Origin of the sequence: Mycolicibacterium houstonense (assembly GCF_900078665.2) — a bacterium.
Taxonomy (GTDB): Bacteria; Actinomycetota; Actinomycetes; order Mycobacteriales; family Mycobacteriaceae; genus Mycobacterium; species Mycobacterium houstonense.
Map to the genome: position 1 here is coordinate 3,541,419 of NZ_LT546207.1, position 57,671 is coordinate 3,599,089.

A 57,671-nucleotide genomic window follows, 5' to 3' on the forward strand; every position below is an offset into this window, starting at 1 on the left:
GCCGCGACGGCGTGCAGCTGGGCCGCGGTCACGTTCGGCAGGCCCGCGTCACGCAGGCTGCCGTCCGGGTCGGCGATGAACGAGGCCGCCGAGGCGGGGCTGCGGAACAGGTCGAGGATGAAGTCGATCAGAGAGATTGCCATTGCTCCAACCCTTTCGGTTGTTGTCGGGAAGTTCTTCCGAAGTCCCCCGCCGGGCTCTCCGGCGATCTGAAGACAAATTTATGGGCGCGGCACGACGCCGGAAACGGGGTCGATTCCCCTCCCCGCATTGCCCCCACTCGGGGTGGATGGGGGTCCCCCAATAGGGGGTTAGGGGAAACCTAGGGGCGTCCGCTTCCTTTGACGTTTCCGCAGGTAAAACGCAATAAGCGCACCACCCATTGGGTGGTGCGCTTATTGGACCGCTGGTCAGATCAGTCGAAGATGTCGAATCCGCCGGCACCGTCGGTGTGGCGCTGCTCGTCGACCACCGGGTTGCCCCATTCGGACGCCGGCTCGGCGTCGACGGTCGGCAGGTCCTCGATGACAGCGTTGTTGACCTGCAACGACAGCTCGTCCAACGGCTGATTCAGCGGGCCGATGTCGTCGATGGCCGGTCCCGACGACACCAGCTGGTCCGCCGAAACCGACGAGTCGATGACCCGGCCGGCCGTCGCATCCCAGGCGTCGTTGGGGGCATCGAGCGGCACGTGATCGCCGAACGCGTCGAATGCCGCGGTGGCCGCACCGCTGGCCCACACGTTGCCGCCCGGGTCCGCGGCACCGAAATCCCCGAAGCCGGTGTTCGCACCGCTCGCGGACAGCGACTCGGAGACCACCGGGATCAGGTTGTTGACGTCGGTGCTGGTCACATCGGTCAGCTGAGCATCCGCGATGGCCTGGGCCGGGTCGGCGGCATAGCGGGCAGCGGCATCGGGGTCGCGCACCAGCGACATCACAAAGTCCAGCAACGAGTTCGCCATGCTCCACCTCCTCAACAGTTCGATTCGAATGCTAGCCAGCCGTGGGGCCGCTGGGATCGGTGCCGACCCCACCCCTACCAACCGACGATTAGGGGGCCCGACATTAGGGGATTGACGCCACTAGGGGAACAATCACGGGCTGCGGGGGACGCAGCGGTTAAGGTGAGGGTCGGCCCAGACAACAGGAGTGACGCCTGATGACCGACTCACTGGGGTTGTCGATCGGGATGACCAACCTGGTAGCAGCCCGCGAAGGCCGCGCACCGGTGATCCGCCGATCGATTCTCACCCTGCACAACGACCGCGCACCCGAGGTGGGCGAATACCCGGGCAGCGGATTGCCGCTGGCCGGCTTCGTCGAGCGGGTCGGCGATCCGGTGCCACTGGTCGCCGCCGACGGATCCCAGCACCGGGGTGAACGGGTTCTGGCCGAGGCGCTGGACGTGATGGCCCGTGCCGCCGGTGGCGGCGCGCCCGTCACCATCGCCGTTCCCGCGCATTGGGGCCCGAGCACCGTGGCCGCCTTGCAAGGCGCCCTGCGCCACAAGCCCGCGCTGGCACCCAATGGCACCCCGCCCGCTCTGGTGCCCGATTCCCTGACCGCACTGGCGGCCCTGCGTTCGGACCCGGGACTGCCCACCGAGGGCGTCGTGGTGTTGTGCGATTTCGGTGGCAGCGGCACGAGCGTGACGCTGGCCGACGCCGGCGCCGGTTTCGCCCCCATCGGCCCCACGATGCGCTACCCCGAATTCTCCGGCGACCAGATCGACCAGGCGTTGCTCAACCACGTGCTCAGCGGGGTCGCCAGCGCCAACGACGCCGACCCGGCGGGCACGGCGGCGGTCGGTTCCCTGACGCGGTTGCGCGCCGAATGCCGTCAGGCCAAGGAACGGTTGTCTGCCGACACCGCGGCGGCGATACCCACCGAATTGCCCGGTTACGCAGGTGATGTCAGGGTCACCCGGCCCGAACTCGACCAGTTGATGTCCGAACCACTGTCCGGACTCCTGGATGCCGTCGAAGACACATTGCAGCGCAACAACATTGCATTGTCGAGTGTCAACGCGGTCGCCACGGTGGGTGGCGGCGCAGCGATTCCACTTGTGACGCAACGGCTGTCGGAGCGGCTGCGGGCGCCGGTGGTGACCACGCCGCGGCCCCAGATTGCGGTGGCCACCGGAGCGGCGCTGCTCGCCTACACCGTGGCCGAGGCCGGCGCACCGACCGGCATGGCGCCCATGGTGGCGGCTGCCGATGCGCCGACCGGTTTGGCCCCCGAGGTATCCGGCGCCGATGCTCCGACGGGCATGGCCCCGACCAGCCTTGGGCCCGCGGCCGCGGACTCGGGCAACTTCGGCGCCCTGGCCTGGTCACAAGACGACGCGCCCGGCAACGAACCGGTGCCGTACGCGGGCGCCGACTACGAAACCGCGCCGGGCACGGCCTCGGCCCGGCCACCGCTGGAGTTCAGCCACGAAGAAGAGCGGTACGACGACGAGCCGGCCCCGCTCGCCTGGTACAAGCGCCCCGCGATCCTGTTCGGCGCGGCGGCGGCTGCCGTGCTGCTGGCCGGCGGCGGGCTCGCGGTGACCCTGACCGGGTCCGAAGGCGATTCCACACCGGTCACCGAGACCAGCACCACGTATTCGATGGGTCCGTCCCCGGAGGGGCCGCCGCCCGAGCCGGTCACCACCGTCACCGAGGGGCCCGACGGGGTCAAGACCACCACTGTCGTGGTGCCGCCCCCGCCGCCGCCGGAGACCACGACGTCGGCGCCGGAAACCACGACGACGACCAATCCGACCACGACGACAACCACCACGACCACCACGCCGACGACAACGACGACCACCCGCACCACGACCACCACCACTCAGCCGCCGACAACGACGACCCAGCCGCCGACGACAACACGACCGCCGACCACCACGCAGCCTCCGGTCACCACCACCGCGGCCGAGGTTCCCGACGACGGCGCCTAGGCGACACAGATGACCGCCCCGGCGCCGGAACCCGTTCCGGAGCTTCCGTTGGCTGCCCGCNCGCATTGGGGCCCGAGCACCGTGGCCGCCTTGCAAGGCGCCCTGCGCCACAAGCCCGCGCTGGCACCCAATGGCACCCCGCCCGCTCTGGTGCCCGATTCCCTGACCGCACTGGCGGCCCTGCGTTCGGACCCGGGACTGCCCACCGAGGGCGTCGTGGTGTTGTGCGATTTCGGTGGCAGCGGCACGAGCGTGACGCTGGCCGACGCCGGCGCCGGTTTCGCCCCCATCGGCCCCACGATGCGCTACCCCGAATTCTCCGGCGACCAGATCGACCAGGCGTTGCTCAACCACGTGCTCAGCGGGGTCGCCAGCGCCAACGACGCCGACCCGGCGGGCACGGCGGCGGTCGGTTCCCTGACGCGGTTGCGCGCCGAATGCCGTCAGGCCAAGGAACGGTTGTCTGCCGACACCGCGGCGGCGATACCCACCGAATTGCCCGGTTACGCAGGTGATGTCAGGGTCACCCGGCCCGAACTCGACCAGTTGATGTCCGAACCACTGTCCGGACTCCTGGATGCCGTCGAAGACACATTGCAGCGCAACAACATTGCATTGTCGAGTGTCAACGCGGTCGCCACGGTGGGTGGCGGCGCAGCGATTCCACTTGTGACGCAACGGCTGTCGGAGCGGCTGCGGGCGCCGGTGGTGACCACGCCGCGGCCCCAGATTGCGGTGGCCACCGGAGCGGCGCTGCTCGCCTACACCGTGGCCGAGGCCGGCGCACCGACCGGCATGGCGCCCATGGTGGCGGCTGCCGATGCGCCGACCGGTTTGGCCCCCGAGGTATCCGGCGCCGATGCTCCGACGGGCATGGCCCCGACCAGCCTTGGGCCCGCGGCCGCGGACTCGGGCAACTTCGGCGCCCTGGCCTGGTCACAAGACGACGCGCCCGGCAACGAACCGGTGCCGTACGCGGGCGCCGACTACGAAACCGCGCCGGGCACGGCCTCGGCCCGGCCACCGCTGGAGTTCAGCCACGAAGAAGAGCGGTACGACGACGAGCCGGCCCCGCTCGCCTGGTACAAGCGCCCCGCGATCCTGTTCGGCGCGGCGGCGGCTGCCGTGCTGCTGGCCGGCGGCGGGCTCGCGGTGACCCTGACCGGGTCCGAAGGCGATTCCACACCGGTCACCGAGACCAGCACCACGTATTCGATGGGTCCGTCCCCGGAGGGGCCGCCGCCCGAGCCGGTCACCACCGTCACCGAGGGGCCCGACGGGGTCAAGACCACCACTGTCGTGGTGCCGCCCCCGCCGCCGCCGGAGACCACGACGTCGGCGCCGGAAACCACGACGACGACCAATCCGACCACGACGACAACCACCACGACCACCACGCCGACGACAACGACGACCACCCGCACCACGACCACCACCACTCAGCCGCCGACAACGACGACCCAGCCGCCGACGACAACACGACCGCCGACCACCACGCAGCCTCCGGTCACCACCACCGCGGCCGAGGTTCCCGACGACGGCGCCTAGGCGACACAGATGACCGCCCCGGCGCCGGAACCCGTTCCGGAGCTTCCGTTGGCTGCCCGCGNGGCAGAGCGCGTTCGCCCGGGCGCTGGCCAACGCCGGTCGCACCTGGCTGCGGGTGCTGGCCAATCATGTCGACACCGATGAGGTGACCGCCGCCGCCCGAGCCCTCTCCCAGTTCGGCCTGACCTGGGACGGCACCCGGCTGGCCAGCCAGGCGGCGCTGCAGACCCCGGATGCCCGGGTGTCCCAGGCGATGCTGCAACTGGCCCGCGATCTGAAACAGACGAGTGCGGTCGAGGAGACCGAGGTCGCCCCGAACCCGGCGTTGTCTGCGGCCGGTACCGCGGCACGGTCCGCCCCGGCCCCGTCGTCCACCAAGCTGTCCGACCGCGAGCGCGAAGTGGCCGAGCTGTTGCTGCTCGGTATGCCCTATCGCGATATCGGCAGTCAATTGTTCATCTCGGCCAAGACCGTCGAGCATCACGTGGCGCGAATTCGGCGGCGCCTGGGAGCCGATTCGCGTACCGAAATGCTCTCGATGCTGCGGGCAATGCTGGCGCCACAAGGCTGAGACCTATACCACAGTCGCCGCGAAGTTAGGTAAGCCTCGGTAGCGGTAAGAAACTCGTAAATGTCACTATGAGCTGAAAGAAGCTAAGTTACCGACGAGTAACTATGCTGAAGTTACCGCCCGGTAACTCGCGAAATGGAGGCGTTTCTGTGGAGAGTCTCGAACACACCCTCGCGGTGTCGCGGCTGATTCTCGGTCTGCTCGCCACGCTCGTCGTTTTGGCGTTCGCCGCCAAGCGCGTGCTGTGGCTGACCAAGCTGATCAGCTCGGGCCAGAAGGTCGGAGACGAGCGTGGCCGTAAGGACCACCTGGTTCAGCGCTTCCTGAATCAGAACAAGGAAGTCTTCGCCCAGTCGAAGCTGCTGAAATGGTCGATCCCCGGCATCGCGCACTTCTTCACCATGTGGGGCTTCTTCGTCCTCGCCACCGTGTACCTCGAGGCCTACGGTGTGCTGTTCGACCCCGAGTTCCACATTCCGCTGGTCGGCCGATGGGCCGTGCTGGGCTTCCTGCAGGACTTCTTCGCCGTCGCCGTGCTCGCCGGCATCATCGTCTTCGCGATCATCCGCATCCGGAAGAACCCCGAGCAGCTGGGCCGCGAATCCCGCTTCTACGGCTCGCACAACGGCGGCGCCTGGACCATCCTGATCATGATCTTCCTGGTCATCGCGACCTACGCGGTGTTCCGCGGTGCCGCCGTCAACGTGCTGGAAGAGGACTTCCCCTACCAGTCCGGCGCCTTCTTCTCCGATGCCATGGCCGCGGTGCTGGCTCCGCTGGGCCACACCGCCAACGTCTGGCTGGAGACCATCGCGCTGCTGGCCCACCTGGGCGTCATGCTGGCCTTCCTGCTGATCGTGCTGCACTCCAAGCACCTGCACATCGGTCTGGCCCCGATCAACGTCACCTTCAAGCGCCTGCCCGACGGCCTCGGCCCGCTGCTGCCCATGGAGTACAAGGGCGACAAGATCGACTTCGAGGATCCCGCCGAAGACGCGGTGTTCGGCAAGGGCCGCATCGAGGACTTCACCTGGAAGGGCAACCTCGACATGGCGACCTGCACCGAGTGCGGTCGCTGCCAATCGCAGTGCCCGGCCTGGAACACCGGCAAGCCGCTGTCGCCCAAGCTCGTGATCATGAACCTACGCGACCACCTGTTCGCCAAGGCTCCCTACATCATCGAGGGCAAGCCGATGCCCGAAGAGGGGTCGGTCGACTTCGCCAAGCTGGGCGACAGCCTGCACGGCCACGGTGTGCCCGAGGACGGCTTCGCCCGCATCGAAGGTTCCGGCCCCGAGCAGGCGCTGCGCCCGCTGGTAGGCACCGCCGAGCAGGGTGGCGTCATCGACCCCGACGTGCTGTGGTCCTGCACCAACTGTGGCGCCTGCGTCGAGCAGTGCCCGGTGGACATCGAGCACATCGACCACATCGTCGACATGCGCCGCTACCAGGTCATGGTCGAGTCGGAGTTCCCCGGTGAGCTCGGTGTGCTGTTCAAGAACCTGGAGACCAAGGGCAACCCCTGGGGCCAGAACGCCAAGGACCGCACCACCTGGATCGACGAGGTCGACTTCGACGTCCCGGTCTACGGCGAGGACGTGGAGAGCTTCGACGGCTTCGAGTACCTGTTCTGGGTCGGCTGCGCCGGCGCCTACGAGGATCGCGCCAAGAAAACCACCAAGGCCGTCGCCGAACTGCTGGCCGCCTCGGGCGTGAAGTTCCTGGTGCTGGGTACCGGTGAGACCTGTACGGGCGACTCGGCCCGCCGCTCCGGCAACGAGTTCCTGTTCCAGCAGCTGGCGGCGCAGAACGTCGAGACCATCAACGAGCTGTTCGAGGGTGTCGAGACGGTCGATCGCAAGATCATCGTGACCTGCCCGCACTGCTTCAACACGATCGGCCGCGAGTACCCGCAACTGGGCGCCAACTACACCGTCGTACACCACACGCAGCTGCTCAACCGGCTGGTCCGGGACAAGAAGCTGGTGCCGGTCAAGTCCACCGGCGGCCCCGAGGTCACCTACCATGATCCGTGCTTCCTGGGCCGCCACAACAAGGTCTACGAGGCTCCGCGTGAGCTGGTCGAGGCCTCCGGTGTGACGCTGAAGGAAATGCCCCGCCACGCCGACCGCGGCCTGTGCTGCGGTGCCGGTGGTGCGCGGATGTGGATGGAAGAGCACATCGGCAAGCGCGTGAACGTCGAGCGCACCGAAGAGGCGATGGATACCGCCTCGACCATCGCGACCGGCTGCCCGTTCTGCCGCGTGATGATCACCGACGGTGTCGACGACGTGGCCGCTGCCCGCAACGTCGAGAAGGCCGAAGTGCTCGACGTGGCCCAGCTGCTGCTGAACTCGCTGGACAAGAGCTCCGTCACGCTGCCCGAGAAGGGCACGGCGGCAAAGGAATCCGAGAAGCGGGCCGAGGCACGTGCCGCGGCGGAGGCCAAGGCCGAAGCCTCCGCACCGGCACCCGTGGTCGNAGCCGACAAGCCCGCCGAGGCGCCGGCCGAGCCCGCCAAGCCGGAGCCTCCGGTCGTGGGTCTCGGCATCAAGCCGGGCGCCAAGCGCCCCGGCAAGCGCTGATACCAAACCGCGCCCAGTGGCCAGTTACGACACGGGTCCAGCCGGATCGTGTGCCATAACTGGCCACTGGCGTTTGGATGGCAGATGGGCAAATTCCAAAATCAGTGGACTGTGATGAGACCATGGTGAGCGTGACTACCCATCAGTTGCCGTGGCAGACCGGTCAGCACCCGAAGCCGCGTACGTTCGCCCAGTCCACGAAGCTGCAGGACGTCCTGTACGAGATCCGTGGACCGGTACACGAGCACGCCTCACGGCTGGAAGCTGAAGGGCACCGCATCCTCAAGCTGAACATCGGCAATCCCGCGCCGTTCGGCTTCGAGGCACCCGACGTGATCATGCGCGACATGATCCAGGCGCTGCCGTACGCGCAGGGCTACTCCGACTCCAAAGGCATCGCCAGCGCGCGCCGCGCGGTGTTCACCCGCTACGAGCTGGTCGAGGGGTTCCCGAAGTTCGACATCGACGACGTCTACCTGGGCAACGGCGTCTCCGAGCTCATCACGATGACCCTGCAGGCGCTGCTGGACAACGGCGACCAGGTGCTCATCCCGGCCCCGGATTACCCGCTGTGGACGGCCTCGACCGCCCTGGCCGGTGGCACCCCGGTGCATTACCTGTGCGACGAGACGCAGGGCTGGAATCCCGACGTCGCCGACATCGAGTCCAAGATCACCGAGCGCACCAAGGCCCTCGTCGTGATCAACCCGAACAACCCCACCGGCGCGGTGTACAGCCGCGAGACCCTCGAACAGATGGTGGACCTGGCCCGCAGGCATCAGCTGCTGCTGCTGGCCGACGAGATCTACGACAAGATCCTCTACGACGACGCCAAGCACATCTCGCTGGCCACGTTGGCACCTGACCTGCTGTGCCTGACCTTCAACGGGCTGTCCAAGGCCTACCGGGTGGCCGGGTACCGCTCCGGCTGGCTGGTCATCACCGGCCCCAAGGAACACGCGACCAGCTTCATCGAGGGCATCAGCCTGCTGTCGAACATGCGGCTGTGCCCGAACGTGCCCGCCCAGCACGCGATCCAGGTGGCGCTCGGCGGCCATCAGAGCATCGACGACCTGGTGTTGCCGGGCGGCCGGCTGCTCGAGCAGCGGGACACCGCGTGGACGAAGCTCAACGAGATCCCCGGTGTGTCCTGTGTGAGGCCTGCCGGTGCGCTGTACGCGTTCCCGCGCCTGGATCCCGAGGTCCACGACATCCACGACGACGAGCAACTGGTGCTCGACCTGTTGCTGCAGGAGAAAATTCTGCTGACGCAGGGCACGGGGTTCAACTGGCCCACACCGGATCACCTGCGCATCGTCACCCTGCCGTGGTCGCGGGACCTGGCCCAGGCCATCGAGCGCCTCGGTAACTTCCTGGCCGGCTACCGCCAGTAGGTGTCCCACCCAGACGACGGTTTCTGGCGCCAATCTGCCCAGAATCAGGCAGAAACCGTAGTGTCGGCGCATCGGTGACCCCACAGCCGGCCCCTCTACGCTGTCCGGGTGGCGCACACCCATTCCCACTCCCATTCCCTGGCCGGACCGTCGCCGTTGGGCCCGCTGGCCGCCCGCGTCGTCGTCGGCCTGCTGGTCGCGATCGGTGTCGCGGTGCTGGCCGGCGCCGCGCTGCTGTGGCCGAGCCAGCAGCGGGTGGACATCCCGCTGCCCTTCCAGAACGCCGCGGGAGGCGCCGTCACCACCGAGTCCGGGCACGTGCTGTCCAGCAGCCTGGCCGATTGCGGCAGCCCGTCGGCCGGCGGTGTGCTGACCGCCTCTCCACTGCCCGCCGTGCCGGGCGGCGGCACGTGTGTGCAGAACATGGTGGCCATCGATTCGGGGCCGAACAAGGGCGCCAAGACGCTGCTCGAGTTCAGCACCGGGCCAGGGCAGCCGAATCTTGTTGCCGGAGACAGCATCCGGGTGAGCCGGCAGGTCGACGAGGCCGGTGCAACGAGCTACGCCTTCTTCGACTACGAACGCACCTGGCCGCTGATCGCGCTGACCACGGTGTTCGCGGTGGTGATCGTCGCGGTGGCGCGCTGGCGCGGTCTGCGGGCGATCATCGGCATCGTGGTGGCCTTCGCGGTGCTGATGATCTTCCTGTTACCCGCGCTGCGCGACGGAGCCCCAGCGGTTCCGGTGGCGCTGGTGGCGTCGGCAGCCATCCTCTACGCAGTGATCTATCTGGCCCACGGCGTCAGCCTGCGCACCAGCGCGGCCCTGCTGGGCACTCTGACCTCATTGCTGCTGGCCGCCATATTGTCTTGGGCAGCAATCGAATTGGCTCACCTCACCGGCCTGTCTGAGGACCAGAACAACGAGGTGGCGGCATATCTGGGCAACGTGTCGATCACCGGGCTGCTACTGGCCGGGTTCATCATCGGCTCCCTGGGTGTGCTCAACGACGTGACCATCACCCAGGCGTCGGCTGTGTTCGAGCTCGCCGAGCACGGTGGCACCCGCCGGTCTATTTTCACCGGCGCCATGCGGGTGGGCAGTGATCACATCGCCAGCACGGTCTACACGCTGGTGCTCGCCTACGCCGGCAGCGCGTTGCCGCTGCTGTTGTTGTTCAGCGTGGCCAACCGGTCGCTGCCCGACGTACTGACCGGCGAGAGCGTGGCGATCGAGATCGCCCGCTCCGCGGTCGGTGGCATCGCCCTGGCCCTGTCGGTCCCGTTGACCACAGGCATCGCCGCGGTGCTCGCCACCCCGCAGACCAGCAGGCACTGAGCCGGCACGTTTGGCCACCCTCGGCCGTGGGGTATCCGGCGACGGTGAGCCAGCCCGATCGCCATCACAGCGAGGTGACCCTCGAGGTCGACGGAACCCGACGTCGTCTGACTGTCGACAACCGCATGACGCTGCTGGACGCGCTGCGCGAACGGCTGGGTGTCACCGCACCCAAGAAGGGCTGCGATCACGGCCAGTGCGGCTCGTGCACCGTATTGCTGGACGGGCGTCGCGTGACCACATGCCTGACGTTCGCCGTCGCCGCCGACGGGGCGCAGATCACCACAGCCGCCGGGCTTGAGCAGAACGGCGAACTGCACCCGGTGGCGCAGTCATTCTGCGACGAGGACGGCTTCCAATGCGGCTATTGCACACCCGGCCAGATCTGTTCCGCGGTAGGGATGTTGGACGAGGCCAAGGCGGGTGCTCCCAGTTTTGTCACCGACGATCTCGAGCTGACCCCGGTGCTCACCGATGACGAGATCCGCGAGCGGATGAGCGGCAATCTGTGCCGATGCGCGGCTTATCCGAACATCGTCGCCGCAATCGGCCGGGCGGCGGCGCAATGAAGCCGTTCGACTACCACCGGGCCGCCAGTCCCGCCGATGCGATGGCGATGTTGACCACGCACCCGCATGCCGCATACATCGCCGGCGGAACGAATCTCGTCGACCATATGAAACTCGGTGTCACAGAGCCGGATCTGCTGGTCGATGTCAGTCATCTCTGTCTGTCGGAGACCGCGGTCACCGGCGACGGTGGCGTTCGCATCGGCGCGAACGTTCGCAACAGTGACCTGGCCGCCGACCCGGTGATCCGCTCGCACTATCCGATGTTGGCCCGGGCGTTGCTGTCCGGGGCGTCGGGGCAATTGCGCAACGCTGCCACGACCGCCGGAAATCTCCTGCAGCGGACCAGATGTGTGTACTTCCAAGACGTCACGACACCGTGCAACAAACGCGATCCCGGCAGCGGGTGCGCGGCGCTGGGCGGCTATGTCCGGTACCACGCCATCCTCGGCGCATCCCCGCACTGCGTGGCCGTGCACCCGTCGGACATGGCGGTGGCGATGTGCGCGCTGGACGCACAGGTGGTGGTGCAGACTCGCGACGGCGAACGTCGCATCCCGGTCGAGGATTTCCATCGACTCCCCGGCGACCGGCCCGACCGGGACACGGTGCTGGAGCATGGCGAATTGATCACCGCGGTCGAACTGCCCGCGCCGCCCGCGGGGGCGGTGTCGGACTACCGCAAGGTGCGCGACCGGGCGTCCTACGCGTTCGCCCTGGTGTCCGTGGCCGCCGAGATGACCTTTACATCGACGTTCCAGATCGGCTCGGCACGTATCGCGCTGGGCGGTGTGGCGCACAAGCCATGGCGAGCCCGCAGAGCCGAGCAGCTGTTGATCGGCGACCAGCCCTCGGACGAGACGTTCGCCGCCGCGGCCGATGCCGAGCTCAGACAGGCTGAGCCATTGCCGGGCAACGAGTTCAAGGTCGAGCTGGCCCGCCGCACCCTGATCGCGCAGCTGCGCATGCTCACCGAACGGAGACGGCCATGACCCTCGTCGAACCGCATGCCATCGGGCAGCCGATGACCCGCACCGACGGCCGCGCGAAGGTCACCGGCACTGCCCGGTACGCGTACGAGCAACAAGTCGAGAATCCCGCATATCTTCATCCGATCCAGGCCACCATCGCTCGGGGCCGGGTCGTTGCCATGGACACCACCGCGGCGGTCGCTCTCGACGGCGTTCTCGATGTGCTGACGGTGTTCGACGCGCCCACGCTGGCCGATACCCCCGACGGCGAACTGACGATCCTCCAGGACGATCGGGTGCGCTTCCGCGGACAGATCATCGGTGGCGTTGTCGCCGAGTCGGCCGAGATCGCCCGGGAGGCAAGCGCTCTGGTGCGGGTCGACTATCGCGAGGAACCGCACGACGTGGAGCTGACCGCAGATCATCCCGCCCTGTACACCCCCGAGTCGGTCAATCCGTCGTTCCCGTCCGACACCGATGAGGGCGACGTGGAGACCGCCCTGGCGGGCGCCGAGGTCACCGTCGACGCGACCTACCGCACGCCGATCGAGCACAACAACCCGATGGAACCACACGCGTGCATCGCGCACTGGACGATGCGCGACGGCCGGCCCTCGGTGACCATGTACGACTCGACGCAGGGTGTGCACGCGGTGCGTAAGACGCTGGCCCCGCTGTTCGGCCTGCAGCCCGAGCAACTTCGGGTGGTGGCACCGCACGTGGGTGGTGGATTCGGGTCGAAAGGCGCGCCACACGCGCACGATGTGCTGGTGCTGCTGGCCGCCCAGCGTGCCGACGGCCGGCCGGTGAAGCTGGCACTGACCCGGCAACAGATGTTCTCCCTCGTCGGCTATCGAACACCGACCATCCAGCGCCTGCGGCTCGGTGCCGATTCGGACGGCCGACTCGTCGCGCTGGTCCACGATGTAGTCGAACAGACCGCGACCGTCAAGGAATTCGCCGAACAGACCGCGGTGACCTCACGCAAGATGTACGCCTGCCCGAACCGCCGCACGTCCCACCGGCTGGCCGCGCTCGACGTGCCCGTGCCGTTCTGGATGCGGGCGCCAGGTGAATGTCCCGGCACCTTCGCCGCCGAGGTCGCGATGGACGAGCTCGCGGTGGCATGCAAACTCGATCCGATCGAGCTGCGGATACGCAACGAACCCGCGGTCGACCCGGAGTCGGGCAAGCCGTGGTCGGGGCGTCACCTCCTCGAGTGTCTGCGCGTCGGCGCGGAGCGTTTCGACTGGTATCCCCGCGATCCACGGCCCGCCAAATACCTTGCCGGCAACTGGTTCATCGGAACCGGGGTGGCCGCGGCCACCTATCCCGGCATGGCCATGGAGGGCAACTCGGCGCGCATCAGCCATACCGAGCAGGGGCGCTACACGGTGCAGATCGGTGCGGCCGACATCGGCACCGGCACGTGGACCGCGCTGACCCAGATCGCCGCCGACGCACTGGGTTGCGATGTCGCCGCGGTGGACCTGCGGATCGGTGACACCGATCTGCCGCAGGCGTCGGTGGCCGGTGGCTCGTCCGGAATCACCTCATGGGGCTCGGCAATCGTGGCGGCGGCCAAACAGTTTCGTCGCGAGCACGGAGAACACCCCCATATCGGTGTGACGACGACGGCCGAGGCACCGCAGAACCCCGACGCCGAGAAGTTCACCGTGCAGTCGTTCGGCGCCCATTTCGTCGAGGCACACGTCAACTGCGACACCGCGGAGATCCGGATCCCCCGGATGCTCGGGGTCTTCTCGGTGGGTCGCGCCATCAACCCCCGCACGCTGCGGTCGCAACTGATCGGCGGCATGACGATGGGGTTGTCCATGGCGCTACACGAGGAGAGCATCCGGGACCCGCGCTACGGGCATGTGGTCACGCAGGACCTCGCGTCATATCACATCAGCGCGCACGCCGATGTCCCTGATGTCGAGGCGATCTGGCTCGACGAGGCCGAGAAACACCTCAACCCGATGGGGTCGCGCGGTGCGGGCGAGATCGGCATCGTCGGCGCGGCCGCGGCGGTGGTCAACGCCATCCACCACGCCACCGGGGTTCGGGTCCGGGAGCTGCCGGTCACCCTCGACAAGGTGTTGGCCGGGCTCGATTAGCCGACGAGGTCCTGCTCGGTGAGTTCGGTGGCCGCCAGCGCGGCTGCCAGGGTGTCATGGCGGAATGCCGACGTGACGTGGTCGCGCACCACCCGGAAGGCGGCGGCTCCGCTGCGGGCGGTGCCGTCCGCGGCGGTGATGGTCTGCTCGACGACGACCACGCCGTCATGTACGAACATCCGGCCCGGCGTCACGGTGTCGACGGCGGATGCGGCCCAATCGCGCAGGGCGCTGTGGCCCTGGGCGGCTCCGCCGGCATCGCCCACCTCGATGTCCTCGCTGGACAGGGCGACCAGGGTGTCGATGTCCTTCTCGTTCAGCGCATCGTGCCAGGCCAGAACCGTGGCGATCTCGGAAGTGGTCATGAACGCAACGTACGCCACTCAGAACGGTGTGCGGTCGAGCCAGGCGTCCCACACCGCAGTGTCGCCGAACACCTCCAGCCCGAGGTCGGCCGCGCTGCCCCGCCGGGTCGCCGCCAACAACAGGTTTGTGGCCGGCCCACGCAGCGCGACGCTGCCCTTGCCGTGGCTGTGGGACCACTCGAGCCCGTCCTCGTCGTGGGTGATGGTCCACTCCCCGGTCGGTCCCAGGCCGTCGTCGGTGGCGTGCAGGTGCACGCTGTCGCCCCGCGCGAGCGGTTCCGCGTGATGTTTGTTGGCCATGCCGGTGGCGATCTGCAGCCACTCGCTGACGGCATCGGCGGCCAGTTCGGGCGGTAACTCGAAGCCGGCTCCCACGGCCAGCGCCGCGTCGGCACGGTGCACCGTCGCCTCGTGCAGCCGCCGCCGGATCCACCAGCCCCCGGGTTTGGGCCCCAGGAACGTCCAGACCCTGGCATCGGTGCCGACCTGGTCGACGGCCTTGAGGACCAGGGCCGCGCCGGTGTTGAGCCACTCGATCGCGCCGTCGAGATCGTCGGGGGGCTTGCCCTCGTGAACGTCGCGCGGATCGAGCGGTGATACCCGTCGCTCCGAGATTATCTGTGCCGCCCAACGGTTTCCGCGCCCGACGTGACGGAACAGCTGCTTGAGCGTCCAGTCCGGGCAGGTCGGCACCGGCGTCTCGGGATCGTTGGAGGCGATCAGTTCCCCGAAGATTCGGGTCTGGTCGAGCAGGGCAGCTCGGAAGTCCACGTCACGAACTTACCGCTGTGCGCGCCTTTCCGAGCGTGATCGGCAGAGTCGACCAGCCGCGCAGGATTCGGGTCTCGCGGCGGCTGCCCGCACCGGCGGTACGGGCCTCGGGGAACCGCTCGAAGAAGGTCTGTAGACCGACCTGGCCCTCGGCTCGGGCCAGCGCGGCGCCGAGGCAGAAGTGCCTGCCCCCGGAGAACGACAGGTGCCGTCCGGCGTTGTCCCGTTCGATGTCGAATCGGTGCGGATCGCTGAACACCGCCGGGTCTCGATTGGCCCCGGCCAGGTGGATGATGACGAGTTCGCCGGCCTGCACCGGCGTGCCGGCCACCTCGGTGTCGACGAGCGCCACCCGCGCGCTCATCAGCACCGGCGAGTCCAGCCGCAGGATCTCCTCCACCGTGTTGGGCCACAACTCGGGGCGGGCGGCCAGGGTCTGCAGGTGTTCGGGATGGTCGAGCAGCATCCGGATCCCGTTGCCCAGCAGGTTCACCGTGGTCTCGAACCCGGCCGCGAGCACCAGCCCGGCCAGGGCCCGCAGTTCGGCCTCGTTGAGCGGCTCCCCGGCCGCACCGGCTTCGGAGGCCTGGATGATCTGGCTGAGCAGGTCCTCACCGGGGTTGCGGCGCAGCTGGCGCAGATGCTGGGTCAGCCAGGTCTCGAACCCGTGGATGCCGGCGTTGACCTGCTGGTACTGCCGCCAGGTGAGGCCGATGTCCAGGCTGGGCGCGCCGAGTTCGCCGAACCGCAGGATCTCGGACCGGTCGGCGTCGGGCACACCGAGGATGTCGCTGATCACCGCAACCGGCAGCTGCGCGCAGTACCGGTCGACGATGTCGACCACACCGTCGTCATCCATGGAGTCCAACAGCTGGTCGGCGGTCTCCTGGACTCGTTCCCGCAGCCGGGCGACCGCGCGGGTGGTGAACACCGAGGAGACCAGCTTGCGGTACCGGGTGTGATCGGGCGGTTCCACCGAGAGCAGCGACGGGGGCCGCAGCGGGTGCAGCGCGCCCCTGTCGGTCTTGTCGACGATCCAGCGCAGCGGGCGCGGCAGATTGCCGCCCAGCATCGAAACCCGGAAATCGTCGGAGCGCAGCAGCGCGGTGGCCACGTCGTGGTCGAAGGTCATCAGGATCGCCCGCCCGCGCACGATCGGTCCGCGCCGGCGCATTTCGTCGGCGAAGGGCGCCGGGTCGGCCCGCACCCGCGGGTCCGCGATCAGCCGCGCCTGCGGATCACCGTGACGCATCCCGTACGCAGAGAGCCCCCGAACCACCCCGTGCAGGGCCGCCCACCGGATTCGTTCCCGCATGGCCTGAGCCTACGGCCGCGAATTTTGTTCGACAAGCGTCAAACAAGAGCGGCCGGGCGCCCCAACGCATAGACCCGCCAGCCGGCGTCCCGCCACCGCTGCGCATCCAGGCAATTGCGCCCGTCCACAACGACTTTGACGCGCACCGTGTCGGCCAGCTCGTCCGGGTCCAGGTCGACGAACTCGGCCCACTCGGTGAGCACCAGCACCGCATCGGCCCGATCACACGCCTCGATGACCGAGGTGGAGTAGTTCAGCGTGGGGAACACCCGCTGCGAGTTGTCCATCGCCTTGGGGTCATACACGTTGACGGCGGCGCCGTTCAGCTGCAGCATGCCGGCCACGTTGAGCGCGGGCGAATCCCGCACATCGTCGGATTCAGGTTTGAACGCCGCACCCAGGACGGCGATGTTCGCGCCCAGCAGCGACCCGCCGCAGGCCCGGGTGGTCAGTTCCACCATCGCGGTGCGGCGGCGCATGTTGATGCTGTCGACCTCACGCAGGAAGGTCAGCGCGTGGTTGGCGCCCAGTTCGCCGGCGCGGGCCATGAACGCCCGGATGTCCTTGGGCAGGCAGCCTCCGCCAAAGCCCAAGCCGGCGTTGAGGAATCGGCGCCCGATGCGAGGGTCGTAGCCCAGGGCGTCGGCCAGCAGCGTGACGTCGGCGCCGACGGCTTCGCATACCTCGGAGATCGCGTTGATGAACGAGATCTTGGTGGCCAGGAACGCGTTGGCCGACACCTTCACCAGCTCCGCGGTCTCCAGATCGGTGACCAGGAACGGCACGCCCTCCTCGATCAGCGGCGCGTACAGCTCGCGCACCGCCGACTCACCGCGCTGTGAATCACGCTGCACCCCAACGACGATGCGGTCCGGGTGCAGGGTGTCGTGCACGGCGTAGCCCTCGCGGAGAAACTCCGGGTTCCACGCCACCTCGACGTCGACGCCCGCAGGCGCCAGGCCACGGGCCCGCTCGGCCAGATCGGCTGCGGTGCCGACCGGCACGGTCGACTTGCCGACGATCACCGCCGACCGGCGCAGCCGCGGCACCAGGGTGTCGATGACGGCGTGCACGTGGCGCAGATCGGCGCTGTACTCGCCCTTCTTCTGCGGGGTGCCGACCCCGAGGAAATGCACATCGGCGAAGTCGGCCGCCTCGTCATAGTCGGTGGTGAACCGCAGCCGTCCGGCGGACAGGTTGTCGTTCAACACCTTGCGCAGGCCGGGCTCGTAGAACGGGATGTCACCGGCGGCGAGTTTGGCCACCTTGCCGGGGTCGATGTCGACTCCGATCACCTCGTGGCCGAGTTCGGCCATCCCCGCGGCATGAGTCGCGCCCAGATAGCCGGTGCCGAAAACGGTGCATCGCATACTGCCTGGATAGGCGCCCAGAATGAGCTAGCCGCTACGTGACACTGAGCGGCAGGCCAACGTCAGGTAACGCTTGGTGGCGGGGCACGTTCGACGTCCGCCAAGACAACGCCATGGCCGCTGTCAGGCCCTGACGACAACCATGGCGTCGCACTCGGTGTGGGTCAGTGACCGCCACCGAACGGGAACGGCCACAGGGAACCACCGTCGCCGTCAGAACCACCGCGGGAACCGCCGGGGTTCCAGTCACCGGAGCCACGGCCGGGATTCCAGTCGTCGGAGCCACCGGAGCGCCCGGGGTTCCAATTACCGGAGCCCGAGCCGCCGGGNCTGCGCAGGCTGCGCCTCTGGCGCGGGTGCCGGGAGCTTGGCCGGGGCACTGGGCACCACGGCGCCCTGTGCCGGAGCCGGCCGCTGATCGACCGTCGGCCGGATGCTCACCGCAAGCGAAATAACCAAGGCCACAACGCCTACCACGAACACCGAAGTCAACGCGCTACCGACCAGGAGGAAGGGTTTGCGTTCCTCCTCCAGCGGCATGTCGTCGGCGACGAGGTCCAACCCGTCGATCGGTGCGTCACCGGCCGGCGCCATCTCGGTGGCCAGGCCGGCCAGTCCGTAGGCGCTGCCCGCGGTGGTGCCGTCGGGATCCTGGGAGTAGGCCAATCCGACTGTGGTGGCCTCGAAGGCCGGAGCGTTGGCCGAGGCCAGCGCCGCGCCGCGGGCCAGCGCCATCTCGGGCTCGTCGGGAGCACTGATCGGAAGCGACACCAGGTTTTCCAGGTGCGCCTTGACCGAGGCGACGTCCACGCCTGCACCCAGGACGAACATGCCCTGCGGTGCCGAATCGGCGGCGTCGACCGCGGCGGCCATCTCGGTGAGCACGGCCATGGCGTCCGCACTGTGCAGGGACCGGCCCAGCACCTTGACCACCGAACCGTCCTCGGTCTGTACCACCGACAGCGTCGCGGTGTCACGATCGATGAACAGCAGCGCCGTCGTGTCGTATCCGACCGCGCGGCCGACCGCCTGGGCCAGCGCCGCGGCGGCGTGGCCTTCGGAGACCAGCATGACGTCGTCGATGCCGTGCGCGGACAATTTGTCGCGCAGCGCGGCCGCGTCCGAATGGTCGGTCCAGGTGACACCGATCGACTTCAGATGGTGCCCGCCCGAAGCGGCACTCTCCTGCGTTCCGAGGATGGCGGCAACCACTTGATCGGCCGCGCTGGTGGTTGCCGAATCGTCACCGGCGGTGACGTCGAAGACGTCGTGGTCGACCGTGACCCCGTCGGCTTTCTCGCCCTCGACCAGCACCATGCGGACCGTCGTAGGTGCCATCGCCACACCGAGTACGATGTCCACCAAGCCCTCCAATGTGTTTGCTGCACTGCCGTTGTCGTCATTGCACACACATTCCGCACGAGCCGACAACTAGAACCTTCATCGGTGTAACCTGCTCGATCGTTACACCCGAGCGCATTAGCTACGGCGCTGAGATTCCGGTCGGACCGCGACGGCATGGTGTACGCCGGCGACGGTTAGTTAGACCCTACTCGGCATTACGACAAACGGCTCCGGCCGGTTCATCCCATCTTGTCTTCCTCGGCCGGATCGGGGCGCTGATCCAGGGTTCCCAGCTGACCCAGCGCGCCGCCGAACAGGCCCGGCCGACGCTGCGGCAGATGCCCGTGAACGCCTTCGGCGTATGCGGATTCGGCGTGCTGGGTGAAGTCGACGCCGGTGGTCTCGTCCTCCGCGCTGACCCGGAATCCCATGAACCGGTCGATCGCCTTGGCCAGCAGATAGGACACCGTGAACGCATAGACGGCGACCACGACCGCACCGAGCAGCTGCTTACCCAACTGGGTGAGCCCGCCGCCGTAGAACAGTCCCTGCGGGCCGGTGGTCATCACCTCGGTGGCCAGGAATCCGATCAGCAGCACACCGACCACGCCGCCGACGAAGTGCACGCCGACGACATCGAGCGAGTCGTCATATCCGAAGCGGAATTTCAGGCCGATTGCAAAGGAACACACCACGCCTGCGGCCAGACCGACCACCACCGCGCCGAGGGTGTTGACCGTGCCGCACGACGGGGTGATCGCCACCAGGCCGGCCACCACGCCCGACGCGGCGCCGAAGGTGGTGGGCTTGCCGTCGCGGACCTGCTCGACAGTCAGCCAGCCGAGCATGCCGAGGCAGCCCGCGACCAGGGTGTTGAGGAAGATCGCGGCGGCGGTGCCATTGGCGGCCAGCGCCGAGCCCGCATTGAAGCCGAACCAGCCGAACCACAGCAGGCCGACGCCGAGCAGCACGAAGGGCAGGTTGTGCGGGCGCATCGCGTCCTGCTTGAAGCCGATGCGGGGGCCGAGCACCAGGGCCAGTGCCAGCGCAGACGAGCCGGAGACGATCTCGACGACGAGGCCGCCGGCGTAGTCGAGCACTCCGAGGCCGGCCAGCCAGCCGCCCGGACCCCAGACCCAGTGCGCGACGACGGCGTACACCGCGACCGCCCAGAGCGGGACGAACAGCATCCAGGCGGCGAACTTCGCCCGGTCCGCGATGGCCCCGCTGACCAGGGCGGCGGTGATGATCGCGAAGCTCAGCTGGAAGGTGGCGAACAACAACTCAGGGACCGAGCCGTGGGCCGTGCTCGGGGTGATGCCGAGCATGCCGATGTGCTGCAGACCGCCGATCAGGCCGCCGCCGGCGTCGTCGGAGAAGGCCAGGGTGTAGCCGACCAACAGCCAGGCCACGGTGACCAGCGGGATCGAGATGAAGCTCATCATGATCATGTTGAGCACGCCGGTGGTGCGGACCATGCCGCCGTAGAAGATGGCGAGGCCGGGGGTCATCAACAGGACCAGCGCGGTGCTGGCGAGCAGCCAGGCAGTGGCAGCCGGATCGATCTCTTGCACGTCGGGCTCCTTCGGTCCCGACGAGAATCTCCGGCCCGCGTTTCAGCTGCGCGGCGAGCGTGTTTCCGGCGTGTTTCGTGTTGCGGCGTGGTTACTGGAAGTTCACCGGGGCTCTTGCGGCCGCCGCTGCGTCACACCCAGTGGCCACTTATGACACGCGAATCGCTGGTCTGCCTGTCATAAGTGGCCACTCGGCGCCGGGTCTACGACTTGATGAAGTTCAAGTGCGAGCGTGACGGCGTCGGGCCGCGCTGACCCTGATACTTGGAGCCGACCTTGTCGCTGCCGTACGGATGCTCGGCCGGGCTGGTCAGCCGCAGCAGGCAGAGCTGTCCGATCTTCATGCCCGGCCACAACGTGATGGGCAAATTGGCGACGTTGGACAGCTCGAGGGTGATGTGCCCGGAGAAGCCGGGGTCGATGAACCCGGCCGTCGAGTGGGTCAACAATCCGAGACGACCCAGCGAGGACTTGCCTTCCAGCCGCCCGGCCAGATCGTCGGGCAGCGTGCACACCTCGAGCGTGGAGCCCAGCACGAACTCACCCGGGTGCAGCACGAAAGGCTCACCTTCGCCCGGTTCCACCAGCGAGGTCAGCTCGTCTTGCTGTTTGGCCGGGTCGATGTGGGTGTAGCGGGTGTTGTTGAACACCCGGAACAGGTTGTCCAGGCGGACGTCGACGCTTGACGGCTGCACCAGCGCATCGTCGAACGGCTCGATGGCCAGCCGCTTCGCGGCGATCTCGGCCCGGATGTCTCGATCGGAGAGCAGCACCCGACGAGCGTATCGGTTAGCGACGGATCACCTCCGCCAACGGCGGCAAGGTGATGTCGGTGTGCGGCACCGTGATGGGCGTCTGTGCCGCCTGCACGGCCGGCGGCAGCACCTTCTGCGCCACGGCATTGATCTGCGGGTTGCTCAGGGCCGCCACGAGCAGGGGGTTGGGCGGCTGCGGGGCGGCCGCAGGTGCCGGGAAGGCGGCCGGGTTGGCATTGGGCGGCAATATCAGCGCAGGTGGGGGCGGCGGAGCCGGTGTGGCCGGCGGGAGCGGTTCGGCATGTTGGGCCGGCCTCGACGCTTGCGCCGGGGTGCCGCCGTCTTCTCCTCGTACGGTCAGCGCCAGAAACACCGAGCCGGCCAGGACCAGCACCGCGGTGGCGACGATCATCGTCAGCGTGCGCACCAGCGGATCGCGCTTCGGCTGCGGCACGGCGTCGGCATCGGGCTCATCGAGTTCGGGCGCGGCCGCCAGTCTCGCGGCGCGCGGGACGAAGATCGACCCGGTCGTGGCGTCCGCGTCGCGTTCGGGTGGCACGATGTCGACGCTGGCGAGCAGCGCCCCGCGTCCCAGCAGCAGTGCCGCGTCGTCGCCGAGCACGACCGGCCGTGACATCACCGAATTCACCTCCTCGACAAGACTTTCCGCACCGGGGGCCGATCCGGCGATGGCGACGGCGCCGATCGGCTCCGGGAAGCTGTCGCAGGCGCCACGCAGCGCGAGCACCGTGGTGGCCTCATCCGGGCCGTTGAGCTGACGGCTACGCAACCGGCGCGTACCGTCCTCGCGCTCGGCACCGATCAACGCCAGCATGGTCACGTCGGGCTCCACGATGCACAGCGCGATCGAGTCGCGCTCGGCGATCTGGACGGTGTATTCGGCAGCCGCTTCGAGCGCGTCGGCGGTGGGCACCAACGCGACGTTGTTGATGGCCAGCTCCTCGAGTGCGTCGAGCACCAGTTTGGCCTCGATGGACACCGCGTCGGTCCAGGTCAAGGCGACACGGGCGACGGTGTTCCCGTTGGCCGCGGCCGCGGCGTAGGTGCCGAGCACCGCGCTGACCACGTGCTCGCTGAAGCCGGGCCGCTCGACGCCGACACCGGTATCGGCGTCGAACGAATCGTGGTCGATCACCGCGCCGTCGCCGCGAGCCCCCTCCATCAGGAGGAGCCGGGCGTCACGCGAGGTCATGGCAATACCGATAACGACATCCATTGGTTGAATCCCTCGGTTGATGCGGCCCGATGTGCGGGCCTGTTCGCTCCATTCAGCACCGGATGGAGACCCGTGCAATCGACGGTAGAGAGCGCAACTGAGAACTTCGTCGCAAGCTTTTACGCGACTCTCAGGGTGGGGCGCAGATGGCAAACATGTTCTGGCGTCCTATGTTTCGCCATGGCATCCACGCGGTCCAGTCCGCACTGGGCAACCGCCGGCCACCAGCGCCGACGGCTTTCGCCACCCGGAGCCACCCGGCACTATCCGTCCGGCGGCACCTCCGGCGTCAATTTCTTAGACTCGCCGGGCGATGCTCGCACCGCCTCACACACGGTCGCGGCCGGCTTGCTATCCTTCGTCAGCAGCAATGCCGATGTAGTTCAATGGCAGAACATCAGCTTCCCAAGCTGAATACGCGGGTTCGATTCCCGTCATCGGCTCCACGATTACGAGCGCGCGCTGCCCTACGGCCACCGCCGATGCCGCGTGCGGAGCCCCAAATATGTGCAGCTGAGGCATGTGTGGCGTCCGTAAAATTTCTCCCATGCCAGGACCCTTGCGTGTCGATGCGGAGTCGCTCCGCAATACTGCGCGGGCGCAGTCCGAAGTCGGTGACTTCATCTCGGGCATGGCGGTCGGCCAGTCCCTGACCACGGCGGGCACCGGGGTCCCCGGACTGCTCAGCGAAGGGGCCTGCCAGTTCGCCGGCTCGACGATGGACACCGCGCTGGGTGCGGTCCACGAAGACCTGACCGAGCATGCCACCCGTCTGTCGACCGCCGCAGAGCACTATCACGGCATGGACGAGGCGTCCGGGCGCCGCCTACGCAAGTTCGCTCCATGACTGATCCCGTCGGTCTGAGGTCTGCCCGGTGGCGGTGACGATTCCGCAGGTGCAGGCCTCTCAACCCGAGACGCTCACGGCCACCGCAACCGAACTCGGCCAGAAGGCTTCGGGTTTGGCCGGTCGCATCGAAGGCCAACGCGCCAACATCGACGGCTTGCGGTCGGCGTGGCAGGGCACCGCGTCCGACGCGGCGGTCGCGAACGCCCAACCGACGCTGGCGCGCATGCAACAGATCCACGACGCGCTGACGCGGGCTGAGACTGTGCTGCGGGACGGCGGCACTCAACTCGCCCAGACCCGCAGCAGCCTGCTCGGCGCCGTCGACCAGCTGAAGGCCCAGGGCTGGCAGGTCGCCCCCGACGGCACGGTGTCGGTGCGCCCCGGAAGCGCCTTGGACCAGTACGGCAAGGCCGGCTCGGTCAACGCCATGATGCTTCAGCAGTTGGCGGCCGCGAACACACTGAGCATCAAGACGCAGTTGGCGAGCTTCGACACCGCCGATCGGCAGCTCAACCAGAACCTTCGGACCGCCGTCGGAGGTTTGGAATCCGCGCCGCAGAAGTTCGGGTCAGATGGCGCCCCTCGTCCACAAGCTCCTTATGACACCGGCTCAGAGATCCCGGTCGGGCAGGACGCCAAGGCGGTCAAGGACTGGTGGACGTCGCTCCCGGAGGAAAAGCGCGCGCAACTGCTGAAAGACTGGCCTGAGAAGCTCGGCAATCTCGACGGCATCCCCGTCGCCGACCGGAACACCGCGAACCAGGCCATCATGCAGCGCGACATCGATCGCCTCGCCGAGGTGGCCGAGGCCCGCGGCGTGACGACAGAAGAGGTGCTGGCCCATCCTGAGCTGTACGGCATGGCGGGGCCGATGATGGACCGGTACAACAATGCGGTCAAGGTCAAAGAGGCCCTCGAAGCCAACGCCAACAAGACAGGTGCGCCCACCTTCCTGCAGGTGTATGAGCCCGAGGCATTCGGTGGCGACGGGCGAGCGGCCATCGCGATCGGCGACCCCGATCATGCCGACAACACCGCGGTCGTCGTGCCCGGCACCGGAAACAGCGTGGGTTCAGGTTGGCTCGGCAGCGGGGATCCGAATCAGTCCAACGACGCAGTCAACCTTTACAACGAGAGCAGAGCCGCTGATCTGTCGAGGTCCACGGCGGTGGTCGCGTGGATGGGGTACGACGCTCCGGATGGCATGTCCGATCCCCGGGTCGGAGCCACTGCCCTGGCTCGCGAGGGCGGCCAGTTGCTGGCTTCGGATGTCAACGCTCTCAACGCTACTCATGAAGGTGACGGCCATATGACGGTGCTCGGGCACTCCTACGGATCGACGACCGTCGCTGACGCCGCCGCCGGGTATGGCATGAACACCGACGATGTGGTTCTGGTCGGCTGTCCGGGCACCGACTTGGCCGACAGCGCAGCGGATTTTCACCTCAATGAGGGTGGACAGCTTTATGTGGGGGCGGCCTCGAGCGACCCGGTGACATTGCTGGGTTCGGCAATTCCCCAGACGCCGGTACCCGGCACCGGCTGGAGCATCGCACTCGGCGACGACCCCGCGATGGACGGCTACGGGTCCACCCGATTCAAAGCCGAGGTCCCCGGCTTGACCTCGCCGATCGGTGACCACAGCCAGTACTACACCCGCGGGGGTGAATCACTGTTCAGCATGGCCGAAATCGTTTCCGGCCACGGCGATCTCCTCGAGCAACATGGGATGACCGCCCGGCACCGAATCCCCGAATTCTCCGGTCTCCCGGTACTGAACGACCCAGAAACGTATCGTCCAGGTACATCGGGACACACCCATGGATAGCACCGACGACGAGAAGTTTGAGATGCCAAACACGAAGAAGCGCAAAGCTTTCGCCGCGGCCAAGGCAACCATGGCTGCAATAGGGGCAGCAACTCTGGTTTCAGGATGTGGAGTAGTGAGCGGGATCATGAACGACGGCGTTGAGAATCCGATCACCCCGGAGCAGTCCAAGGCACAGGTAATCGATGCCGCAAAGGACATCGTGGCCACCCTCGACTTGGAGGTCGTGAAGGCGGTCTTTTGGCGTGCCTCGTGCAACGACCAGGGCGAACCGCCCTACCGCGGCGAGATGCGGATCTCCTATCCGCTGGCGCCGAACTTCGACGCATCCGTAACCGAAGCGGACCAAATGATTCAGCAGCTTCGGAGCAAGGGGTGGACCGATGCCTCCGATTTCCACAGCCACAGCACCGCGCTGACCAAGGGCGGCGTGGTGGCGCTGCTGGGTCCACAGAGCGTCAGCGACACCACCCGTGGCCTCGAACTGTTCGGCGAGTGCCGCGACATGACCACCGACCAGAACCAGAACAGCATGGTGGAGGTCGACCTCTCACGACCGTGACCACGTCGCGAACCTGAGCGGTCGATTGCCCGGTGGCGGCCGACGGCTCTTACCGGTTACCTCATTTATTGAGAACCCTCATTGACAATTGTGGTCACCGTGGTCGACAGTGCTAGGCGTCCACGAACGAGAGGCGCCACATGAGCACTGCCGCGCAGGTCACCGATCCGTCGCGCACCGACAATCAGCTCGAGCAGCTCAACGAGCTCGGCTATTACGCGGTGACGCGGCACCCGGCGGATGTCCGAGTGGTGCTGCCCGAGGCCCGCGCCGCCGAGGCGCTGGGCTTGGGTTCCTGCCACATCGGCGAGCGGTTCACGGTGAAGGACCCCGCGGTGCTCTCGGGCGCGCTGGCCGGCTGCAGCACGACGCTGGGCATCGCCCCGTCGACCAACCACCACACCCGCCACCCCACTGTCACCGCGACGATCGGATCCACGATGCACGCGCTCACGGAGGGCCGGTTCGCGATGGCCTTCGGACGCGGGATGGCGGCGTACTGGCAGGCAATGGCCCTCCCGGTGGTGACCGAGGCCCGGCTGCGCGATTTCTTCGGCATTCTCCGTCGCCTCTGGGCCGGCGAGATGATCGTGAACCACGACGGCCCGGCCGGGAAGTTCCCGTTCCTGCGCCACGCGAACGGCCTGGACGAGGGACCTCCCATCGGCCTGGTGGCGGTCGGCCCGAAGACCATGGAGCTCGCCGGCGAGATCGCGGATTTCGTTGTGCTGCATACCTTCTTCTCCGACGAGGCGACGGAGACATCGGTCGCGGCGGTACGCCGGGGCGCCGAGCGCGCGGGCCGGGATCCGGACAGCGTTCGCATCTGGGCATGCCTGGCGACGGTCTGCGACACGTTGTCGGAGGAGGATCAGTTACGTCGCGGGGTCGGGCGGCTGGCCACCTATCTGCAGGCGTACGCGGGCGTGCTGGTGTCGGCCAACGGCTGGGATCCCGCCGCCTGGGAGCGGATCAAGCAGACCGAACTGTTCACCGCGGCGGCCGCGGCGGGACCGATCGACGCCAGTGCCTCATTCGAGACGCTGCAGCAGATCGCCGAGTTGATCCCGGCCGAATGGCTGGACTCGGTGGCCAAGGGGTCGCCGCAGGACTGCGCGAAGACCATAGCCCGCCAGTACGACCTCGGCACCCACTCGGTGATCATGCACGGGGCGAGCCCACAGGAACTCGAACCCGTCGTCCGTGCCTACCGGGCCAACCGGCCGACGCTGCGGCGGGCCGTCGCAGCCAACCCGGGGAAGTTCGCCTGAACGCCGGCGAATCCCCGCAGGCCGCCCGGGCTGAGGAGCAGTGGCGTGATGCGGTTCCCGCCGCGGCCCCGCAGTCGGCCGCGGGCACCCGACTGAACAAGCGTGGCCTTGAGACCCGCGCCCGCCTACTCGACGTCGCCATCCGCTGCCTGGCCGACAGCAGTGGCGAGCCGGTCTCGGCGAATCGCATCGCCAAAGACGCCGGGGTCACCTGGGGCACGGTGCAGCATCAGTTCGGTGACCTGGACGGGCTATGGGTGGCGGTTATCTCCGAGATCCATTCCCGCAGTTGGGTATCCAATCAAGATCGGCCGCCGACGCGCAGCGGCACCTTGCGTGAGCGGGTGGCCAACGTCATCGACTCGGTCTGGACCTACCTGGCCACCACCGAGGGGCGGGCACTCACCGCACTGCGAACCTCTCTTCCCGCGCGCCGCTCCGATATCGCCGTCGAATACCCCCGGACAGCAGCCGCTTTCGCGGCGCGCGAACTCGATTGGATTCAAGGCTTCGACTATCTGATGGATGGGCTCGAGCTGGATCCGGACAAGCTCTACCGGGTGCGGTGCCTGCTCCCCGCCGCTATCCGGGGCCTCAGCAACGAGCGCGAGATCGGTTTCACCTCGGACCTCGACATCGCCCGCGCCGCACTGACCGACGCGGTGGTGGCACTGCTTTCGCAGCCGGGCGAGTGAGCCACGGCCGGCTCGTCGAGATTGCGCTCAGGGTCGTGAATACGCATCCACAACGACCCTCAGTGCAATTTCGACGCCAACAGCCGAGCGACACCACAACCGCGAATCAGCTTGACCGACACCATTTTCAATCCAAACCAGGCAACCGGTAGACCGAAACTGACCGCGCGAGCACCACGAAGACACCCGCCATCAGGGCCGGGCCGTGGGATACTCACTGGATGGGCCGCGCGCAGCAGCACGAGATGACCCGAACCCCCGTCGACGAGTTGTCGGCGTTCGAAGTGGCAACCCGAGATCTGGTAGGGGTGGCGCTGCGTAGCGTCGACCAACTGGAGATCTCGCTGCCGCAGTTCCGGCTGTTGCTGGTTTTGCAGGAGCGCGGCAAGCTGACGTCGACGGAGTGCGCTCAGGCGCTCGGGGTGGTGGGTTCGACGGTGACGCGCCTGGCCGACCGGCTGGACGCGTCCGGCCACCTGAGCCGCGGATCGGACCCGACCAACCGCAGCGTCGTCACGCTGGCACTGACCGAGCGTGGACGCAAACTGGTCCGCCAGGTCACCACCCGCCGCCGGCGGGAACTGGCCCGGGTGCTCGACCGGCTCGATCCGGATGAGCGCGCGGCCTGCGCGTCGGCATTGCGCAGTTTCCACGAGCTACTCGTCGAAGATGATCACGACGATCTGAATCGCCCGATTCCGTTGTAGGTTCTCACCCGAATCGGGCGATTGACAGATCGCTTTTCCGATGCCTTTCGACGACGGGCGGCTTGAGGAAATGTCTTGGGACACAGTCGTTATGGACTGTTATCAAGTCGTGCGGTGATTTCTCGAGTCAATATGCCTCATCAGGAATACCGTGAATCAACATGGAATCGAACAACGATGACATGTCCGAGACCGCGCGCAATACCCGAGGCAAACTGTCGAGACGTTCGATGCTGGGAGGCATCGCCGCCACCGGAGTCGGAGTCGCCGCCGCCGGCGCACTCGTCTCCGGCTGCGAGAACTCCGACAAGCCCGGCGCCGCAGGCGACGCGGGCCCACCCGACTTCGGCACCGGCATCAACGAAGGCTTCAACGGCAAGATCGAGCTCGATGTTCGGGATTCGAAACCGGATTGGACACCGTTCGAGCTCAAGCACGCGCCGGAGGGCGCACCCAACGTTCTCGTGGTGCTCTTCGACGACACCGGTATGGCGTCCTGGTCCCCGTACGGCGGCCGGATCAACATGCCGACCATGCAGCGTCTGGCTGACAACGGCCTGATCTATTCGCAGTGGCACACCACGGCGCTGTGCTCGCCCACCCGGTCCTGCTTCTTGACCGGCCGCAACCACCACGTGAACCGGTTCGCCAGCATCACCGAGGGTTCCGACGGGTTTCCGGGCGCGGCGGCCCGCCTGCCCGCGCAGTGCGCGACGATCGGGCAGGTGCTCCAGGACAACGGCTACAGCACCTTCTGGGTCGGCAAGAACCACAACGTCCCCGAAGAGGACGTTTCCAGTGGCGGCAGCAAATCGGAGTGGCCGCTGCAGAAGGGGTTCGACCGCTTCTACGGCTTCCTCGGCGGCGAGACCAACAACTGGTATCCGGATCTGGTCGAGGACAACCGCTTCATCGAGCAGCCGTACTCCCCTGAGCAGGGTTACCACCTGTCCAAAGACCTTGCCGATCAAGCGATCCGGATGCTACGCGACCAGCGGTCCAGCAACCCGTCCAAGCCCTGGTACATGTGGTTCTGCCCCGGTGCGAACCACGCACCGCACCACAGCCCGGAAGAGTACGCCGCCAAGTACAAGGGCAAGTTCGACGACGGCTACGAGGCCTACCGCGAATGGGTGCTCGCCCGGATGATCGACAAGGGCATCATGCCCGAGGGCACCGAGCTCACCCCGATCAACCCACTGCCCGAGGACGTGGCATCGGAGGCCGACGCGGTGCGGCCGTGGGATTCGCTGAGCGCGGACGAGAAGAAGCTGTTCAGCCGGATGGCCGAGGTTTTCGCCGGTTTCTCCGAATACACAGATGCCCAGATCGGCCGGGTGATCGACTATCTGGAGCAGACCGGTCAATTGGACAACACCATCGTCTTCTACTGCGCGGACAACGGCGCGTCCGGCGAGGGGTCGCCCAACGGCTCGGTCAACGAGAACAAGTTCTTCAACGGCTACCCCGACGATCTCGCCGAGAACATGAAGATGCTCGACCGGCTCGGCACCCCGGACACCTACAACCACTATCCGACGGGCTGGGCCGTCGCGTTCTCCACGCCGTTCCAGATGTTCAAGCGCTACTCGCAGTTCTCCGGCGGCACCTGCGATCCGATGGTGATCAGCTGGCCCAAGGGCATCAAGGCCAAGGGGCAGGTGCGCCACCAATATCACCACGCGACCGACATCGTGCCGACCATCCTCGACGTCACCGGTATCGAGATGCCCGAGGAGTACCGCGGCATCAAGCAGTACCCGGTCAACGGAGTGTCGATGCGATACAGCTTCGACGGCGCCGATGAGCCGACCACCAAGAAGCGCCAGTATTACGCGATGCTTGGCACCCGAGGCATCTGGGCCGACGGCTGGAAGGCGTCGGCGCTACACGCACCGATCAGCGGGAAGGGCCATTTCGATCAGGACAAGTGGGAGCTGTTCCACGTCGACGAGGATCGCTCCGAGTCCAAGAACTTGGCCGACCAGAATCCGGAGAAGCTCAAGGAGCTGATCGATATCTGGAACCAGGAGGCCAAGGACAACTACGTCCTGCCGCTCGATGACCGCGTCCCGGTCGAATTGCTCACCATCGAGCGGCCGCAGTTCGAACCGCCCCGCACTCGCTACGTTTACTACCCCGACACCGCCCCGGTGCCGGAAGGTGTGGCGGCCAACATCCGCGGCCGGTCCTACAAGATCATCGCCGATGTCGACATGACCAAGGACGCCCAGGGCGTGCTGTTCGCCCACGGTTCGCGCTTCGGCGGTCATGCCCTGTTCGTCAAGGACAACAAGCTGCACTACGTCTACAACTTCCTGGGCATCAAGCCCGAGCAGGTGTTCGTCTCGGGACCACTTCCGGAGGGCAAGCACGCCCTTGGCATGGAGTTCATTCGGGAAGGCAAGGGCCAGTACGGCGAATCCACCGGCACCACAGTGCTTTACGTGGACGGTAAGGAGGCGGCTCGAGGACCGATGCGGGCGCAGACCGGCAAGTTCACGCTCGCCGGTGACGGCCTGTGTGTCGGGTTCGACAGCGGCGACAACGTGTCCCAGCTCTACCAGAACCCGGGACGGTTCACCGGCGGCACCATCAAGGGCGTCGCGGTCGACGTGAGCGAGGAGTCCTACGTCGATCTCGACCGCGAGGCGCAGGCGGCGTTCGCCACGGACTGACGCTTCGAGCCGGGATCCGCCCCTGTCACCGTCAGGTGACAGGGGCGGATCCGTCAACGCATGTCGTGCGTCCCGACTATTTTGGTCTGGAATCCTGACGATAGGAGCGACCGTGGACTCTGACACGATCTGGCGCCACATCGATGAGCAGCGTGGCCGGCTCGCCGATCTTCTCGACACCTTCCAACCCGAACAGTGGGCGACGCCGTCGCTCTGTGCGGGTTGGACGGTACGTGAGGTTGCCGTCCACATCACGCAGTCCCACGTGCGCCTCGGCGAAATGCTGCTGGGGGCGCTCAAGTCGGGCTTCCGGTTCGACGCCATGGTCCGCCGGGCGGCGCTGGAAGACCCGGCCGACCCGGCGGCCATCACGGCACGCCTGCGCGCCATGGCCGGTTCCCGGAAGCGGCCGCCGATGACCAAGGAAGTCGATCCGCTGATGGACGTTCTGGTCCATACCCAGGACATCTGCATCCCCCTCGGGATCGACCGGCCGATGCCCGCCGACGCCGCCGTGGCCGTCGCGGAACGCTTGTGGCACATGAAATTTCCGTTCGCACCGCAACGCGATCTGCCGGGTTACCGCTTCGTGGCCACCGATACCGATTACGCCGCCGGACCGCAGTGGGGCGCGCTTCGCGAGGCGCCGATCCGCGACATCGTGTTGATGTTCTCGCGACGAGTCGACGTGCCCGATTCCGAACCCGAGACCGACGCCGCTGCCGATTAGCCGTACATCACTCGTGGGCCGGTCATTTCAGGCTGTCGATTCTGGTCCGCAGCATGTCGGCAAGAAGCTCCGTCTGCCGGTCGCCGAAACCGATCTGGGCGCATCTGTCCGGCCAGCTGTGTGCGGCGTCGACAAGTTCGTCGATCATCCTCGTCGTCGCGCGCGGCCTGACACCGAGACGCTCGCCGGCATCGACGAAGTCAGACCGGGACAACCGGTTGGCGCGACCGAATAAATTGAGCGCCATAGGGTCTCGCCAACCTGCGTACGGTTGCGTGCAGAGCAGGTCGTAGGCAGGGGTCGGTTGCCATACGCCGTCGAGGTCATAGATCGACAAGTTCTTGCCGTGCAGGTCGCCATTTCCGATGAGCCAGGAGAACACGACGGCCTTGAGTAGCTCAGCGGTGGCGGCCACCTTGGAGCCGCCGCCTCGCGCACACGCCTCGGCGAGGCCGGTGATCGCAGCCTCGGTGGTGATGCGGTATTTCGACGCCGGATACATATCGGCCACCTGACACGCGTCCTCCTGCGCGATGCGTGTCGCATCCACGCGGTCGAATCTGGTGACGAGCAGGGCGCTGCGGCCGGCGGCATCATGCAGCAGTGAAGTGGGGGCAACCCGCAGTCCACATGCGGCGGCCATGGTCATGAAGAAGTGCTCATTCTCGACGAGGTTCGGGTACTCCGCCGGATTGAGCTTCAGTATCGCCGGCCCCGAACGGGTTTGCGTAGGAGCCGAGATCATGGCGGCACTGACCTTCGGCTGGACCCCCGCCAAACCCACGGGATCGGCCGATACCGAACCGGTCAGCTTCTCGAAGACCAATCGGAAGTCGGTGTCTCGCTCAGGGTCGAACATCGCTGCCGGGCGAACCGGTTCGGCCCCAGCCGGGAACACCCGGACATTGCCGATGGTGTCCGCTCCGATCGCCAACAACAACGTCAGGTGATCGTCGGCGGACGTCTTGGTCGATGTCGTCACGACTCCCAGCCGCACCCCTTCCGGCAACAATCCCGCGAAGAACGCCGGTACGGCACCACCGGTGGTGACGACGGGGTAATCGCGCGAGCGCAACAATGACCACGCGACCGACCGCTCTCGGAGTGAGCCACCACCAGCGGGCCCATCGGCGGCGTAGTAGAAGCTGATCTGGTCACCGCTCTCCCGCACGAGATGCGCAACGCGGTGCTCGCCGAGGTAAACGTCAGCCTCGACGATGCCGCGTAAGTCCGGAGTTTCGGAACTCGTCATTCGGCCGTCTTGCTGACGACGAAGTGCAAGCCCAAGACATCGGCGATCTCGAGGACCGAACCGAACTTGATCGACCCGCTTCCCCGCTCCAGCGACTGCACGCTGGAGCGGGACACGCCAGCCAGGTCGGCCACGGCCTGCTGGGTGAGCCGCAACGTGATGCGGCGCTCGGCAAAGAGTCGGCCTATGCGTGCAATTTCAGGCATAGAACCTTGGGTCGAGGGTCTGGTACGCCGCGGGACTGCCATCTCACCCCTATGCTTGAAAAATAACGCACAACTACCATCGCATCCGACTCACGGGGCAGTCAAGCAGTTATGCCTGAAATACAACGCTTAACCCGCAGGCAGTATCCGTACCCTATGCCGGACCAGAGGACGGCCGGCCCCCGCTCTGCACTTCGTGCAGCCGTTTGTACAGGCCACCTTGCGCCATGAGGGTCTCATGGTCACCACTCTGCGTGATGCGCCCGTCTTCCAGCACCAGGATCCGGTCGGCCACCGCCGCAAGGAAATCCAGATCATGGCTGACCACCAGGCAGGTGCGGTCCTTGGCATAGTCACGAATGACGCCGATCATCCAGGCCCGCTGGTCGGCGTCGAGGTTCTCGGTCGGCTCGTCGAGCAGCAACACCTCCGGTCGCCGCAGCAGGCAGCGCGCCAGCGCGATCAGCCGCTTCTGGCCGCCGGAGGGCACTTGCACATCGACCACGGTGTCGTACCCGTCGTGCATCTTCGTTGTGATGAGGGAATGAATGTGAGCCTCGGTGCAGGCTTCTTCGATGTCGGCGTCCGTCGCATCGGGCCGCGCCAGCCGGATGTTTTCCCGGATGGTGTCCTTGGTGAAGAACGGGAACTGGGCGAGCTTGGACACCTGTTCGCGCAGTGAGTCGATGGTGACGGTCGAAATATCGTTGCTGTCCAACAGGATTCGACCCCTCTGCGGGTCGCGGAATCGCAGAAGCAGGTTGAACACCGTCGACTTGCCCGACCCGATGCCGCCGACCAGCCCCACCGTCTCCCCCTCGGCGACACTGAACGACAACCCATCGAGCACGTTCTCGCCGGGCACGTACCCGAAGGTCACTTCGTCGAAAACCAGGTTGCCGTGCACCGCCTCCAGCGCGACGGCGTCAGTCACCTCACGTACCGACGGCTGTGTGTCGAGCAACTCGTAGGTGGACGTCACATTTGGTGCCAGTGCCCGATATGTCGTGTACGACCCTAGAACCCTTTGCGCAGCACTGAACATCACCGGAACCGCACCCGCGAACACCAGGAGGCCGGCGAACGTCAGGCCGAAGTGCCCGCTTAGCCCGACGCCGACGAGGAGTACGACCACCGTGCTCAGTGCGACGAAGATTTGTGAGCCGTTGACGGTGGCCTGCATCCACACCACCGAGGCCGCCGATCCCTTCGCGGCTTCCTCGGAGACGGCATGAAACCGCCTGCTGCGGACGGGTTGTGCGTTGAACATCTGGATCTCGGCGATCCCGCTGATCGTCTGCTCGACCTCGGTGGCCATCGCCCGCTCGGAGTTTCGCACCCGTGTCATCACCGCCTGCACGTGACGGCCGGCGAATCTGAGGGTGAGCAGCGCCAGCGGCGTCAGCAGCAGCGTGGCCGCCGTCATCTGCCACGAGATGGCCAGCAGGTAGCTGATCACCACCATCAGCACCACCGCGTCGATCACCGGTGGCAGCAGGCAATCGGTCAGGAGGCGTTGCACCGCAGTAGATTCCGTCATCACGCGGTGCATCAGCTCGCCGCTGCGCGCGCCCAGGAAGAAATCCAGGGACAGCGACTGCAGGTGGTCGTGGACGCGCTGACGGATGTCGACCACCAGGACCCGCTCGACCCGGGCGCCGATCCAGGCGTTGACGAAGTACATGAGCTGGGTCAGCACCAGCGAGGACGCCCAGACCGTCAGCAGCACGGCGAACGGTACCGGCCCGGCCAGGGAGTGCAATAGACCATCCTGACGGGCCACCAGCGGTCCGCTCAAATCCCATACGTCGCTGAGGTTTCCGCTGTTCCCTGCTTCTGAGATGACCTGGACCATCGGACCGAAGGCAGCCACCGTGACGTAGGGCAATGCCGAGGCGATCACACCGATCACCAACAGCAGAGCCAGCACGCTCCGGACCGCACGCAGCATGCCGAGGCTGCGCCACACCAGGAGCAGCGACGAGGCCACAGTCACCGGCACCCCCTTTTTCCGCGAAGGCTAACCCGCGGGTTCGTCGCTGTCGCGGGGAGCGTCCGGCTCGGAAGGCTCGTCGTCCTCGAAAAACTGCCGGATCGCGACGAACCCGCCGCGCCGGTACGCCTCGTAGGCCCAGATCGCCGCGATGATCGGCAGCGGGCCGAACGCCACCCACCACCGCGCCGACGGCGGAACCAGTTCGGCGATCACCTGGGAGCTGGGCTGACCGTCGACGACGGCGGGCAGCCATTCGTGCAACAGGATGGTCAGCATGCGGGTCGCCTCGAACGGGCCGGCGACGGTGGCCAGCACCCAACTCAGCGAGGCGATGAGCAGGGCCCAGGGCCACGCGAGCAGCAGTGACTGATCGTCGACGATGTCGGCGGCCGAGCGGATCGATTCGGCGACGAACGCGAAGCCGAGCGCCACCAGCAGCACCCCGATCTGGGCGGCCAGCAGATCGTCGAGCACCGAGTTGGCCAGCTCGTCGCCGCTGCGGGTCGGCAGGCCGAAGGCCAGCGACAGCAGCCCGGCCAGCAGGGCGAGCAGCATCAGTGCCGAGGTCGAGTCGTCGATGCGCATGAAGGAGTCGGTCAGGATGCGCATCACCAGTCGCGAGGAGGACGACGGCCGGGTCCGGTACAGGATCATCACCACCAGGCCGGAGATGACGATGGCGAGCAGCCAGGCCACCACGGCCGCGCAGATGATCACCAGCGCCAGTGAGCCGATGACGGGGACCAGTTGTTCGTTCGCGGTCTCGCCGTTGCGGACCACCAGGAGTGGGACGACGCCGATGGCCGCGACCCCCAGGGCGCGCAGCAGGATCGGCAGGGTAAATCCGGCGATGTCACCCGGATCGAGATCGGGATCGGTGCGGCGGATCGCGGCGATCTCGGCGCTCAGCACCGACCGGGCCCGGCGGAACGACATTTTGCGCGCCACGATGTGAATCTAGGCGGCGCTCGCAGCCCCGATCATGGGACACGCTGGGCGAACACGGGGCTCAGCGCAGGTAGAGCTCGCCGCCCGTCGGGTAACCGCCGCCCTTGGTGGTGAGGTGGACGTGGTCGTAGTGGCCGTAGCCGCCGGCCTTGGCGCCGCCACCGGGCGTGTAATAGGTGCCCCGCCAGATCGCGTCCTGCAGGGCGAAGCGCTCGGCATTCTTCAATGCGTAGGCGACGATCCGGTTGCCGAGCGCGATGCCCGCAGAGCTGGTGGCGTTGGGGATCATGATGTCGAGAGCCAGACCGTTGGGGTGCCAACGTAGGGCGTCGGCGCGGACGCCGCCGATCTCGCGGATCTCCGGGAAGTCCGCGCTGACGCTGCGGGCCGCCAGGATGGTCTTGACCTGCAGGCCGCGTTCCGGCGCCACTCCGACCGGCAGCAGTTGTGGGATGTTGATGACGCGCCACCGCGAGGCCGCGGCAGCGGGTTGTGCCTGCGTCGCACTCAGGCCGACCGTCTGTACGACGGGGGACGACGCGGACGCGGCCGGCGCGGCCACCACCTCCATGCAGCACGGCGGTTCCGGGGCCGGCGCCGGCGCCGCGGCAGGTTTGAGCTCCTCCGCGAATGGGGATGAAGCAGTATCACTGCCGCCTGCGAAGAACGCAGCGACCGGCGCGATGAACGCAGCCGCGACGGCCGGCAGTTTGCGCTGGCCTGGGCTGGCTAATGAGTGTCGGCCCACACGGGCACCATACGGGCCGTTCTTGAGCGTTGCAGCAACCGCTCCCCCGTTCTGAGAGTTTCCTCAGAAACGTGTCAAGCACATATGTGGCGTGTTTCCCAAGGTCAAAGGTCACAAATTGGTCACGGCGCCGGGATTTTTCTAAGAGGCACATCGCCCGATTGACAGTGATTTCGATTCAAAATCGTCACCCTCTTCACCGACCCTCGATACGCTGCGATCCGGATTGACGCGGCCGCAAATCGCGCAGGAGGTTTCGCGGGTGGCGATGAAGCTCTGGGACGGCGACCGACCCCTGTCCCGCCGCGTCGTGCTGGGCGAGAAGGCCGTTGCCACCCGCGGCATGTCCCTCAGATTCGCCACCGAGCAGATCGACACCACGACCGATTGGTGCTGCTTTGACGACGCCCGTCACCTCGTCTTCGTGCACCGCGCCGGACAGCTGCGCTCGATGGAGACCGACCTGGACTGGGGCCCATCGGGGCGAGGCGTGCCCAGGGTGGGCGACATGTGGGTGGTGCCGGCCGGCGACAAATGCGCGTCGCTGGTCGAAGGCGACACCGCCGAATACTGCGAGATCGCCATCCCGGACGGCCTGCTCGGCCCGACGACGCTGATACCGCGCGTTCGGCACCGCGATCCGCTGATCCATCAGATGGTGGAGCGCATCCACGACGTCGCCGATCGCGACGACGCGCTTGCGCGGTTACTCACCGACTCGGTGAGTGAAGCGATGCGGTTGTTGATCACCGATATGTACACGGTGAATCCACCACCCTTGACCGAGCGCAGGCCTCAAACCCTGGACTCGGCCACTCGCTCGATGATCACCGCGTTCCTAGAGGACAGTCTCGATTCCGAGATCACCCTGGAATCGCTTGCCCAACAGGCGAACATGCCGGTGGGGGTATTCATATCGGCGTTCCGTGCAGCGTTTCACACCACTCCGTACCAGTACCTCCTGGACCGGCGCATCGAACGCGCCAAGACCCTGTTGCGACGTACCTCGCGGACGATCACCGAAATCAGTGCGATGGTGGGCTTTTCGACACCGAACCACTTCGCCACGGCGTTTCGGCGCCGCGTCGGGGTGTCGCCTCGTGTCTACCGTGGTAACCGCTGAGCGCCGACTATGTGCAGAGCGCTTCGATCCGCTCGGTCTCGGCTTGCGCCTTCTGCAGCAGCGCCGCCTGATCCGACGCATCGTTGCCCATGCCGGCCAGCGCGTTCACCGCGACCGTCTGCAAGGTGCCGGCGAATTCCTTGACCGCATCGTTGAGGTCACCGGGCGCGGCCGGATCGAGATTGTCCAGCAGATAGGTGCCACCGCCGAGCATCGACAGCCGGGCATTGGCCGCAACGGCCTGCCCCGAGGTGGGATTGTCTTCCGGCTGGGTATGCGTCTGGATCGCGACCCCGGACGCGACCTTCCTGAAGTTGTCGCACGTGCGCGTGCGGGCGGCGCTCACCTGCTCCGAGGTCGGCTGCGGCGCCGGCGCCACAGCATTGTTGGATGCCTCGGGCCTGTCCAATAGCGCCGTAATCGCGACCCCGGCCGCGGCCAACGCGGCCACCAATGCGACGATCGCCACGGTGAGTGGGGTACGGCTGGGCTCTGACATGACCGCGACGTTAGCAGTGGCGACGACCGAAAGATGTTAATTCACAGATGTTTTCACATGAGTCGCCGACCCGGCTGACCCACAGCGCAATCCACCCCCTCCGTGATGGCGGGGAGGGGGTGGATCGTCGCTGTCATGACTGGCTAGAGCGGAACTCCGGTGCCGATGTCACGACTCGTCACGGTGGGTTGCACTGGCCCACCGATGTTTTGGCCGAGATTGGTTCAGAGGCCACCGCCCGCGCCGCCGGCTCCACCGCTTCCGCCGGTCTTGCCATCGCTGGACGCACTGCCGGATTCCCCGGCACTGCCCGGGCGGCTGCCGCCGAATCCCGTGCCACCGGTGCCTCCCGTACCGCCGGAGCCTGCCGGTTTGGTGGTGGAGACACTGGCGGTGCNAGTGGTGAAAAAGAGACAGTGCCCCCCGCTGCCGTTCCCGACCCCGGCGCCGCCTGCGCCGCCGTTACCGAAGATGCCACCGGTGCCGCCGACACCACCGTTGAGATGATCGGCGGTACCTGCGCCGCCGGCTCCGCCATTGCCGATCAGGCCGACGCTGCCGCCGGACCCGCCACCGAAGCCGTTGCCGCCCTGGCCGAACAGCATTCCGCCCCGGCCGCCATCACAGCTGGAGGCGCAGTCGCCGTCCACCGTGCCGTAGCTGTAGCCCTTCCCGATCAGGAGCCCGGCGTTGGGATTCTCGGCGGTGCCGTCACCCACGAACATTCCGATCAGCCCACGGCCACCCATGTCGAGGCCGTCAAGATTCACCCCGGCCGGCTTGGCCGCCACACCGTTACTCACCGGCGCGGCCCCAGATTCCCCGCCACCAGACCGGCTGACCGAGTTGGCTTGTGCGCCCGTGGGGTTGGTAGTGCTGGCCCCGCCACCGATCAACCCACCCAATGCTCTACCGGCCGCATTGAACGCCGCTTCCGGCAAGCCCTGCAGCCCTGCCGCGATACCTGTTGGGATGGCGGCCAGCTCGTTGGGTGTGGGCCACCCGGTGGTCATCTGGGTGGCGAAGTCCTGCAACGCCGCCTGGACGGTGCCCCCGGTCATGATGTTCTCCGCGCCCGGCACCACCGAGACCGCGGCCAGCTGTTGAGGCAGGGTCTGCACGAGCAGACCCAGGAAGCCGCCGCCGGTGATGATCCCGGCGGCGGGCCCGGTCAGGCCCCCAACTCCGTTCACCCCGTTGAGAACTGCGTTGCTCACCGCGCCTGGCAGGTCGGCGAGCGCGGCGATCGTCCCCACCCAGTTACCGCTGGTGGCCGCGTCATAGCTTGCCTGCAAGTCGGCGCCGATGGCATCCGTAAGCGCGGGAATCGTGCCCTGCACCACCACTGCCCCGGCAGCAGTCGCGAAGTCGCCCGCGAGGTAGTTCGCCATGGCAGCGAGGCTGGTCGCGAGGTGCCGCGGAATCACCAGCGCCCCCTGCAACGGCAGCAGCACGTTGAGGAACGTGCCAAAGATCGCCGAGTTCACCCCATCCATGAATCCCTCGAAATCGCCGGCATCCAGCGCCGCGATCGCGGTCTGCATGATCTCGGGATACGTGGTCCCGAAATACGTCACGGCAGCCTTGGCCGCCGCCTGATACGCGCCGATATCGATTGCGGCGAACTCGATCACGTTGGCGGTCATCTGCCGCAACAGGGGTGCCGGCAAGGTCCACGCCGCCTGCCCCACTGTGGTCACGTTGTTGGCCGCATTGATCGCGGTGTTGAGCCACGTCTGCAATGGGAACGGCGCGGCCACCAACCCGACATCCGCCTCCACCACGGGGGCCCGCAGGTCATCCAGATTCGGATCGACGGGACTGACGGGACTCAAAGCCATCGCACCAGCACCGACAAGCGCGGTGGTGGCGGTGAGACATGAACGAACGGATACTTCCACTTGGACTTCCCTTCGAGATGACGCTGCAGATTGGTGAAGTTTCGTTCTGAACCGACACCGGCGTTAAGGCCGACGGGCGAAATGTAATGCGGCCGTCGCACCGACATGAGCATTTTTCTGAAACATGTTTCAGTGCCGAATTGTGGACTTACACATTCTTTTTCACCGAACAACCGGGATATGGAAGCGGCACATGCGATGGCGTGCTTCGTCGCAGTTCAAGCGATTGCACCAGTGCCGAACAAGATGGTTCTACGTTTGCCGCACCAGAATTATTTGAACATTACGACCCGTAGTCGCCGACACTTGAAAAGGGAGTCGACCGCCACCATACGGAAGCGGCCCTGCATTTTCGGCTAACCACTTGGTTGGGCTCAGGGGCAGCACCTGACGGGCGGCCTACGAGGCGGTCATCACCGCGGTGAACGTCATCCGATCGCCCCGGTACAGCGAACGCCGCTGTTCGATCGGAATTCCGTTCTGGTCGTAGGACACCCGATTGAGCAGAAACATCGGCGTGCGACTGTCGACGGTGAGAAGCGCCGATTCACGCGAGTCGGGCAGCGCGGTGTCGATGGTGTCGACGGTCCGCTCGAAGCGAATCCCGCGGCTGCGGATCTCGGCATACAGCGACTCGCGGTAGTCGAAGGCCTCCCGCAATCCCGGGTACCGCGCGGCCGGCAGCTTGGTGGTCTCCAGGCCGACCCGGATGCCGTCGGTGGTCAGCACGCGCTCGAGCTGCAGGATGGGCGCACCCACCTTGATGGCGAGCTGTCCGGCCAGGATCTCGTCGGCCACCAAGTCGCTCCAGCCGACCAGGATGCGTCCGCCGGTGCGGCCCTGCTCCTTGACCGCCTCGGTGTAGGACCCCATGGAAAGAGGCTGCAGAATCTTGGGCCGCGCAACGATGGTGGTCCGGCCACGACGTTCAATACGCCCGGCCAACAACAACTCCCGCAACGCCTGCCGGACCGTCTCGCGGGCGACGTCGAAGCGCTCGGCGATCTCCCGCTCCGCCGGGAATGGATCGCCGACCTCCAGATCGTCGAGCAATCGCTCCAGTTGCGCGCGGACAACCTGGTGCTTGAGAACCCGTGGTTCTGCACTCGCGGACACCCACCAACCGTAGCAAGTTTTGGTATAGACCAAGACTTGCCGTGTTGTTAACCTCGCGGCCAACTTCGATGCACCCGTTGGTATAGACCAACCCACAGGGTGTGGGGCAGAGCAGTTGCCCGCCACCGGCGTGCACGTCCGGCCAACCTCCCCGCCCCTGAAAGGTCCCGCGCACCATGATGTTTCGCACCTGTCGCCTTGCCGCCGTCGCAGCCGCCAGCGCCGCCCTCGTGTTGTCAGGCTGTTCAAGTTCCGACAATTCCGACGCCAAGACCGCCCAGGGCTTCCCCGAAACCCTGACCCTGGCCGCGATCCCGGCCGAGAACTCCACCGACCTCAAGGCCAGCTACGAGCCACTGATCAAGCTGTTGGAGAAGGAAACCGGCTCCAAGGTCGAGTTCGTCCAGGCCTCTGATTACGCCGGGGTGGTCGAGGGCATCATCGCCAACAACGTAGACCTGGCATTCTTCGGCCCGTTCGCCTACGTGGTCGCCGGGGTCAACGGCGCCAAGATCACCCCGGTCGGCGCGGTGATCCAGGAGCAGGGCGCCAAGCCCGGCTACCAGTCCTACGGCCTGGCCCGGGCGGACGAGGCGAACATCAACGGCCTCAAGGACTTCGCCGGCAAGAAGGTGTGCTTCGTGGACCCGGGTTCGACGTCGGGCTTCCTCTATCCGACCGCCGGGCTGATCGAGGCCGGGGTGATCAAGTCGGGCTCCGAGGGCGATCTGTCCGCGGCGATGTCGCCGATCTACGCCGGCGGGCATGACTCCTCCGCGCTGGCCATCGCCAACGGCGACTGCGACGCCGGCTTCGCGTTCGACACCATGGTCGACAAGACCATGATCGCCAAGGGTGATCTCAAGCCCGGCCAGCTCAAGACCGTGTGGAAGTCGGAGATGATCGCCGGTTCGGTGTTCGCCGCCAACGACGCGCTGGGCAGCGAGGCCGTCGGCAAGCTCAAGACCCTGTTCGCCGACAAGGTCAACGTCACCAACCTCGAGGCCGAGGGCTTCTGCGAGGGCGACGCCTGCCGGATCACCGACGAACGCGCCTGGGGCTTCGTCCCGGTCGAGGATTCGGACTACAGCGGCGTCCGCCACGTCTGCGACGTCACCGGCTCCGAGAAGTGCAAGGGCTGAAAACCCATGACCACCACCGGCCCCCACCATCCCGTCGCGGGCGACGATCTCGTCGTCATCGCCCGCGACGTCACCAAACGCTTCGGTGACACCCTGGCCCTGGACCGGGTCAGTCTCGATGTCCGGCGCAGCGAGATGCTGGTGCTGCTCGGCCTGTCCGGGTCGGGCAAGTCCACGCTGCTGCGCTGCCTCAACGGCCTGCACCCGGTCACCTCGGGCAGTGTCGAGGTCGGCGGCACCCACGTCGACACCGCCTCGGCCAAACAGCTTCGCGCCCTGCGCCGCAACGTAGGGTTCGTGTTTCAGCACTTCAATCTGGTCGGCCGGCTGAGCTGCCTGGAGAACGTCCTCATCGGCGGCCTCGGCCAGCTGCGGCTCCCCCGCTACGGTGCGCTGACCTACCCGAAGGCGATGCGGGCCGAGGCCCTCGGCTATCTGGACCGCGTCGGTCTGGCCGACTACGCCGACCGGCGCGCCGATACCCTGTCCGGCGGCCAGCAGCAGCGGGTCGCGATTGCCCGCACCCTGATGCAGAAGCCCGGCCTGCTGCTGGCCGACGAGCCCGTCGCCTCGCTGGATCCCGAAAACGCCGGTGTGGTCATGGATCTGCTGTTCCGGGTGTGCATCGAGGAGAAGCTGACGGTGGTGTGCACGCTGCACCAGGTCGACCTCGCGCTGGGCTGGGCGCATCGCCTGGTCGGTCTGCGCAACGGGGAGAAGATCCTGGACCGCCCCGCGGTCGGGATGACCCGCGACGATGTCATGGAGATCTACCAGCGCGTCGACCCCGCAGCCCAATCGGCGGCCCGTCCGTCGTGAGCACCGACCTCACCGAGCGTCCGGCCCCGTCCGCACCGCCCGCCCCCCAGCGACGGCCGCTGCCCGGTCTCCTGCCCCTGATCTCGGTCGCCGCCGTGGTGGCCACCATCGTCGCGGCCTGGTCGATCGACTTCGCCCCGGCCACCCTGCTGAACGGGTTCGACGAGGTCGTCGCGCTGCTGGAGCGGATGATCCCGCCGCGGCTGGACGATCCGGGCCGCATCGGCGGACTGGCGGTCGAGACCCTCTTGATGGCCGTGCTGGGGACCGTGCTCGCCGCCCTCGCCTCGGTGCCGCTGGCGTTCATGGCCGCCCGCAACACCACACCGCACCCGGCCGTGCATGCGGTGGCCCGCGCGATCATCACGTTCTGCCGGGCCATGCCGGATCTGCTGTTCGCGGTGCTGCTGGTCCGTGCACTCGGGATCGGCGTGCTCCCAGGCATTCTCGCGCTCGCACTGCACTCGATCGGCATGCTCGGCAAGTTGTTCGCCGATGCCATCGAGCAGACCGATGCCGGACCGCGGGAGGCGGTGCGCAGCACCGGCGTCGGCTACTTCCGTGAAATGCTCAACGCCGTCGTCCCCCAGGTGGTCCCGTCCTGGATCGCCACGTTCATCTACCGCATCGACATCAACCTGCGCATGTCGGTGGTGCTCGGCTTCGTCGGCGCCGGCGGCATCGGCTTCGCGTTGCAGGATGCGTTGCGCGGCTTGATCTATCCGCGTGCCCTCGGCATCGCCTGCGTCATCCTGGCCATCATCGCCGCGATGGAACTGCTGTCGATCGTGATCCGGCGGACGCTGCTGGATTCCGCGCAGTCGAACCCGACGCTTGAGCGCGCGGCCCGGTTCGTCTTCGGCGGCGCGCTGGCCGCGGTGTGCCTGGCCGCGTTGGTGGTGCTCAAGATCAGCCCACTGGCCCTGTTCACCTGGGTGGGACCGGCCATCGAGGTGTTCGCCCGGATGATCCCGCCCAACTTTTCGGCCCTCGGTAGTGAATTGTTCGCCGCCGCAGGACAAACCGTGGCGATCGGTGTGGTGTCGACCGCCATCGGCGTGGTGCTGTCGATCCCGGTCGGCATCCTGGCGGCCCGCAACATCACCCCGCATCCGGTGGTCTACTGGCTGGCCCGCAGCTGGATCCTGGTGGTGCGCGCGGTCCCCGAGCTGATTCTCGCCGTGGTGTTCGTCGCGGCCCTGGGCCTGGGTCCCATCGCCGGTACCTGCGCGCTGGCCATCGGATCGATCGGGTTCCTGGCCAAACTGGTCGCCGACGCGGTCGAGGAGATCGACCCCGGTCCGATGGAGGCGGTGCGTTCGGTCGGTGGCGGATGGTGGAAGACGTTGTTCTCCGCGGTGATTCCGCAGGCCATGCCCGCGATGGTCGGTTCCAGCCTCTACCTGTTCGACGTGAACGTGCGGACCTCGACGATCCTGGGCATCGTCGGCGCGGGAGGGGTGGGCTACCTGCTCTTCGAGTCGATCCGGACGTTGAACTTCGACGTCGCGGGAGCGATCGTCATCGTCATCTTCGTCATCGTCTACGCCATCGAAAGGTTGTCCGGATGGATTCGGTCCCGCCTCGTGTGACGGCGGCCGCGGTGTGGACCGGCGGCGCCGATATCGACCTGCGCACGGTGCAGATTCCCGAGCTCGACGCCGGTGAGGTCCTGGTCCGGGTACGGTTCGCCACGGTGTGCGGCAGCGACCTGCACACCGTCTCAGGCCGGCGGCCCGCCGCCTGCCCGTCGGTGCTCGGCCACGAGGCGGTCGGTGAGGTCGTCGGCGTCGGTCCGGGCGCCGAAGTCATGGTGGGACAACGGGTCATCTGGTCGGTGACGGTGGCGTGCGGCACCTGTACGCGCTGCCGCGCCGGCCGCAGCGCCAAATGTCTGTCGGTGCGCAAGGTGGGCCACGAGGCGTTCGACGGGGACTGGCCGCTGTCGGGTTCCTATGCGGCACACGTGGTTCTGCCCGGGGGAACGACGATCGCCGTGGTCCCCGACACGTTGCCCGATGCCGTCGCCGCACCGGCCGCGTGTGCGACGGCGACGGTGATGGCCACGCTGGAGGCAGCGGTCGAACTGGCCGGGCGCCGGGTGCTCATCGGCGGGGCGGGCATGCTCGGGCTCACCGCGGTCGCCGCGTGTGCCGAGGCTGGAGCCGACGTTCAGGTGGTCGACCGCAATGACGACCGGATGGCGTTGGCGTCGCGTTTCGGTGGCCGGGCCGGCGACGGCGCACCTGTCGATGTGGCAATCGACTACACCGGATCGTCGGAGGCCGTCGCGGATGCCTTGGGCCGTCTCGATATCGGCGGCACCCTGGTGCTGGCCGGGTCGGTCACGCCTGGGCCGCCGGTGGCGGTCGATCCGGAAACCGTTGTGCGGCACTGGTTGACGATCACCGGTGTGCACAATTACGAGCCGCGGCACCTGCACCGGGCGGTGGAGTTTCTGGACCGCACCCGCGGGCGCTTTCCGTGGGAGTCGCTCGTCGCTTCCCCGGTGCCGCTCGCGCAGATCGCGTCGGCGTTGCGCCCGCCGCCGCCCGGCAAGCTGCGGACGGCAGTTGCCCCCTGAAACAACGAAACTACGGGTATTGGCGTGAAATCACTGAAAGCTCGCCAAAACCCGTAGTTTCGCGGAAAGCCGGGAAGAGAATCAGCCCTGGAAGACGCGGATCCAGTCGACCAGCATCTCGGCCGGGTAGTTGCCGCCGCTCGGATCGCGGCCGCCCGAGCCACCGACGGCGATGTTGAACACCGGCACCATGGTGTAGCCGGGATCGTTGAAAGGCCAGTCCTGCAACGAGTTCGCCGGGACCTCGAAGAAGGGCTCCATGCCGGGGGCATAGTCCTTCCAGAAGTACATGCCCTGCGGTGTCCACGACATCCGCCAGGTGTGCCAGGCGCTGTCGATGGGATGCGGATTGGTGGCGAACGATTCACCGTCCAGCCGAGCGTGCACCGTGGTGCCCGACGGCCAATCCCGGTTGCCGTACCACTCCACCAGGTCGACCTCGCCGCCGCGGACCGGATCGTCGTTGAGCAACCAGAACGCCGGCCAGGCACCGTCGGTCAGGCAGTTGAGCTTGACCCGGGCCTCCCACGTGGTGCCGATGCCGCCACGCCAGTTGCCGACCACCTTGGCGCTGGCGTACTTCTCCTGCACGGTGGTGCCCGGCCCGCGCGTCGCGCGGATCACCAGATTGCCCTTGCCGTCCTGGAAGGCGTGTTCGGCATCGGTGACGTAGCGCCCCATGTTGAACGGCTTGTCCCATTCNTGCGCGTCGGCATCGGCGAGATACGCGGCCGACAGCGCGGCACCGATCGCGGCGTCCAGCGCCGGCTGGGGCGTGGTCACCACCGCGGCCCGCGAATGCTCCGAAAGTTTCTGGGTGACAAGCGGAATGCTGGCACCGCCACCGATGGTCACCACCGCCGAGATCGCCGGCCAGCCGATCGCGTTGCGCTCCAACGATTTTTCCAACGCATCCAATGCGCCCGCGAGCGGTGTCTGCATCAGCGATTCGAGTTCGGTGCGGGTCACCCGCACGGTGGCGGAATACCCGGGCAGTTCCACCACCAGATCGGTGGCGGTCTCCGCCGACAACCGTTCCTTGGCCTGACGGCATTCCTCGCGCAGCCGGGCCAGGGACCCGACCGCCGCGGTACCGGCCGGGTCGATCCCACCGGCCTGGGCGACGCCGTCGAGCACGTGTGTCAGCAGCGCCTGGTCGATCTGGTCTCCGGAGAAATCCGGGTAACGGGTGGTCTCGTCGATCGGGTCGAACCCTGATGCGGCATCGGCGAGCGTGATGCTCGTTCCGCCGCCACCGAAGTCCAGCAGCGCCACCACACCGTTGGCCGGCAGGCCGGGGTTGGCGCGCAGCGCCGCGAGGGATGCCACCGCATCGGGGACGAGCCGGGCCGGCATCCCGTCGCGGGACAGGCTCGGGTTGGTGCGCAACGCGTTGCGCAGGGCGCGCAAGGTCGGCGCGCCCCAGTGCGCGGGCACGGCGATGGCCAGTTGGTCGGACGGCCCACCGGCCAGCTCCACCATTGCGTCGAGGGCCTCGACCAGCAGCGTGTCGGCGGCATAGGACGCACCGTCGGGCGCCACCAGCGGCACCGGATCTCCGACCCGCTCGACAAACCCGCTCAGCGTGACACCGGGACCGGATACGGGCACGCCGACCTGCGGCGTCCGGTCGGTCGACAAGGTCAACACCGAACGCCGGCTGACAGGTTGATTGCCGACACGCGCCGCAACCAAGTTGGTGGTCCCGATCGACAACCCCAACGGGCCGCTCATAACGCCGCCACGATAGCCGCCCCACCGCGCCGGAGCAGCCCCGACACTCCGCTGCGGGCAGGTCAAGCGCGTTCCGGCGGCGTCGCTTTGACGTCGTCAGCAACGCTCACGTGGCACACAGCAACATCGGTGGTTACCGCAGATGATCGTCAATTAGATGACACGGCAACCATTTCACGCTGTCACGCAGGCCGAATATCCCGCTTCCCAAAGCTGTTTCCCGTCAACGCTTCTACGGCCGCCCCGACGCGGCGTTTGATTCCCCAGTTCAGGGGTACAGCCACCACCATGACGTCGCTATGGCTCGCCGACCGCCCAGACCGCCCGATCGCGCCCACGCTCGCCGAATCGGACCGCAACGCCGACGTCGTCGTGGTCGGTGCCGGGATCACCGGCCTGGTCACCGCCGTACTGCTGGCGCGGGCCGGGAAGGACGTCCTGGTGCTGGAGGCACGCACCGCCGGGGCGGGCACCACCGGCAACACCACCGCGAAGATCAGCCTGCTGCAGGGCACCAGGCTGACCGACATCGTGGCCAAGCATTCACCGAAAGTGGCCAAGCAGTACGTACAGGGAAATCTCGAAGGCCAACAGTGGTTGATCGATTACTGCGAAACCCGCGGCATCGACGTGCAGCGCGAGCACGCCTACACCTATGCGCAGACGTTGGAGGGGCTCGGGCCCGTCGAGGCCGAGTTGAGCGCCTGCCGAACCGCCGGGCTCGATGTGGACTGGGTCGACGAGGCCGACGTACCGTTCCCGTTCCACGGTGGCGTGCGGTTGGCCGATCAAGCCCAGTTCGATCCGATGCCGTTGCTGGACAGCCTGATCGACGAACTCGAGGAGCGTGGCGGGCGCTTGGCCGAAGGCACCAGGGTGCACCGGGTCAGCCACGACGGGCCGGGCCTTCGACTGCGGGTGCGCACGCATGCCGGCGCCGAGCTCGACGTTGTCGCCGATCAGTGCGTACTGGCCACCGGTACCCCGATCCTGGACCGCGGCGGATTCTTCGCCCGCCTGACCCCACATCGTTCCTACTGCATGGCATTCCGGGTGCCGGGCAACATCACCCGAGGGATGTACATCTCGGCTGACTCACCCACCCGGTCAACTCGTACGGCTCCGACTGCCGACGGGGAACAGTTGATCGTCGGCGGGGCCGGGCATCCGGTGGGACGCCGCAGCGACGCCGCCGCGGCGGTCGAGGAGCTGGCCACCTGGGCCAAGTTCCACTGGCCGGGCGCCGTGCAGACGCACTACTGGTCGGCGCAGGACTACGAGCCGGTCGGTGCGCTGCCCTACGTCGGCCCGATCCTGCCGGGCCACGACAAGATCTCGGTGGCAACGGGTTTCGACAAGTGGGGCATGACCAACGGCGTCGCCGCGGCGCTGGCACTGGCCGCCCGCATCCTGGGTGGCCGGATGGATTGGGCCGCGGCCTACGCGAGCTGGAGCCCGCACGAACTGTCCGGGATCCCCACCGCGGTGCAGGCCAACCTGACCGTCGGGTTCAACCTGGCCAAGGGCTGGATCGCGCCGATGACCCGCATCGGCACCGCCGCCGTCGAGGACTGCGGCGTGGTGAGTGGTCCCCCGTGGCACCTGGAGGCGCACAGCGTCGTCGACGGCATCGCCCGCACCGTGTCCCCGGTGTGTCCGCACCTGGGGGGCATCGTCAATTGGAACGACGCCGACAAGTCCTGGGAGTGCCCGCTGCACGGCTCGCGTTTCGCGCCGGACGGCACCCTGCTGGAGGGGCCGGCCACCCGCGACCTCACCCGTTCCGGATAAGCCGTGACCCGCTGCGGCGGGTGTGCTCAAATGTCGGGCATGGGTGACATCGACGACATCAAGCAAGTCAAGTACCGGTACCTGCGCGCCCTGGACACCAAGCACTGGGACGAGTTCGCCGACACCCTCACCGAGGACGTCGTGGGCGACTACGGGCAGTCCATGGGCCAGACTCTGCACTTCACCGAGCGGGGCGCGTTGGTGGAGTACATGAGGAGCTCGCTGGGGCCGGAGGTGATCACCGAGCATCGCGTCGCGCACCCGGAGATCGTGGTCAACGGCGACGAGGCCACCGGCACCTGGTACCTGCAGGACCGGGTGATCGTCGCCAGCATCAACTTCATGCTGTTCGGCTCGGCGTTCTACCACGACACCTACCGGCGGACGGCCGACGGCTGGAAGATCAGCAGCACCGGTTATGACCGCACCTACGACGCCACCGTGTCGCTGGAAGGGCTCAACTTCAAGCTGGAACCCGGTACCGCGCTCAATATTTGACGGTTACTTCGCGACGGCGATCAACGCTCCCGGGCGTAGCCACTGCATGATCTTCACCAACGTGGCGTCCTCGATCGCCACGCAGCCGGCGGTGGGCCCGCCATCGGTGGTGTGCACGAAGAAGGCGCCGCCGTTGCCGGGCACCCTGGCCTTGTTGACGCCCATCACCACGGCATGTTTGTACTGCGGGATCTGCAGATTCTCCGTGCCGCTGCTCGGGTCGGTGTTGAACGGGCACTGCGCCTTCTTGCACACCTGCATGGTGTTGTAGGTCGGGCTCTTCATGTCCCCGTCCCACCAATGGTCGGGGCCCACCTGGACATAGGGCAGGCCGCCGCCCGGGTTGGGTGCGGTGCCGAAGGCGAAGTCGAGCGTGAACACGCCCATGGGGGTCTTCATCTGCCCGTCGTGGGTCTGCGGGGCCATGCCGTTGGAGCCGATATTGGCCGGGATCCCGGCACCGATCGGCTGCCATCCGGCCGGGCCTCGTTGCCAGACGTCCATCTTGGCCTTCGAACCGCCCACGCCGACAACGGAAATCACCTGCGTGGCATTGCCGACGGAACGCGCGAACCAGGGTGGATCGACGGCTGCGGCCGTGGGTGCGCACGCCAATGCCAGCACCCCGGCACACAGCATGGCGAACAGTCGGCGCATCCGTCCATGGTCGACGCCGCGGCTATACCCCCGATAAAGGTTCGGACACGATCAGATGGCGGCAGATACCTTGGCCACATGGACGTGCGAAGAATCGGCAAAGGCTTGGGCACGCTGGACCGCGAGGTCTTCGNCGCCGCGTTCGCCGTGGGTGTCGGCCTGGAATCCCCGCCGGCCGGACTGCCGTTGGCCCTGCTGGCCGGGCTGGTCGGACTGTCCCGGGTGGCCACCGGTGCGCACTATCCCGGCGACGTGTTCGCCGGTTTCGGCATCGGGGCCGCGATCGCGATCCTCGGCTCCCGCGTCGTGCCCACCATCCCCACCGCCACCCTGCCCACGTCGGACCCACTGCGGTTCACCACCAAACCCCGGCCCGACGGCAGCGGGGTGACGCTGGTGATCAACCCGGCCTCGGGTGACGGGACGGGCGCGCGGATCATCGACGACGTGCGAAAAGCCTTGCCCGGAACCAAGATTGTCGAGCTCGGCGATGGCGATGATCTTGCGGCCGCGTTACGCGAGGCCGCCGCGAGTACCGAGGTGCTCGCGGTCGGCGGCGGAGACGGCTCGGTGGCGGCTGCGGCGGGCATCGCCGTCGAGACCGGGATCCCGCTTGCGGTGTTCCCCGGCGGCACGTTCAACCACTTCGCCAAGGACATCGGCTGCGACTCGGTGGCGGCGACGGTCAAGGCGATCTCCGAGGGCACCGCGGCATACGTCGACCTGGTGTGCCTCAACGAGGAACACATGGTGATCAACACCGCGAGCATCGGCGCCTACCCCAGGTACGTGCGCATGCGCGAGAAACTCGAGCACCGCATGGGCAAGCGCCTGGCCGGGATGTGCTCGCTCTATCTGACCCTGCGCCGGGACGCCCCGGTGCGAATCAGCTATGACGACAAGACACTTCAGACCTCATTGTTCTTCCTGGGCAACTCGACGTACTTTCCGTCGGGCTTCGCGCCGTCGCAGCGGCCCCGCCTCGACGACGGCCTGATCGACGTGCGGATCCTGGAGACCGGGCGCCGGTTCAGCCGGCTGCGCATCGCCGTGTCGGTGGCACTGGGCCGGCTCGAACGCAGCCCGCTGTATCACGAGTTGCGGGTACCCGAGTTCCGGTTCGTCTCGGTCGACGGGCCCACCGCCCTGGCCCATGACGGCGAGGTCGGTGAGTCGCTCAGCGAAGCGAGTTTCAGTGTGCGGTACCGGGCGCTGCCGGTATTTCGTCGGTTGACGTGGCCCTCGGATACGGCGGGAACGTCAGGAACACCGCCACGAACCACGCGTAGCCCAACGCCCAGCCGGCCACCACGTCTGAGGGATGGTGGACGTTGAGCACCACCCGTCCCACGCCGATCGCGACGATCAGCAGCACACCGGCCGCCAGCCACCATCCCCGCTGAGCGGGGCGCAGCCTCGGCCACGCCAGGGCCAGCAGGGCCAGCACCGCCACCATCACTCCCAGTGCGTGCCCGGACGGGAACGAGGTGGACAACGCGTAGACCAGTGCGGTGGACGGCCGCGGTCGGTCCGCGATGGCCTTGGCCACCTCGGTGGTGACCGCGCTGAGTTCGATGGTCAACACCAGGAACAGGGCGATGCGCCGCTGGCGGCGCACCAGCGCGACCACGATCATCACCAATGCCAGCAACCGGAACGCAAAGGGGCCCAGGACCGCGCAGAACACGCTCCAGCCCGTCACCCAGCCCTGGTGCGTCGAGCCGTACCGGTAGGGCCCGGCCAACCCGGCGGCGTCGATCTCGGCCAGCCAGGGCCAGTGCGTCGCGTATCCGATCCACAGCGCGGCATACACCGCGACGGCCGGCACCGCGGTAACGATCAGCCATCTGTCGCGGGTTCCCACCAGATGATTTCTACCAGCTCCAACGTTTTTGCCATGTTTGCGCGCTACCGTCGAAGTCATGGCCCTGTTCCTGCGAAAGCTGATGCGCATCGGTGGCTTGCCGGACGATCTACGGGCGGAAGCCGAAGCCGAAGGCATCCTGTTTCTCGCCGAGTACGTCCCGGTGACCAGGCGCTTCACCGGCTCGATCCCGGGTAAGCGGTCCGCGGGCAGTGTCGCGAGCTACGCCGGTTCGGTGGTGCTGACGAACCACCGCGCGCTGGCCACCATGTCCACGCTGCCCAAGCTTGCCGGTCGCAGCATCGACCAGCCCTGGTCGGCGCCACAGCTCGGCGCGGTACATGCCGAGTTCACGGCGGACGGTCTCACGCTGGAGGCCGACGTGGCCGAGATCGACGAGCGCTGCCGCGGTCAGCTGTCGCTGCACTACAAGACCGCGATACCCGAGGACGTTCTGGCGCAACTGCCCACCCGATCGTTGGCGTTCGACGTGGGCCCGGAGTACGTGTTCCGCGCCGTGGGAGTGCCGTACCACCCATAGAGCAAACCCAGCCGCCACCACTGGGCCGGCTGCTGCTCACGATGAGCCAAAGGGTTGCCACCGGAGGGCGCAGGCTGTTCGGTCGGGCAGTGGACGGAAAGGATGTGACGTGACGGAGCCGCAACGGCAGAACGTGCTGATCGTGCACTGGCATGATCTCGGGCGCTATCTGGGGGTGTACGGCCACTCGGACGTGGCCAGCCCGAACCTCGACCAGCTCGCCGCCGACGGGATCCTGTTCACCCGCGCGCACGCGACCGCGCCGTTGTGCTCGCCGTCGCGCGGGTCGCTGTTCACCGGCCGGTACCCGCAGAGCAACGGTCTGGTGGGCCTGGCCCACCACGGTTGGGAGTACCGCGCGGGAGTACGCACCCTCCCCCACATTCTGGCTGAATCAGGTTGGTACACCGCGCTGTTCGGTATGCAACACGAGACGTCCTACCCGGCGGGTCTTGGCTACGACGAATTCGACGTGTCGAATTCGTTCTGCGAGTACGTCGTCGAGCAGGCCACCGCCTGGCTGGCCGATCCGCCGCGCCTGCCGTTCCTGTTGACGGCCGGGTTCTTCGAGACGCACCGGCCGTATCCGCGTGACCGGTACGAACCGGCCGCCGCCGACGAGGTCGCCGTGCCCGACTATCTGCCCGATACCGGTGATGTGCGTGAGGATCTCGCCGAGTTCTACGGGTCGATCGCGGTGGCCGACGCCAAGGTCGGCGAGCTGCTCGACACCCTGGAGCAGACCGGCCTCGACCGGACCACCTGGGTGGTTTTCCTGACCGATCACGGACCGGCGTTGCCGCGTGCCAAGTCGACGCTGTACGACGCGGGGACCGGGATCGCGTTGATCGTGCGCCCGCCGCGAGGTGCCGGCATACCGCCGCGCCGCTACGACGAACTCTTCAGCGGCGTCGATCTCCTGCCCACCCTGTTGGAGTTGCTCGGCGTCGAGATCCCCGGCGACATCGAGGGACTGTCACACGCCAGCAACCTCTCGGCAACCGTCGGAGAAACGGATCAGATCCGGTCCGAGGTGTACACCACGAAGACCTATCACGATTCTTTCGATCCGATTCGCGCCATTCGGACAAAGGAATACAGCTATATCGAGAATTACGCGGCGCGACCATTGTTGGATCTGCCGTGGGACATCGCCGACAGCCCACCCGGGCGGGCCGTCGGCGACCGGGTCCGCGCGCCGCGCCCGAGCCGGGAGCTCTATGACCTCGTCACCGACCCTACGGAGCGCAACAACCTGCTCGGACCCGATGCCACGGACAAGGACGAGGCCATCGCCAACGACCTGGCAATGACCCTGAACGACTGGCGCCAGAAGACCCTCGACGTCATTCCTTCCGAATTTGCCGGCACCCGGATATCAGAGCGCTACACAGAGACCTATCTGAGCATTCACGGGCGCCCCGCCACCAGCCGGTCCGCGATCGCCACCGACCGCGGAATCACCGATTTGCACCAATAGATTTCATCACGGTGCGCGAAAACTATTGACTCTTGTTCGAGTAGGCGCCGCAAACCAATGACCGTTACAGTCTCGGCCATGCCAGATCATCCGACCGCCTACCTGGTGCTCGCGTCCCAGCGCAGCGGCAGCACCCTGCTGGTGGAATCCCTGCGCGCCACCGGGATGGCCGGTGAGCCCCAGGAGTTCTTCCAGTACCTGCCGACGACCAGCATGTCGCCGCAGCCGCGGGAATGGTTCGCCGGCGTCGAGGACGAGTCGATCCTTCGTCTGCTCGACCCGCTGGTGGAGGGCAAACCGGATCTGGCACCGGCGGAGATCTGGCGCGACTACATTCGCACGGTCGGCCGCACCCCCAACGGGGTGTGGGGCGGGAAGCTGATGTGGAACCAGACGCCGCTGCTGTTGGACCGCGCCGCGGGCCTGCCGGAGCGGTCCGGGCCCGGCCTGCTCGCCGCGATCCGAGATGTCACCGGCACCGACCCGGTGCTGATCCACGTGTACCGGCCAGATGTTGTGTCACAAGCGGTTTCGTTCTGGCGGGCGGTTCAGACCAGGGTCTGGCGCGGGCGCGCCGATCCGGTGCGCGACGCGCGGGCCGAGTACCACGCCGGGGCGATCGCCCATGTGATCCAGATTCTGCAGGCCCAGGAGGAGGGTTGGCGAGCCTGGTTCGCCGAGGAGAACATCTCTCCCATCGACGTGTCCTACCCGTATCTGTGGCGCAACCTCACGACCGTGGTGGCCACGGTGCTGGAGGCGCTGGGGCTGGACCCGCGGCTGGCGCCGGCGCCGGTCCTGGAACGCCAGGCCGATCAGCGTTCCGACGAATGGGTGGACCGCTACCGCCGCGACGCCGAGGAACAGGGCCTACCCACGAGTGATTTCGGTGCATCCAGCGGCGGTGGGCGCCGGTGATTGCGCCGAAATCGCGTCGATCACACGGTCGGCGTGGGTGAGGTACAACCCATGCGCGGCGCCGGGGATCTCGATGAGCTCCGCGTGCGGCAGCAGGGCGGCCGCACGGCGTCCGGTCAGGTCGATGGGTGTCGACACATCGGCATCGCCGTGCAGGATCAGCACCGGGAGTTGGAGTTCGGCGAGCTCGGCCCGGTAGTCGGTGTGGGCCCCGATCCGCTGGGTGGCGAGCAGGGTCTCGACGGGGAGGAGCACCGGCTGCTCCACGGTCCACTCGACCACCTCGGGTGACACCGCATGGTCGCCGAAGAACGGTGCCGCGTTGTCGATACACCATTGCCGCACATCGCGTTCCAAGACGGCCAGCATGCCGTCGATGATGGCCTCATCGACCCCGTCGGGATTGTCCGGCGTCTTGACCAGCAGCGGCAGCTGAGGCGCCACGAGCACCGCACGGCCGACCCGGCCGGAGCCGTGCCGGCTGAGATACCGTACGATCTCGCCGCATCCCAGGGAGTGCCCCACCAACGTCACCTCGGTGAGATCCAGGTGATCGAGCAGGGCGGCCAGATCATCGGCCAGCAGATCCACCGTCCACTCGCCGTCATGAGCGCCGGAGCGCCCGTGGCCACGCCGGTCGTAGGTGACGCAGCGAAAACCGTTGTCCGCCAGGCGGGTGACGATCTGGGCCCACTGGCCGGAGTTGAGGCCCCACGAGTGGGTGAAGACCAGGACCGGACCGGTCCCGGTGTCGGTGTAGTGGATCGCGGTGCGGTCGGCGGTCTCTAACGTGGACATGGCTCAATGGTCACCGAGGCCGATCCGAAAATCGATTACGTCGCAGGTAATGCTCACCGCGCGAGGCCGATTGGGCTGGGCCGGGTGCCGGCCGGTCACCCCGCCCGAAGCGTCAGAAGGGTGATCTCACTGGGGGCGAACACCCGGAACGGCGGACCCCAGAACCCGGTGCCGCGGCTGGTGTAGAGCTGGGTCCGGTCACCGTGCCGGCTCAGCCCGTGCACGGACGGCTGGTCGAGCCGGACCAGGAAGTTGAACGGCCAGATCTGACCGCCGTGGGTGTGCCCGGAGATCTGCAGATCCACCCCGGCGGCCACCGCCTGCGGGACCTGTTTCGGCTGGTGTGCCAGCAGCAGCACCGGCAGCCCGGGATCTGTCCCCGACAGGGCGGAGTCGAGATCCTCGCCGTGACCGCGCACCCCGGATGACCCGGCGGTGGCGTCGTCCACACCGGCGACGACCAGCCGGTCGCCGGCCCGCTCGACGATGATGTGCCGGTTGTGCAGGACGTCCCACCCGATGCTCTCCATGTAGTCGAGCCAGCCCTGCGCCTCGCCGAAGTACTCGTGGTTGCCGGTCACGTACACCCGTGCCGAGGCGGCGCGCACCGCGCCGAGCGGAGCCGCCTGCTCGCGGCGAGCGGCGACGGGCCCGTCGGCGATGTCGCCGACATGGCACACCACGTCGGCTTCGAGCTCGTTCACCCGGGCCACCATTGCCGCTGACCACCTCGACCGCTCCAGCGGCCCGTAGTGGGTGTCGGTGATCATCGCGACGCGCAGCCCGTCCAAACCAGGGCCGAGCCGAGGGATCCGGACCACGACCTGTTTCACCCGAGGCACCCGCATCGCCTCGAAGAACCCCCAGCCGAGCAGGACCACGGACACCGCGATGACGGCGAGGGCCACCAGCCGTGAGCGCACCGGGTCAGCCACTCCGCCGNCCACCGTTGCGCCGGGCCA

Annotated in this window: 43 protein-coding genes, 1 tRNA gene and 8 pseudogenes; 29 read left to right on the top strand and 23 right to left on the bottom strand. The window is 67.3% G+C overall.

Annotated features, from left to right (window positions below):
- A partial coding sequence (locus BN4332_RS33720) for an IniB N-terminal domain-containing protein (protein WP_200820420.1) occupies positions 1 to 143 on the bottom strand: 143 nt, incomplete at its 3' end.
- A gap of 272 nt (positions 144 to 415) precedes the next feature.
- Entirely contained in the window at positions 416 to 964 is a 549-nt protein-coding gene (locus BN4332_RS17695) for an Rv0340 family IniB-related protein (RefSeq protein ID WP_066900176.1), read from the bottom strand.
- Positions 965 to 1,161: 197 nt separating this feature from the next.
- Here BN4332_RS17695 and BN4332_RS17700 point away from each other — a divergent pair, with 197 nt between their 5' ends.
- The 9 genes and pseudogenes from BN4332_RS17700 to BN4332_RS17740 all read left to right on the top strand — a co-directional run bounded on the left by BN4332_RS17700 (position 1,162) and on the right by BN4332_RS17740 (position 14,042).
- Positions 1,162 to 2,946, top strand: a complete 1,785-nt coding sequence (locus tag BN4332_RS17700) for an Hsp70 family protein (protein WP_066900180.1) — start codon at positions 1,162 to 1,164, stop codon at positions 2,944 to 2,946.
- 48 nt (positions 2,947 to 2,994) lie between these two features.
- Positions 2,995 to 4,494: pseudogene (locus BN4332_RS17705) on the top strand (Hsp70 family protein); the annotation flags it as partial.
- Between the two features lie 58 nt (positions 4,495 to 4,552).
- Positions 4,553 to 5,065 (top strand): annotated as a pseudogene (locus tag BN4332_RS17710) (LuxR C-terminal-related transcriptional regulator); the annotation flags it as partial.
- Positions 5,066 to 5,169: 104 nt separating this feature from the next.
- Positions 5,170 to 7,647: pseudogene (locus BN4332_RS17715) on the top strand ((Fe-S)-binding protein); the annotation flags it as partial.
- 107 nt (positions 7,648 to 7,754) lie between these two features.
- Positions 7,755 to 9,044 carry a pyridoxal phosphate-dependent aminotransferase gene (locus BN4332_RS17720; protein ID WP_066900185.1) on the top strand — a complete coding sequence of 430 codons (1,290 nt, stop codon included), beginning with the start codon at positions 7,755 to 7,757 and terminating at the stop codon, positions 9,042 to 9,044.
- Between the two features lie 108 nt (positions 9,045 to 9,152).
- Positions 9,153 to 10,382 (top strand): YibE/F family protein, encoded by a 1,230-nt coding sequence (locus tag BN4332_RS17725; protein WP_066900188.1) that lies wholly within the window; start codon positions 9,153 to 9,155, stop codon positions 10,380 to 10,382.
- Between the two features lie 44 nt (positions 10,383 to 10,426).
- Positions 10,427 to 10,951, top strand: coding sequence for a 2Fe-2S iron-sulfur cluster-binding protein (locus BN4332_RS17730; protein WP_066900267.1), 525 nt, complete (start codon positions 10,427 to 10,429; stop codon positions 10,949 to 10,951).
- Positions 10,948 to 11,943, top strand: coding sequence for an FAD binding domain-containing protein (locus BN4332_RS17735; RefSeq protein ID WP_066900190.1), 996 nt, complete (start codon positions 10,948 to 10,950; stop codon positions 11,941 to 11,943). The genes BN4332_RS17730 and BN4332_RS17735 overlap by 4 nt, the downstream gene beginning before the upstream one ends.
- Positions 11,940 to 14,042 (top strand): xanthine dehydrogenase family protein molybdopterin-binding subunit, encoded by a 2,103-nt coding sequence (locus BN4332_RS17740; RefSeq protein ID WP_066900192.1) that lies wholly within the window; start codon positions 11,940 to 11,942, stop codon positions 14,040 to 14,042. Before BN4332_RS17735 ends, BN4332_RS17740 begins: the two co-directional genes overlap by 4 nt.
- Here the strand turns inward: BN4332_RS17740 and BN4332_RS17745 are convergent.
- The 8 genes and pseudogenes from BN4332_RS17745 to BN4332_RS17780 all read right to left on the bottom strand — a co-directional run bounded on the left by BN4332_RS17745 (position 14,039) and on the right by BN4332_RS17780 (position 22,773).
- The gene (locus BN4332_RS17745; protein ID WP_066900269.1) at positions 14,039 to 14,407 is read right to left on the bottom strand and encodes a nuclear transport factor 2 family protein; all 369 of its coding nucleotides are present in this window, start codon (positions 14,405 to 14,407) and stop codon (positions 14,039 to 14,041) included. The genes BN4332_RS17740 and BN4332_RS17745 overlap by 4 nt on opposite strands.
- 18 nt (positions 14,408 to 14,425) lie before the next feature.
- On the bottom strand, positions 14,426 to 15,178 hold the full coding sequence (locus tag BN4332_RS17750; protein ID WP_066900194.1) for a maleylpyruvate isomerase family mycothiol-dependent enzyme: 753 nt from the start codon (positions 15,176 to 15,178) through the stop codon (positions 14,426 to 14,428).
- 1 nt (position 15,179) lies between these two features.
- Positions 15,180 to 16,493, bottom strand: a complete 1,314-nt coding sequence (locus BN4332_RS17755) for a cytochrome P450 (protein ID WP_066900196.1) — start codon at positions 16,491 to 16,493, stop codon at positions 15,180 to 15,182.
- Positions 16,494 to 16,531: 38 nt separating this feature from the next.
- Positions 16,532 to 17,863, bottom strand: coding sequence for a UDP-glucose dehydrogenase family protein (locus BN4332_RS17760; RefSeq protein WP_066900198.1), 1,332 nt, complete (start codon positions 17,861 to 17,863; stop codon positions 16,532 to 16,534).
- A gap of 336 nt (positions 17,864 to 18,199) precedes the next feature.
- Positions 18,200 to 19,225 (bottom strand): annotated as a pseudogene (locus BN4332_RS35525) (DUF7159 family protein); the annotation flags it as partial.
- A 221-nt stretch (positions 19,226 to 19,446) separates the two neighbouring features.
- Positions 19,447 to 20,781, bottom strand: coding sequence for an ammonium transporter (locus tag BN4332_RS17770; RefSeq protein WP_066900200.1), 1,335 nt, complete (start codon positions 20,779 to 20,781; stop codon positions 19,447 to 19,449).
- A gap of 203 nt (positions 20,782 to 20,984) precedes the next feature.
- Positions 20,985 to 21,554, bottom strand: coding sequence for a dCTP deaminase (gene dcd / locus BN4332_RS17775; protein WP_066900202.1), 570 nt, complete (start codon positions 21,552 to 21,554; stop codon positions 20,985 to 20,987).
- Positions 21,555 to 21,570: 16 nt separating this feature from the next.
- Positions 21,571 to 22,773 (bottom strand): DUF7159 family protein, encoded by a 1,203-nt coding sequence (locus tag BN4332_RS17780; RefSeq protein WP_160110881.1) that lies wholly within the window; start codon positions 22,771 to 22,773, stop codon positions 21,571 to 21,573.
- A gap of 372 nt (positions 22,774 to 23,145) precedes the next feature.
- On the opposite strand from BN4332_RS17780, the gene BN4332_RS17785 reads away from it, so the two are divergent.
- From BN4332_RS17785 to BN4332_RS17825, 9 genes are all read left to right on the top strand, one after another.
- Positions 23,146 to 23,219 (top strand) — tRNA-Gly (locus BN4332_RS17785).
- 101 nt (positions 23,220 to 23,320) lie between these two features.
- The gene (locus BN4332_RS17790) at positions 23,321 to 23,620 is read left to right on the top strand and encodes a type VII secretion target (protein ID WP_235654122.1); all 300 of its coding nucleotides are present in this window, start codon (positions 23,321 to 23,323) and stop codon (positions 23,618 to 23,620) included.
- Positions 23,621 to 23,648: 28 nt separating this feature from the next.
- Complete coding sequence (locus BN4332_RS17795; RefSeq protein ID WP_235654123.1) at positions 23,649 to 25,451, top strand: alpha/beta hydrolase; 1,803 nt, start codon at positions 23,649 to 23,651, stop codon at positions 25,449 to 25,451.
- Positions 25,452 to 25,473: 22 nt separating this feature from the next.
- Positions 25,474 to 26,013, top strand: coding sequence for a lipoprotein LppJ family protein (locus BN4332_RS17800; protein ID WP_494337784.1), 540 nt, complete (start codon positions 25,474 to 25,476; stop codon positions 26,011 to 26,013).
- A gap of 140 nt (positions 26,014 to 26,153) precedes the next feature.
- Entirely contained in the window at positions 26,154 to 27,284 is a 1,131-nt protein-coding gene (locus tag BN4332_RS17805) for a TIGR03857 family LLM class F420-dependent oxidoreductase (protein ID WP_066900215.1), read from the top strand.
- 221 nt (positions 27,285 to 27,505) lie between these two features.
- Positions 27,506 to 27,979 (top strand): TetR/AcrR family transcriptional regulator, encoded by a 474-nt coding sequence (locus tag BN4332_RS17810; protein WP_235654125.1) that lies wholly within the window; start codon positions 27,506 to 27,508, stop codon positions 27,977 to 27,979.
- A gap of 221 nt (positions 27,980 to 28,200) precedes the next feature.
- Entirely contained in the window at positions 28,201 to 28,686 is a 486-nt protein-coding gene (locus BN4332_RS17815) for a MarR family winged helix-turn-helix transcriptional regulator (protein ID WP_066900217.1), read from the top strand.
- A 161-nt stretch (positions 28,687 to 28,847) separates the two neighbouring features.
- Positions 28,848 to 31,364, top strand: a complete 2,517-nt coding sequence (locus BN4332_RS17820) for an arylsulfatase (RefSeq protein ID WP_066900219.1) — start codon at positions 28,848 to 28,850, stop codon at positions 31,362 to 31,364.
- 112 nt (positions 31,365 to 31,476) lie between these two features.
- A complete protein-coding gene (locus BN4332_RS17825) occupies positions 31,477 to 32,094 on the top strand; it encodes a maleylpyruvate isomerase family mycothiol-dependent enzyme (RefSeq protein WP_066900221.1) in 618 nt (205 codons plus the stop codon).
- Positions 32,095 to 32,116: 22 nt separating this feature from the next.
- Here BN4332_RS17825 and BN4332_RS17830 read toward each other — a convergent pair whose 3' ends face one another.
- The 5 genes from BN4332_RS17830 to BN4332_RS17850 form a co-directional block, all read right to left on the bottom strand.
- Positions 32,117 to 33,346, bottom strand: a complete 1,230-nt coding sequence (locus tag BN4332_RS17830) for a type II toxin-antitoxin system HipA family toxin (RefSeq protein WP_066900223.1) — start codon at positions 33,344 to 33,346, stop codon at positions 32,117 to 32,119.
- Complete coding sequence (locus tag BN4332_RS17835; protein ID WP_066900224.1) at positions 33,343 to 33,552, bottom strand: type II toxin-antitoxin system RelB family anti-toxin; 210 nt, start codon at positions 33,550 to 33,552, stop codon at positions 33,343 to 33,345. The genes BN4332_RS17830 and BN4332_RS17835 overlap by 4 nt, the downstream gene beginning before the upstream one ends.
- 154 nt (positions 33,553 to 33,706) lie before the next feature.
- Positions 33,707 to 35,548, bottom strand: coding sequence for an ABC transporter ATP-binding protein (locus BN4332_RS17840; RefSeq protein ID WP_235654126.1), 1,842 nt, complete (start codon positions 35,546 to 35,548; stop codon positions 33,707 to 33,709).
- A gap of 24 nt (positions 35,549 to 35,572) precedes the next feature.
- Positions 35,573 to 36,484: a hypothetical protein gene (locus tag BN4332_RS17845; RefSeq protein ID WP_066900225.1), complete on the bottom strand. Its 912-nt coding sequence runs from the start codon at positions 36,482 to 36,484 to the stop codon at positions 35,573 to 35,575.
- A gap of 73 nt (positions 36,485 to 36,557) precedes the next feature.
- Positions 36,558 to 37,244, bottom strand: coding sequence for a VldE C-terminal domain-containing protein (locus BN4332_RS17850; protein WP_066900226.1), 687 nt, complete (start codon positions 37,242 to 37,244; stop codon positions 36,558 to 36,560).
- Between the two features lie 268 nt (positions 37,245 to 37,512).
- On the opposite strand from BN4332_RS17850, the gene BN4332_RS17855 reads away from it, so the two are divergent.
- Positions 37,513 to 38,367 carry a helix-turn-helix transcriptional regulator gene (locus BN4332_RS17855; RefSeq protein ID WP_066900277.1) on the top strand — a complete coding sequence of 285 codons (855 nt, stop codon included), beginning with the start codon at positions 37,513 to 37,515 and terminating at the stop codon, positions 38,365 to 38,367.
- A 7-nt stretch (positions 38,368 to 38,374) separates the two neighbouring features.
- Here the strand turns inward: BN4332_RS17855 and BN4332_RS17860 are convergent, their stop codons facing one another.
- The gene (locus tag BN4332_RS17860) at positions 38,375 to 38,836 is read right to left on the bottom strand and encodes a hypothetical protein (RefSeq protein WP_160110882.1); all 462 of its coding nucleotides are present in this window, start codon (positions 38,834 to 38,836) and stop codon (positions 38,375 to 38,377) included.
- Positions 38,837 to 41,166: 2,330 nt separating this feature from the next.
- Positions 41,167 to 41,883 (bottom strand): GntR family transcriptional regulator, encoded by a 717-nt coding sequence (locus tag BN4332_RS17870; RefSeq protein ID WP_066900231.1) that lies wholly within the window; start codon positions 41,881 to 41,883, stop codon positions 41,167 to 41,169.
- Positions 41,884 to 42,059: 176 nt separating this feature from the next.
- On the opposite strand from BN4332_RS17870, the gene BN4332_RS17875 reads away from it, so the two are divergent.
- From BN4332_RS17875 to BN4332_RS17890, 4 genes are read left to right on the top strand one after another with little or no spacing between them, the layout of a single operon-like run.
- A complete protein-coding gene (locus tag BN4332_RS17875; protein WP_066900232.1) occupies positions 42,060 to 43,025 on the top strand; it encodes a phosphate/phosphite/phosphonate ABC transporter substrate-binding protein in 966 nt (321 codons plus the stop codon).
- Positions 43,026 to 43,031: 6 nt separating this feature from the next.
- On the top strand, positions 43,032 to 43,844 hold the full coding sequence (gene phnC, locus BN4332_RS17880) for a phosphonate ABC transporter ATP-binding protein (RefSeq protein WP_066900234.1): 813 nt from the start codon (positions 43,032 to 43,034) through the stop codon (positions 43,842 to 43,844).
- Positions 43,841 to 45,436 carry a phosphonate ABC transporter, permease protein PhnE gene (phnE, locus tag BN4332_RS17885; protein ID WP_066900236.1) on the top strand — a complete coding sequence of 532 codons (1,596 nt, stop codon included), beginning with the start codon at positions 43,841 to 43,843 and terminating at the stop codon, positions 45,434 to 45,436. Before phnC ends, phnE begins: the two co-directional genes overlap by 4 nt.
- Positions 45,412 to 46,428 (top strand): zinc-binding dehydrogenase, encoded by a 1,017-nt coding sequence (locus BN4332_RS17890; RefSeq protein WP_066900238.1) that lies wholly within the window; start codon positions 45,412 to 45,414, stop codon positions 46,426 to 46,428. Before phnE ends, BN4332_RS17890 begins: the two co-directional genes overlap by 25 nt.
- An 81-nt stretch (positions 46,429 to 46,509) precedes the next feature.
- Here BN4332_RS17890 and BN4332_RS35530 read toward each other — a convergent pair.
- Both BN4332_RS35530 and BN4332_RS35535 read right to left on the bottom strand, forming a co-directional pair.
- A pseudogene (locus BN4332_RS35530) lies at positions 46,510 to 47,127 on the bottom strand (glycoside hydrolase family 16 protein); the annotation flags it as partial.
- A 6-nt stretch (positions 47,128 to 47,133) separates the two neighbouring features.
- A pseudogene (locus tag BN4332_RS35535) lies at positions 47,134 to 48,162 on the bottom strand (Hsp70 family protein); the annotation flags it as partial.
- A gap of 288 nt (positions 48,163 to 48,450) precedes the next feature.
- Here BN4332_RS35535 and BN4332_RS17900 point away from each other — a divergent pair.
- Positions 48,451 to 49,953, top strand: a complete 1,503-nt coding sequence (locus BN4332_RS17900) for an FAD-dependent oxidoreductase (RefSeq protein ID WP_066900240.1) — start codon at positions 48,451 to 48,453, stop codon at positions 49,951 to 49,953.
- 39 nt (positions 49,954 to 49,992) lie between these two features.
- A complete protein-coding gene (locus BN4332_RS17905) occupies positions 49,993 to 50,451 on the top strand; it encodes a nuclear transport factor 2 family protein (RefSeq protein ID WP_096867106.1) in 459 nt (152 codons plus the stop codon).
- Between the two features lie 3 nt (positions 50,452 to 50,454).
- Here BN4332_RS17905 and BN4332_RS17910 read toward each other — a convergent pair whose 3' ends face one another.
- Positions 50,455 to 51,108 (bottom strand): L,D-transpeptidase family protein, encoded by a 654-nt coding sequence (locus tag BN4332_RS17910; RefSeq protein ID WP_066900243.1) that lies wholly within the window; start codon positions 51,106 to 51,108, stop codon positions 50,455 to 50,457.
- A gap of 135 nt (positions 51,109 to 51,243) precedes the next feature.
- Here BN4332_RS17910 and BN4332_RS17915 point away from each other — a divergent pair.
- Positions 51,244 to 52,341 (top strand): annotated as a pseudogene (locus BN4332_RS17915) (bifunctional phosphatase PAP2/diacylglycerol kinase family protein); the annotation flags it as partial.
- Here the strand turns inward: BN4332_RS17915 and BN4332_RS17920 are convergent.
- Positions 52,301 to 52,972 carry a phosphatase PAP2 family protein gene (locus BN4332_RS17920; RefSeq protein WP_074133102.1) on the bottom strand — a complete coding sequence of 224 codons (672 nt, stop codon included), beginning with the start codon at positions 52,970 to 52,972 and terminating at the stop codon, positions 52,301 to 52,303. The pseudogene BN4332_RS17915 and the gene BN4332_RS17920 overlap by 41 nt on opposite strands.
- 58 nt (positions 52,973 to 53,030) lie before the next feature.
- Between BN4332_RS17920 and BN4332_RS17925 the strand changes: the two genes are divergently transcribed.
- From BN4332_RS17925 to stf0, 3 genes are all read left to right on the top strand, one after another.
- The gene (locus BN4332_RS17925; RefSeq protein ID WP_066900247.1) at positions 53,031 to 53,513 is read left to right on the top strand and encodes a hypothetical protein; all 483 of its coding nucleotides are present in this window, start codon (positions 53,031 to 53,033) and stop codon (positions 53,511 to 53,513) included.
- Between the two features lie 109 nt (positions 53,514 to 53,622).
- Positions 53,623 to 54,993, top strand: a complete 1,371-nt coding sequence (locus tag BN4332_RS17930; RefSeq protein WP_066900249.1) for a sulfatase family protein — start codon at positions 53,623 to 53,625, stop codon at positions 54,991 to 54,993.
- Positions 54,994 to 55,071: 78 nt separating this feature from the next.
- Complete coding sequence (stf0, locus tag BN4332_RS17935; protein WP_066900279.1) at positions 55,072 to 55,911, top strand: trehalose 2-sulfotransferase; 840 nt, start codon at positions 55,072 to 55,074, stop codon at positions 55,909 to 55,911.
- On the opposite strand, the gene BN4332_RS17940 is transcribed toward stf0, so the two are convergent.
- Both BN4332_RS17940 and BN4332_RS17945 read right to left on the bottom strand, forming a co-directional pair.
- Positions 55,864 to 56,709: an alpha/beta fold hydrolase gene (locus BN4332_RS17940; RefSeq protein WP_066900251.1), complete on the bottom strand. Its 846-nt coding sequence runs from the start codon at positions 56,707 to 56,709 to the stop codon at positions 55,864 to 55,866. The two genes, stf0 and BN4332_RS17940, sit on opposite strands and share 48 nt — an antisense overlap.
- A gap of 95 nt (positions 56,710 to 56,804) precedes the next feature.
- A pseudogene (locus BN4332_RS17945) lies at positions 56,805 to 57,650 on the bottom strand (metallophosphoesterase); the annotation flags it as partial.
- Positions 57,651 to 57,671 lie beyond the last annotated feature (21 nt).

Excerpts from the sequence above, each read along its gene's own strand:
- BN4332_RS17695 (WP_066900176.1), bottom strand. The coding sequence starts at position 964 with ATGGCGAACTCGTTGCTGGACTTTGTGATGTCGCTGGTGCGCGACCCC.
- BN4332_RS17700 (WP_066900180.1), top strand. The coding sequence starts at position 1,162 with ATGACCGACTCACTGGGGTTGTCGATCGGGATGACCAACCTGGTAGCA.
- BN4332_RS17735 (WP_066900190.1), top strand. The coding sequence starts at position 10,948 with ATGAAGCCGTTCGACTACCACCGGGCCGCCAGTCCCGCCGATGCGATG.
- BN4332_RS17740 (WP_066900192.1), top strand. The coding sequence starts at position 11,940 with ATGACCCTCGTCGAACCGCATGCCATCGGGCAGCCGATGACCCGCACC.
- BN4332_RS17745 (WP_066900269.1), bottom strand. The coding sequence starts at position 14,407 with ATGACCACTTCCGAGATCGCCACGGTTCTGGCCTGGCACGATGCGCTG.
- BN4332_RS17755 (WP_066900196.1), bottom strand. The coding sequence starts at position 16,493 with ATGCGGGAACGAATCCGGTGGGCGGCCCTGCACGGGGTGGTTCGGGGG.
- BN4332_RS17760 (WP_066900198.1), bottom strand. The coding sequence starts at position 17,863 with ATGCGATGCACCGTTTTCGGCACCGGCTATCTGGGCGCGACTCATGCC.
- BN4332_RS17780 (WP_160110881.1), bottom strand. The coding sequence starts at position 22,773 with ATGGATGTCGTTATCGGTATTGCCATGACCTCGCGTGACGCCCGGCTC.
- BN4332_RS17790 (WP_235654122.1), top strand. The coding sequence starts at position 23,321 with ATGCCAGGACCCTTGCGTGTCGATGCGGAGTCGCTCCGCAATACTGCG.
- BN4332_RS17800 (WP_494337784.1), top strand. The coding sequence starts at position 25,474 with ATGCCAAACACGAAGAAGCGCAAAGCTTTCGCCGCGGCCAAGGCAACC.
- BN4332_RS17805 (WP_066900215.1), top strand. The coding sequence starts at position 26,154 with ATGAGCACTGCCGCGCAGGTCACCGATCCGTCGCGCACCGACAATCAG.
- BN4332_RS17815 (WP_066900217.1), top strand. The coding sequence starts at position 28,201 with ATGGGCCGCGCGCAGCAGCACGAGATGACCCGAACCCCCGTCGACGAG.
- BN4332_RS17820 (WP_066900219.1), top strand. The coding sequence starts at position 28,848 with ATGGAATCGAACAACGATGACATGTCCGAGACCGCGCGCAATACCCGA.
- BN4332_RS17830 (WP_066900223.1), bottom strand. The coding sequence starts at position 33,346 with ATGACGAGTTCCGAAACTCCGGACTTACGCGGCATCGTCGAGGCTGAC.
- BN4332_RS17835 (WP_066900224.1), bottom strand. The coding sequence starts at position 33,552 with ATGCCTGAAATTGCACGCATAGGCCGACTCTTTGCCGAGCGCCGCATC.
- BN4332_RS17845 (WP_066900225.1), bottom strand. The coding sequence starts at position 36,484 with ATGTCGTTCCGCCGGGCCCGGTCGGTGCTGAGCGCCGAGATCGCCGCG.
- BN4332_RS17855 (WP_066900277.1), top strand. The coding sequence starts at position 37,513 with ATGAAGCTCTGGGACGGCGACCGACCCCTGTCCCGCCGCGTCGTGCTG.
- BN4332_RS17875 (WP_066900232.1), top strand. The coding sequence starts at position 42,060 with ATGATGTTTCGCACCTGTCGCCTTGCCGCCGTCGCAGCCGCCAGCGCC.
- phnC (WP_066900234.1), top strand. The coding sequence starts at position 43,032 with ATGACCACCACCGGCCCCCACCATCCCGTCGCGGGCGACGATCTCGTC.
- BN4332_RS17890 (WP_066900238.1), top strand. The coding sequence starts at position 45,412 with ATGGATTCGGTCCCGCCTCGTGTGACGGCGGCCGCGGTGTGGACCGGC.
- BN4332_RS17900 (WP_066900240.1), top strand. The coding sequence starts at position 48,451 with ATGACGTCGCTATGGCTCGCCGACCGCCCAGACCGCCCGATCGCGCCC.
- BN4332_RS17905 (WP_096867106.1), top strand. The coding sequence starts at position 49,993 with ATGGGTGACATCGACGACATCAAGCAAGTCAAGTACCGGTACCTGCGC.
- BN4332_RS17910 (WP_066900243.1), bottom strand. The coding sequence starts at position 51,108 with ATGCGCCGACTGTTCGCCATGCTGTGTGCCGGGGTGCTGGCATTGGCG.
- BN4332_RS17925 (WP_066900247.1), top strand. The coding sequence starts at position 53,031 with ATGGCCCTGTTCCTGCGAAAGCTGATGCGCATCGGTGGCTTGCCGGAC.
- stf0 (WP_066900279.1), top strand. The coding sequence starts at position 55,072 with ATGCCAGATCATCCGACCGCCTACCTGGTGCTCGCGTCCCAGCGCAGC.
- BN4332_RS17940 (WP_066900251.1), bottom strand. The coding sequence starts at position 56,709 with ATGTCCACGTTAGAGACCGCCGACCGCACCGCGATCCACTACACCGAC.